58 protein-coding genes, 9 pseudogenes and 1 riboswitch (1 of these 68 running past the window's edge) are annotated in these 54260 nt (G+C 69.0%); of the genes and pseudogenes, 29 read left to right on the top strand and 38 right to left on the bottom strand.

Annotated elements, in window-relative coordinates:
* A protein-coding gene (locus ABT009_RS37700) for a glycoside hydrolase family 3 C-terminal domain-containing protein (protein ID WP_351305556.1) crosses the window boundary here: on the bottom strand, positions 1 to 22 show its start. Its footprint begins 155 nt before the window's first position; 22 of the gene's 177 nt are visible here — the first part of the coding sequence; it begins with the start codon at positions 20 to 22; its stop codon lies off the left edge, out of view.
* Between the two features lie 68 nt (positions 23 to 90).
* Positions 91 to 1197: a PP2C family protein-serine/threonine phosphatase gene (locus ABT009_RS37695; protein ID WP_351305554.1), complete on the bottom strand. Its 1107-nt coding sequence runs from the start codon at positions 1195 to 1197 to the stop codon at positions 91 to 93.
* 577 nt (positions 1198 to 1774) lie between these two features.
* Between ABT009_RS37695 and ABT009_RS37690 the strand changes: the two genes are divergently transcribed.
* Positions 1775 to 2683 (top strand): LysR substrate-binding domain-containing protein, encoded by a 909-nt coding sequence (locus ABT009_RS37690; RefSeq protein ID WP_351305552.1) that lies wholly within the window; start codon positions 1775 to 1777, stop codon positions 2681 to 2683.
* Positions 2684 to 2695: 12 nt separating this feature from the next.
* Here ABT009_RS37690 and ABT009_RS37685 read toward each other — a convergent pair.
* Together ABT009_RS37685 and ABT009_RS37680 are read right to left on the bottom strand one after the other, a co-directional pair.
* Positions 2696 to 3250, bottom strand: a pseudogene (locus ABT009_RS37685) (acyl-CoA dehydrogenase family protein); the annotation flags it as partial.
* 80 nt (positions 3251 to 3330) lie between these two features.
* Positions 3331 to 3456 (bottom strand): annotated as a pseudogene (locus ABT009_RS37680) (CoA transferase); the annotation flags it as partial.
* A gap of 130 nt (positions 3457 to 3586) precedes the next feature.
* On the opposite strand from ABT009_RS37680, the pseudogene ABT009_RS37675 reads away from it, so the two are divergent.
* Positions 3587 to 3785 (top strand): annotated as a pseudogene (locus ABT009_RS37675) (3-hydroxyacyl-CoA dehydrogenase family protein); the annotation flags it as partial.
* A 344-nt stretch (positions 3786 to 4129) separates the two neighbouring features.
* Here ABT009_RS37675 and ABT009_RS37665 read toward each other — a convergent pair.
* Positions 4130 to 4843: a CBS domain-containing protein gene (locus tag ABT009_RS37665; protein WP_351305550.1), complete on the bottom strand. Its 714-nt coding sequence runs from the start codon at positions 4841 to 4843 to the stop codon at positions 4130 to 4132.
* Between the two features lie 364 nt (positions 4844 to 5207).
* On the opposite strand from ABT009_RS37665, the gene ABT009_RS37660 reads away from it, so the two are divergent.
* The gene (locus ABT009_RS37660; RefSeq protein ID WP_351305548.1) at positions 5208 to 5867 is read left to right on the top strand and encodes an FAD-dependent oxidoreductase; all 660 of its coding nucleotides are present in this window, start codon (positions 5208 to 5210) and stop codon (positions 5865 to 5867) included.
* A gap of 78 nt (positions 5868 to 5945) precedes the next feature.
* Here the strand turns inward: ABT009_RS37660 and ABT009_RS37655 are convergent, their stop codons facing one another.
* The gene (locus ABT009_RS37655; protein WP_351305546.1) at positions 5946 to 6194 is read right to left on the bottom strand and encodes a hypothetical protein; all 249 of its coding nucleotides are present in this window, start codon (positions 6192 to 6194) and stop codon (positions 5946 to 5948) included.
* A 92-nt stretch (positions 6195 to 6286) separates the two neighbouring features.
* Positions 6287 to 7444, bottom strand: coding sequence for an alpha-hydroxy-acid oxidizing protein (locus tag ABT009_RS37650; RefSeq protein WP_351305544.1), 1158 nt, complete (start codon positions 7442 to 7444; stop codon positions 6287 to 6289).
* A gap of 144 nt (positions 7445 to 7588) precedes the next feature.
* Here ABT009_RS37650 and ABT009_RS37645 point away from each other — a divergent pair, with 144 nt between their 5' ends.
* On the top strand, positions 7589 to 8623 hold the full coding sequence (locus ABT009_RS37645) for an AsnC family transcriptional regulator (RefSeq protein WP_351305542.1): 1035 nt from the start codon (positions 7589 to 7591) through the stop codon (positions 8621 to 8623).
* A gap of 34 nt (positions 8624 to 8657) precedes the next feature.
* Here the strand turns inward: ABT009_RS37645 and ABT009_RS37640 are convergent, their stop codons facing one another.
* Entirely contained in the window at positions 8658 to 9533 is an 876-nt protein-coding gene (locus ABT009_RS37640; RefSeq protein WP_351305540.1) for a helix-turn-helix transcriptional regulator, read from the bottom strand.
* Between the two features lie 49 nt (positions 9534 to 9582).
* Between ABT009_RS37640 and ABT009_RS37635 the strand changes: the two genes are divergently transcribed.
* Entirely contained in the window at positions 9583 to 10014 is a 432-nt protein-coding gene (locus ABT009_RS37635) for a DUF2000 family protein (protein WP_351305538.1), read from the top strand.
* A gap of 129 nt (positions 10015 to 10143) precedes the next feature.
* Here the strand turns inward: ABT009_RS37635 and ABT009_RS47565 are convergent.
* The 5 genes and pseudogenes from ABT009_RS47565 to ABT009_RS37615 form a co-directional block, all read right to left on the bottom strand.
* Positions 10144 to 10333, bottom strand: a pseudogene (locus ABT009_RS47565) (IS982 family transposase); the annotation flags it as partial.
* A gap of 3 nt (positions 10334 to 10336) precedes the next feature.
* Complete coding sequence (locus tag ABT009_RS37630) at positions 10337 to 10702, bottom strand: hypothetical protein (RefSeq protein WP_351305536.1); 366 nt, start codon at positions 10700 to 10702, stop codon at positions 10337 to 10339.
* A gap of 1 nt (position 10703) precedes the next feature.
* Positions 10704 to 11189, bottom strand: coding sequence for a TetR/AcrR family transcriptional regulator (locus ABT009_RS37625; protein ID WP_351305534.1), 486 nt, complete (start codon positions 11187 to 11189; stop codon positions 10704 to 10706).
* Between the two features lie 51 nt (positions 11190 to 11240).
* Complete coding sequence (locus tag ABT009_RS37620) at positions 11241 to 12140, bottom strand: MFS transporter (protein ID WP_351305533.1); 900 nt, start codon at positions 12138 to 12140, stop codon at positions 11241 to 11243.
* A 399-nt stretch (positions 12141 to 12539) separates the two neighbouring features.
* Positions 12540 to 12893: an MFS transporter gene (locus tag ABT009_RS37615; protein WP_351305531.1), complete on the bottom strand. Its 354-nt coding sequence runs from the start codon at positions 12891 to 12893 to the stop codon at positions 12540 to 12542.
* 2 nt (positions 12894 to 12895) lie between these two features.
* Between ABT009_RS37615 and ABT009_RS37610 the strand changes: the two genes are divergently transcribed.
* Positions 12896 to 13279: a helix-turn-helix domain-containing protein gene (locus ABT009_RS37610; protein ID WP_351305529.1), complete on the top strand. Its 384-nt coding sequence runs from the start codon at positions 12896 to 12898 to the stop codon at positions 13277 to 13279.
* 259 nt (positions 13280 to 13538) lie between these two features.
* On the opposite strand, the gene ABT009_RS37605 is transcribed toward ABT009_RS37610, so the two are convergent.
* From ABT009_RS37605 to ABT009_RS37580, 6 genes and pseudogenes are all read right to left on the bottom strand, one after another.
* On the bottom strand, positions 13539 to 15017 hold the full coding sequence (locus ABT009_RS37605; protein WP_351305527.1) for an AAA family ATPase: 1479 nt from the start codon (positions 15015 to 15017) through the stop codon (positions 13539 to 13541).
* Positions 15014 to 15241 (bottom strand): ATP-binding protein, encoded by a 228-nt coding sequence (locus ABT009_RS37600; RefSeq protein WP_351305526.1) that lies wholly within the window; start codon positions 15239 to 15241, stop codon positions 15014 to 15016. The genes ABT009_RS37605 and ABT009_RS37600 overlap by 4 nt, the downstream gene beginning before the upstream one ends.
* Before the next feature lie 65 nt (positions 15242 to 15306).
* Complete coding sequence (locus ABT009_RS37595) at positions 15307 to 15933, bottom strand: glyoxalase (protein ID WP_351305524.1); 627 nt, start codon at positions 15931 to 15933, stop codon at positions 15307 to 15309.
* Between the two features lie 5 nt (positions 15934 to 15938).
* Positions 15939 to 16403, bottom strand: a complete 465-nt coding sequence (locus tag ABT009_RS37590; protein WP_351305522.1) for a helix-turn-helix transcriptional regulator — start codon at positions 16401 to 16403, stop codon at positions 15939 to 15941.
* Between the two features lie 13 nt (positions 16404 to 16416).
* Positions 16417 to 16823: pseudogene (locus ABT009_RS37585) on the bottom strand (hypothetical protein); the annotation flags it as partial.
* 11 nt (positions 16824 to 16834) lie between these two features.
* Positions 16835 to 17245: a VOC family protein gene (locus ABT009_RS37580; protein WP_351305521.1), complete on the bottom strand. Its 411-nt coding sequence runs from the start codon at positions 17243 to 17245 to the stop codon at positions 16835 to 16837.
* Positions 17246 to 17358: 113 nt separating this feature from the next.
* On the opposite strand from ABT009_RS37580, the gene ABT009_RS37575 reads away from it, so the two are divergent.
* The 3 genes and pseudogenes from ABT009_RS37575 to ABT009_RS37565 all read left to right on the top strand — a co-directional run.
* Entirely contained in the window at positions 17359 to 17484 is a 126-nt protein-coding gene (locus ABT009_RS37575) for a hypothetical protein (protein WP_351305519.1), read from the top strand.
* A gap of 131 nt (positions 17485 to 17615) precedes the next feature.
* Positions 17616 to 18239 carry a hypothetical protein gene (locus ABT009_RS37570; protein WP_351305517.1) on the top strand — a complete coding sequence of 208 codons (624 nt, stop codon included), beginning with the start codon at positions 17616 to 17618 and terminating at the stop codon, positions 18237 to 18239.
* A 599-nt stretch (positions 18240 to 18838) separates the two neighbouring features.
* Positions 18839 to 18976: pseudogene (locus ABT009_RS37565) on the top strand (MFS transporter); the annotation flags it as partial.
* A gap of 2 nt (positions 18977 to 18978) precedes the next feature.
* Here ABT009_RS37565 and ABT009_RS37560 read toward each other — a convergent pair.
* On the bottom strand, positions 18979 to 20184 hold the full coding sequence (locus ABT009_RS37560; RefSeq protein WP_351305516.1) for an MFS transporter: 1206 nt from the start codon (positions 20182 to 20184) through the stop codon (positions 18979 to 18981).
* 632 nt (positions 20185 to 20816) lie between these two features.
* Here ABT009_RS37560 and ABT009_RS37555 point away from each other — a divergent pair.
* Positions 20817 to 21689 carry an LLM class flavin-dependent oxidoreductase gene (locus tag ABT009_RS37555; protein WP_351305515.1) on the top strand — a complete coding sequence of 291 codons (873 nt, stop codon included), beginning with the start codon at positions 20817 to 20819 and terminating at the stop codon, positions 21687 to 21689.
* A 240-nt stretch (positions 21690 to 21929) separates the two neighbouring features.
* Here the strand turns inward: ABT009_RS37555 and add are convergent, their stop codons facing one another.
* Positions 21930 to 22967, bottom strand: coding sequence for an adenosine deaminase (add, locus tag ABT009_RS37550; protein WP_351305514.1), 1038 nt, complete (start codon positions 22965 to 22967; stop codon positions 21930 to 21932).
* Between the two features lie 140 nt (positions 22968 to 23107).
* Between add and ABT009_RS37545 the strand changes: the two genes are divergently transcribed.
* Positions 23108 to 23407: a hypothetical protein gene (locus ABT009_RS37545; protein ID WP_351305512.1), complete on the top strand. Its 300-nt coding sequence runs from the start codon at positions 23108 to 23110 to the stop codon at positions 23405 to 23407.
* A pseudogene (locus tag ABT009_RS47560) lies at positions 23362 to 23590 on the top strand (hypothetical protein); the annotation flags it as partial. The gene ABT009_RS37545 and the pseudogene ABT009_RS47560, both read left to right, overlap by 46 nt.
* Positions 23591 to 23746: 156 nt before the next feature.
* Here the strand turns inward: ABT009_RS47560 and ABT009_RS37540 are convergent.
* The 4 genes and pseudogenes from ABT009_RS37540 to ABT009_RS37525 all read right to left on the bottom strand — a co-directional run bounded on the left by ABT009_RS37540 (position 23747) and on the right by ABT009_RS37525 (position 27904).
* A complete protein-coding gene (locus ABT009_RS37540; RefSeq protein WP_351305510.1) occupies positions 23747 to 23971 on the bottom strand; it encodes a hypothetical protein in 225 nt (74 codons plus the stop codon).
* Between the two features lie 74 nt (positions 23972 to 24045).
* Positions 24046 to 24299: pseudogene (locus ABT009_RS37535) on the bottom strand (hypothetical protein); the annotation flags it as partial.
* Positions 24300 to 24954: 655 nt separating this feature from the next.
* On the bottom strand, positions 24955 to 25935 hold the full coding sequence (locus ABT009_RS37530; protein ID WP_351305508.1) for an acetylxylan esterase: 981 nt from the start codon (positions 25933 to 25935) through the stop codon (positions 24955 to 24957).
* A 37-nt stretch (positions 25936 to 25972) separates the two neighbouring features.
* Positions 25973 to 27904, bottom strand: a complete 1932-nt coding sequence (locus tag ABT009_RS37525; protein WP_351305505.1) for a glycoside hydrolase 5 family protein — start codon at positions 27902 to 27904, stop codon at positions 25973 to 25975.
* 936 nt (positions 27905 to 28840) lie between these two features.
* Between ABT009_RS37525 and ABT009_RS37520 the strand changes: the two genes are divergently transcribed.
* The 7 genes from ABT009_RS37520 to ABT009_RS37490 all read left to right on the top strand — a co-directional run bounded on the left by ABT009_RS37520 (position 28841) and on the right by ABT009_RS37490 (position 37056).
* Positions 28841 to 30511 (top strand): ABC transporter substrate-binding protein, encoded by a 1671-nt coding sequence (locus ABT009_RS37520; protein ID WP_351305503.1) that lies wholly within the window; start codon positions 28841 to 28843, stop codon positions 30509 to 30511.
* Between the two features lie 117 nt (positions 30512 to 30628).
* Entirely contained in the window at positions 30629 to 31612 is a 984-nt protein-coding gene (locus ABT009_RS37515) for an ABC transporter permease (protein WP_351305501.1), read from the top strand.
* A complete protein-coding gene (locus tag ABT009_RS37510; protein ID WP_351305499.1) occupies positions 31609 to 32583 on the top strand; it encodes an ABC transporter permease in 975 nt (324 codons plus the stop codon). The genes ABT009_RS37515 and ABT009_RS37510 overlap by 4 nt, the downstream gene beginning before the upstream one ends.
* Positions 32580 to 33653, top strand: a complete 1074-nt coding sequence (locus ABT009_RS37505) for an ABC transporter ATP-binding protein (RefSeq protein ID WP_351305497.1) — start codon at positions 32580 to 32582, stop codon at positions 33651 to 33653. Before ABT009_RS37510 ends, ABT009_RS37505 begins: the two co-directional genes overlap by 4 nt.
* Positions 33650 to 34630 (top strand): ABC transporter ATP-binding protein, encoded by a 981-nt coding sequence (locus tag ABT009_RS37500; RefSeq protein ID WP_351305495.1) that lies wholly within the window; start codon positions 33650 to 33652, stop codon positions 34628 to 34630. Before ABT009_RS37505 ends, ABT009_RS37500 begins: the two co-directional genes overlap by 4 nt.
* The gene (locus tag ABT009_RS37495) at positions 34627 to 36012 is read left to right on the top strand and encodes a glycoside hydrolase family 36 protein (RefSeq protein ID WP_351305493.1); all 1386 of its coding nucleotides are present in this window, start codon (positions 34627 to 34629) and stop codon (positions 36010 to 36012) included. The genes ABT009_RS37500 and ABT009_RS37495 overlap by 4 nt, the downstream gene beginning before the upstream one ends.
* Positions 36013 to 36045: 33 nt before the next feature.
* Positions 36046 to 37056, top strand: a complete 1011-nt coding sequence (locus ABT009_RS37490; protein WP_351305491.1) for a LacI family DNA-binding transcriptional regulator — start codon at positions 36046 to 36048, stop codon at positions 37054 to 37056.
* Positions 37057 to 37292: 236 nt separating this feature from the next.
* On the opposite strand, the gene ABT009_RS37485 is transcribed toward ABT009_RS37490, so the two are convergent.
* The gene (locus ABT009_RS37485) at positions 37293 to 38036 is read right to left on the bottom strand and encodes a class I SAM-dependent DNA methyltransferase (RefSeq protein WP_351305489.1); all 744 of its coding nucleotides are present in this window, start codon (positions 38034 to 38036) and stop codon (positions 37293 to 37295) included.
* Positions 38037 to 38214: 178 nt separating this feature from the next.
* Here ABT009_RS37485 and ABT009_RS37480 point away from each other — a divergent pair, with 178 nt between their 5' ends.
* Positions 38215 to 38442, top strand: coding sequence for a VOC family protein (locus ABT009_RS37480; protein WP_351305487.1), 228 nt, complete (start codon positions 38215 to 38217; stop codon positions 38440 to 38442).
* Positions 38443 to 38587: 145 nt separating this feature from the next.
* Here the strand turns inward: ABT009_RS37480 and ABT009_RS37475 are convergent, their stop codons facing one another.
* Entirely contained in the window at positions 38588 to 39088 is a 501-nt protein-coding gene (locus ABT009_RS37475) for a MarR family winged helix-turn-helix transcriptional regulator (protein ID WP_351305485.1), read from the bottom strand.
* 132 nt (positions 39089 to 39220) lie between these two features.
* Here ABT009_RS37475 and ABT009_RS37470 point away from each other — a divergent pair, with 132 nt between their 5' ends.
* Entirely contained in the window at positions 39221 to 39736 is a 516-nt protein-coding gene (locus tag ABT009_RS37470) for a YceI family protein (protein WP_351305483.1), read from the top strand.
* Positions 39737 to 39766: 30 nt separating this feature from the next.
* Here ABT009_RS37470 and ABT009_RS37465 read toward each other — a convergent pair whose 3' ends face one another.
* A complete protein-coding gene (locus ABT009_RS37465; protein ID WP_351305625.1) occupies positions 39767 to 40159 on the bottom strand; it encodes a hypothetical protein in 393 nt (130 codons plus the stop codon).
* Here ABT009_RS37465 and ABT009_RS37460 point away from each other — a divergent pair.
* A pseudogene (locus ABT009_RS37460) lies at positions 40143 to 40382 on the top strand (hypothetical protein); the annotation flags it as partial. The gene ABT009_RS37465 and the pseudogene ABT009_RS37460 sit on opposite strands and share 17 nt — an antisense overlap.
* Before the next feature lie 475 nt (positions 40383 to 40857).
* Positions 40858 to 41349 (top strand): DinB family protein, encoded by a 492-nt coding sequence (locus ABT009_RS37455; protein ID WP_351305481.1) that lies wholly within the window; start codon positions 40858 to 40860, stop codon positions 41347 to 41349.
* Between the two features lie 284 nt (positions 41350 to 41633).
* Here ABT009_RS37455 and ABT009_RS37450 read toward each other — a convergent pair whose 3' ends face one another.
* Positions 41634 to 42074, bottom strand: a complete 441-nt coding sequence (locus ABT009_RS37450; protein WP_351305479.1) for a hypothetical protein — start codon at positions 42072 to 42074, stop codon at positions 41634 to 41636.
* A gap of 150 nt (positions 42075 to 42224) precedes the next feature.
* Between ABT009_RS37450 and ABT009_RS37445 the strand changes: the two genes are divergently transcribed.
* Positions 42225 to 43484 (top strand): sensor histidine kinase, encoded by a 1260-nt coding sequence (locus tag ABT009_RS37445; RefSeq protein WP_351305477.1) that lies wholly within the window; start codon positions 42225 to 42227, stop codon positions 43482 to 43484.
* Positions 43469 to 44116: a response regulator transcription factor gene (locus ABT009_RS37440; RefSeq protein ID WP_351305475.1), complete on the top strand. Its 648-nt coding sequence runs from the start codon at positions 43469 to 43471 to the stop codon at positions 44114 to 44116. Before ABT009_RS37445 ends, ABT009_RS37440 begins: the two co-directional genes overlap by 16 nt.
* Before the next feature lie 50 nt (positions 44117 to 44166).
* On the opposite strand, the gene ABT009_RS37435 is transcribed toward ABT009_RS37440, so the two are convergent.
* The 3 genes from ABT009_RS37435 to ABT009_RS37425 form a co-directional block, all read right to left on the bottom strand.
* A complete protein-coding gene (locus ABT009_RS37435; protein ID WP_351305473.1) occupies positions 44167 to 44511 on the bottom strand; it encodes a Tn3 family transposase in 345 nt (114 codons plus the stop codon).
* Positions 44512 to 44696: 185 nt separating this feature from the next.
* Positions 44697 to 46166 carry an FGGY-family carbohydrate kinase gene (locus ABT009_RS37430; RefSeq protein WP_351305471.1) on the bottom strand — a complete coding sequence of 490 codons (1470 nt, stop codon included), beginning with the start codon at positions 46164 to 46166 and terminating at the stop codon, positions 44697 to 44699.
* Entirely contained in the window at positions 46163 to 46336 is a 174-nt protein-coding gene (locus ABT009_RS37425) for a hypothetical protein (protein WP_351305469.1), read from the bottom strand. Before ABT009_RS37425 ends, ABT009_RS37430 begins: the two co-directional genes overlap by 4 nt.
* Before the next feature lie 622 nt (positions 46337 to 46958).
* Between ABT009_RS37425 and ABT009_RS37415 the strand changes: the two genes are divergently transcribed.
* Complete coding sequence (locus tag ABT009_RS37415) at positions 46959 to 47567, top strand: DJ-1/PfpI family protein (protein WP_351305467.1); 609 nt, start codon at positions 46959 to 46961, stop codon at positions 47565 to 47567.
* Between the two features lie 376 nt (positions 47568 to 47943).
* Here ABT009_RS37415 and ABT009_RS37410 read toward each other — a convergent pair whose 3' ends face one another.
* Positions 47944 to 48087 (bottom strand): hypothetical protein, encoded by a 144-nt coding sequence (locus tag ABT009_RS37410; protein ID WP_351305465.1) that lies wholly within the window; start codon positions 48085 to 48087, stop codon positions 47944 to 47946.
* Positions 48088 to 48137: 50 nt separating this feature from the next.
* On the opposite strand from ABT009_RS37410, the gene ABT009_RS37405 reads away from it, so the two are divergent.
* Positions 48138 to 48443 (top strand): transposase, encoded by a 306-nt coding sequence (locus ABT009_RS37405; protein ID WP_351305463.1) that lies wholly within the window; start codon positions 48138 to 48140, stop codon positions 48441 to 48443.
* Between the two features lie 151 nt (positions 48444 to 48594).
* Here the strand turns inward: ABT009_RS37405 and ABT009_RS37400 are convergent, their stop codons facing one another.
* From ABT009_RS37400 to ABT009_RS37380, 4 genes are all read right to left on the bottom strand, one after another.
* Positions 48595 to 49686, bottom strand: coding sequence for a PP2C family protein-serine/threonine phosphatase (locus tag ABT009_RS37400; protein WP_351305461.1), 1092 nt, complete (start codon positions 49684 to 49686; stop codon positions 48595 to 48597).
* A gap of 351 nt (positions 49687 to 50037) precedes the next feature.
* On the bottom strand, positions 50038 to 50352 hold the full coding sequence (locus tag ABT009_RS37390; RefSeq protein WP_351305459.1) for a DMT family transporter: 315 nt from the start codon (positions 50350 to 50352) through the stop codon (positions 50038 to 50040).
* A 9-nt stretch (positions 50353 to 50361) separates the two neighbouring features.
* Positions 50362 to 50423, bottom strand: a riboswitch (guanidine-III (ykkC-III) riboswitch).
* Positions 50424 to 50736: 313 nt separating this feature from the next.
* Positions 50737 to 51090, bottom strand: a complete 354-nt coding sequence (locus tag ABT009_RS37385) for a hypothetical protein (protein ID WP_351305458.1) — start codon at positions 51088 to 51090, stop codon at positions 50737 to 50739.
* Between the two features lie 372 nt (positions 51091 to 51462).
* Positions 51463 to 52494, bottom strand: a complete 1032-nt coding sequence (locus ABT009_RS37380) for a LacI family DNA-binding transcriptional regulator (protein ID WP_351305456.1) — start codon at positions 52492 to 52494, stop codon at positions 51463 to 51465.
* A 196-nt stretch (positions 52495 to 52690) separates the two neighbouring features.
* Between ABT009_RS37380 and ABT009_RS37375 the strand changes: the two genes are divergently transcribed.
* On the top strand, positions 52691 to 52978 hold the full coding sequence (locus ABT009_RS37375) for a hypothetical protein (RefSeq protein WP_351305454.1): 288 nt from the start codon (positions 52691 to 52693) through the stop codon (positions 52976 to 52978).
* On the opposite strand, the gene ABT009_RS37370 is transcribed toward ABT009_RS37375, so the two are convergent.
* Complete coding sequence (locus tag ABT009_RS37370) at positions 52958 to 53089, bottom strand: hypothetical protein (RefSeq protein ID WP_351305452.1); 132 nt, start codon at positions 53087 to 53089, stop codon at positions 52958 to 52960. The two genes, ABT009_RS37375 and ABT009_RS37370, sit on opposite strands and share 21 nt — an antisense overlap.
* A gap of 149 nt (positions 53090 to 53238) precedes the next feature.
* Here ABT009_RS37370 and ABT009_RS37365 point away from each other — a divergent pair, with 149 nt between their 5' ends.
* A complete protein-coding gene (locus ABT009_RS37365) occupies positions 53239 to 54258 on the top strand; it encodes a sugar ABC transporter substrate-binding protein (protein ID WP_351305450.1) in 1020 nt (339 codons plus the stop codon).
* The last annotated feature ends 2 nt before the right edge of the window (positions 54259 to 54260 follow it).

The raw sequence follows: 54260 nt of genomic DNA, 5'->3' as shown, positions 1-54260 counted from the left end.
CGAGTGTGGTCTTGCTCGCCATCAGCCCTACGAACGCAGCCGCCCCCACTTCGCCCGGGGCGCGCTGCAGCTGGGTGGTGGGCAGGCCCCTCACAGAGGTCTGTGACTTGAGGAGGCGTCAGCTTCGCCTACCTGGTTACCTTCGTCGCCGAGCCGTTCAACGAGGAGCATCGCCGCATCGTCCGCCAGGCAGCCCTCAGTGTGGCGGATCAATCCCTTGTGCAGTTGTTCCAGGAACTCCGACGCCCTGCACGAGTGCACCGCTTCCATGGCGTCGGGCAGGGCGAAGAAATCGCCGTCAGGGCTGCGAGCTTCGATCACGCCGTCGGTGTGCAGCAGCAGACGATCACCAGGCGCGAACAGATAGCTCTCCGCCTCGGCAGGACGAACGGTAAGGAATTCTTCCAGGCCCAGGGGCGGCAGTGGTGAGACAGGCATCAAGGCTTCGACCTTGCCCTTGCGAAGCACCAGCGGGGGCGGATGGCCGCGATTGACCACCTGGACCACAAATCTGTCGGGCACCTGAGCCACGAGCGCGGTGACGAAAGTCTCGTACTGATCTTCCTCATCGTCCGCATCGACCGCACTCGGCACGGTGCACTCCCGTTCCAGCGCCGCCGCGCAGTGGTTCATCACCTCCACCAGTTCCTCCTCATAGTGCACGGCCTCCCGAAACGCCCCCAGCACGACTGCGGCCAAGCGCACGGCAGCCAATCCCTTACCACGGACGTCACCGACGATCATCCGAACCCCGTACCGGGTTTGCACCGCCTCGTACAGGTCGCCGCCGATCTGTGCTCCCGTCTCTGCCGCGACGTACATGCTGGCCATCCGCACCGGACCCAGCCGGGCCGGCACAGGCCGTAGTAGGGCTCGTTGTGCTGCCTCGGCGACCCGGCGAACCTGGTCGAGCTCGCTCTGCCTGTGCGTACGCATGGCATTGCTCATGGTGACACTGGCCACTGACACCACGAGTAGCGACAGGAGGTTGCTGTAGACCTGCCCACCCCAGCTCTGGTGGAGGGTGGCTGTGGTCACGGTGACCGCGAAAGCTCCAGTCGCGGCCGAAAGGGTGGCTTTCGGGCCCATCGCCAGCGCAGCCAAAGCCGGTATCGCGGCGAGGATAGGACCGGTAATCACAGCGTGCGCGGGCGAGAGCTCGATCCCCAGCGCAACCAATACGATCACGAACGGCACACACTGCGCGAGCCTGAGAAGGACCCGGCTGTGACCGCCCGCTCCTGATGAGCCGGATGAGCGGAAGAGCGACCGCATGGCTACAGCCTGCCTCCCTGAAGTCGAGGGTTCCACTCAACTTCCTCGTGCCCTTCCAGGACATACGGCGACCCCACCTCCGGCCAGGGCATCGACGAGGTAAAGGAGATCGCAGGGCGCGAGCGCCGACGCCGACATGGTTGCGCTCCTGCTGCATCTCGCGCAGCAGGTCGCCGGCCGCCACATCGGCGTGGGCACCCCGGCCTGCTACCGGCCCTGTTCATGCAGGGCGTCCGCAGGGGCGGCAAGGTGGTCAACGTCGGCGGTGTGGCCGACCCGGTGCCGGTGGACGTCAAGTGGCTCATGGACGACCGTTCCGACGCCTGGCCGTCTCGTGACCCGGAGTTCCCGCGCGGATCGCGCGGTCCGGCGTCAGCCGGGTGCAGCACCCCGGCACGCTGATGCACCCATGCCCACCCCGCGGCGCTCCTGCCCGCCGCGGGGTGATTGCATACTCGATGCTCTCGTTGGCACAACCCCCAGCAGGACGGAGGAGCCGGTGGAACTGCGCTGGCTGGAATCGTTCGTCACCGTCGCGGAGGAACTGCACTTCGCAAGGGCGGCGGACCGTCTGCATCTGGCTCCGTCAGCACTCAGTGCCCAGATCAGGGCGCTGGAGTCGCACCTGGGTGCACGCCTGATCGACCGCGGACGGCGGGCCCGACCGGCGCTGACGAGCGCCGGGCGGCTGTTTCTCGAGGAGGCGCAGCGTACGCTCGCGCAGGCCGCCCGTGCCGAGGCCGTGGGTCGGCGGGCCGGACGCGGCGAGCTGGGACATGCGGAGATCGCCTACGTGGCCTCGGCCGCCTTCTCGGGTGTGCTGACCGATGTCCTCGCCCGGTGTGCGGCCCCCGGAACCGAGCTGACGGTGCAGGTGCGCGAGCTGGAGACACCGGCCCAGCTGGAGGCGCTGGCCTCCGGGGACATCGACGTCGGCTTTCTGCGCTGGCGGCCTGAGTACCCGCCGGGAGTCACGGCCACCTGTCTGCTCACCGAGGAGGTCGTGCTGGCCCTGCCCCCCAGCGCGCCTCTCGCTGCGTACGAGGCCGTGCCGGCGGCGGAGCTGTGCCACGAGCGGTTCGTGGCTCCCCACTTCGACGAGGAGTACGGCTACCGCGACCAGATCCTCGAGGTGGCGGAGCAAGGGGGGTTCAGTCCGCAGTGCGCTCCTGCGGTACGGGACTTCATCGCCGCCCTCACGCTGGTGGGCGGCGGTCTTGCCGTGGCTCTGGTGCCGGATTCGCTGCGCCGCGTGCAGATACCGGGGGTCACCTACCGTCCGCTGGCGGACGTACGGCTGACCACCCGGCTGGTCGGCGCCTACCGCAAAGGCGAGACCTCGCCCGCCGTGCGCGAGGTGATCCGCCGCCTGCGGGAGGCGGCGACCGCCACGGTCGGTATCAGCTGAAGGCCGGGCTCGTCAGCTGAAGGCGCGGTGCCCGGTCAGCGCCTGACCGATCACCAGGGCGTGCACCTCGTCGGTGCCCTCGTAGGTGCGTACGGACTCCAGGTTCGCCATGTGCCGCATCACCGGGAAGTCGCTGGTGACCCCGTCCCCGCCGAGGATGGTGCGCACGTTCCTGGCGATGTCCAGCGCCTCGCGCACGTTGTTGAGCTTGCCGACGCTGATCTGTGCGGGGTCCAGCCGGCCGTCCTCCTTCAGGCGTCCGATGTGCAGGGCCAGCAGCAGCCCCTTCTGGTACTCCACCGCCATGTCCGCGAGCTTCTGCTGGGTCAGCTGGAACTCGGCGAGCGGCTTGCCGAAGACCTGCCGGGTCGTGGAGCGCTCGACGGCGGCGCGGAGACACTCCCGGGCGGCCCCCATGACGCCCCAGATGATGCCGTAGCGGGCTTCGTTGAGGCAGCTGAAAGGGCCGCGCAGACCGATGACGCCCGGGAGCACGGCGTCGGCGGGCAGCCGGAGGTCGTCGAAGAACAGATCGCACTGGATCGAGGCGCGCAGGGAGAGCTTGTTGGTGATATCGCGAGCAGCAACCCGAGCCGGTCGGCGAAGGCGAACGCCTCGTCGAGCGTGTTGACCGGGCCGCTGGCACCCCCGCGGCCAGCACGGCGGCCCTTGACCACGTCGGCCCCGAGGTCGGCCAGGAGCATGGTGGCGTACGGTCCCCCGAGGACACGGGAGAAGTCCGCGATCCGCAAGCCTTGAAGCGCGCCGCGCACCGCTCCCCCGGCACCGCCAGAACCGTCGGCCGGGGGGCCGTCCTTGGTACTCACGCCTGGCTCCTGATGATCGTCATCGGCCACCGGGCCTACCCCCGGCGCGATCAGCGTGACTCCCCGCAGTGCGGCCGGATGCGCCCATCCCATGGGGCCGTTGCGCCTGGCCGATCTCATCGGCCTGGACACGGTGGCAGCCGTCGGGGAGGCCCTGTACGAGGAGTACCGGGAACTGTCAGTACGCCCCGCCCCCGCTCCCGCTCCGCATGGTCGAGTCGGGCCTGCTGGGCCGGAAATCCGGACGGGGATTCTTCAGCTATGCGGTGGCCTGAGGGGAAGCTTTGACGTCAGGCCGACCGGCACTTGTCGAGAGCGCCAGTTGGGCGACTGTCCCGGATGCTGTCCAGGCACGAGCCCTCCAGCTGATCACGGAGTCATCTACGCTCAGTGATCACCTGGAGGGCTCGTGCCTGCCGTGTCCTGGGGCACCGAGGCCCCGTCCGGTGACGAGAGAGCTGGATGCTCGCCAGTGGACCGGAGCAAACAAGGGATCAAACGCCCGGTCGCCTCCGACGCGCGCGCCCACCGGGTCGGCACCAGTTCAGTGACCAGTGAGCAGAGTTGTCAACACTGCGTACGCCCTCTACGCAGTGCCTCCCCATAGAGGCCCTGTGCGTTAACGGTGGCCGGGGTCGGTGGCTTCGCTGCCCGGCTGCGGCCCGTCCTCGGCAGCCATGCCCTCGACCACGTAGTCGATCATCGGCCTGACCGTGATCACGCCCTCCACGCCCTGGGCGAGCCGTTCGGCGATCCGGGCGGTGCTCTGGTGCCCGGCCATTCCGCGCAGGGTGACGACACCGTCGTGGACCTCGACCCGCACCTCGTGACCGCCCAGCCGCAGCATCCCCTTCAGCACGTCGTCGCGGATCTCCTCCCGAATCTCCTCGTCCGGGCGCAGGAAGACGCGCAGCAGGTCCGGGCGGCTGACGACGCCGATGATGCGGTCCGCCTCGTCGACCACCAGCAGCCGCTTGACCCGGTGGCGTTCCATCGCACGAGCCGCCTCGGCGATAGGCCAGTCGGCGCGGGCGGTGACCACAGGGGTAGTCATCAGCCCGGCGGCGTTCTCCGCACGTGACTTGGCCTTCTCATACGCCCAGCCGGGCTGTGCTGACCGTCGGCCGGGCCTGTCGGGCAGCTCCACCTGTTTGCGCAGCAAGTCGGCTTCGGATACCAGGCCCACCGGCGCACCACTCGCGTCGGCCACGGGCACGGCGCTGATGCCATGGGTGCACAGGACGGACGTGATCTCCTTGAACGAGGTGTCCGGACGGACCGTGACGACATCGCGTGTCATCACTTCGCTGACAGTGCTGTGCTGGGTAGTCATCGTTGCAGCTACTTCCTTCCTGGACGTCCCGCGGTGGACGCCATACGTCGCGATCCACTGTGTGCATCCGCGACTGGCCCCGGCCAGGGCCAATGGTCCTCAATTGCCATCGGCACCTCACGGGCGCGGCCCTATGTCCGCGCGGTAGGCGCACCACGCCGGACACGGAACGGTGATCTCCACGAGGCAGCCCGGTTGTGGTCCCTCGAAGGGCCTGCCCGCCAGGTCGTGCCGGCGAGCGCCGCGGCGTAGCGGTACTTCAAGGCTTGCAGGGCGACGGTGCACCGGGCGTACCTGTTCCCCAGCGCCGGACAAGCTGCAGCAGACCTGGTGCCTCGGACTCCAGTACTTCCTGCGGCGTCCCGTGCCTGTGATCGAGGGCCACGTCGCCTACCTGGATGCGCCGTGGGCCATGGTGTCGATCAGCCAGGCCCAGTTCTGGCCCGCCCCCTTCGCCCGCACCTGGGGCGACGGACAGGTGCAGGACTGCCTTTCGGTCGTGATATCCAACTGGGACGAGCCGGGGATCCTGTTCGGAAAGCCGGCCAAGCACTGCACGCCCGAGGAGGTGGCCCGCGAGGTCTGGGCGCAGATGAAGGCCCACCTCGAGGACACCGGGCGCCAAGTCCTGGACGACTCGCTGATCCATACGTGGGCGCTGGACGAGGCGATCACCGACGCGGGTGGTGGTGTGCTCTCCAATGACGACCCGTACCTGCTCAACACCGTCGGGTCGTGGGACCACCGCCCCGACGCGGCGACGGGCGTCCCCAACCTCTTCCTGGCCGGCGACTACGTCCGGACCTACAGCAACGTCGACTTCACCTCGATGGAGACCGCAAACGAGGCCGGCCGCCGCGCGGCGAACGCACTCCTGGAAGCGGCGGACTCGAACACGTCACGCGTCCCGCTCTTCGAAGGCTACGAGGCCCCGGAGTACGCCGCCGCCAAGCTGGTCGACCGCGAGCGCTACCGGATGGGGCTTCCACACATCCTGGACATCGGCACCGAAGCACTGCTTTGACGCCTCCGCAACCCTATTCGGTCGCAGCATGGGGCGCTGATCGCCTACCGTCTCACCTTTTCTCCAAGGAATACCGATTCAGTTCGGGACGAGAAGGAGGGGCTGGACGTGCGCACCCAGCCCGTCCAGCAGAGCACCCAGGCGCTGCCCGCCCTGGTCAACGGCCAGGTCGACGTGATCGCGAGCGTCCCCCGGCCCCGGCTCGAACATCGCCTTGGACCTGCCGGTCGAACTGCCACGAGAACGGGACCAGATCACGACGCGGGGGTTGCCGGAGTTCGTGTCGCTGCGGGCACGGATCGGGCGGGCGGTGCGCTCCGGCAGCACACTGCCCTGACCTCCGACGACGTACCAGCGCCGCCCCAGTCGAAGACCCTCGCAACCTTGCGATTTCCTGCTGCAGGCGGCGCGGCCGTTGTTCAGACGGCCTGAAGTGCCTCAGGAACGAGGTCCTTGAGGGAGGGATATCCGTCCACGGCCATGAGCAGGTCCGCCTCGGCGAGCAGGGCGCGCAGAACATGGACGATGCCGTCAGTCCCGCCCAGTGCGCATCCGTAGGCATACGGGCGGCCGATGCCGACCGCTGTCGCACCCAGGGCGAGGGCCTTGACGACGTCGGCGCCGCTGCGGACGCCCGAGTCGAAGAGGACCGGCAGTCCGTCAGCGGCGTCGACGACGGCGGGCAGGACGTTGAGGGCCGGGAGGCCGCCGTTGGCCTGACGGCCGCCGTGGTTGGAGCAGTAGATCGCGTCCACTCCCCGGTCGCGGGCGCGGCGGGCATCCTCGGGATGGCAGATGCCCTTCACGATCAGCGGAAGGTCGGTCAGCGAGCGCAGCCAGTCAAGGTCCTCCCAGGTGAGGGGATTGCCGAAGACCTGGGTCCAGTGGAGGACCGCGCCCTGTGGGTCCTCCTCGGGTGACCGGCTGAGAGCGGCACGGAAGGCCGGATCGCTCGTGTAGTTGGCCAGGCAGTGGCCGCGCAGCTGCGGAAAGTTCGACGACGCGAGGTCCCGTGGGCGCCAGCCGGTGATCCATGTGTCGAGGGTGACGACGATGCCCTTGTAGCCGGCGAGTTCGGCGCGGTGGACGAGGCTCTCGGCGAGGCCCCGGTCCGTCGGGGTGTAGAGCTGGAAGAAGCCCGGGGTGTCCCCGAGTTCGTCCGCCACACGCTCCAGCGGGTCGACAGACAGCGTGGAGGCCACCATCGGAACTCCGGTACGTGCGGCGGCGCGGGCCGTTGCCAGGTCGCCGTGCCCGTCCTGAGCGCACAGACCGATCACGCCGATCGGAGCGAGGAACACCGGCGAGGGGAGGGTCATCCCGAACAGCTCTACGGTCAGGTCGCGTTGGGAAGCGCCGACGAACATGCGCGGGATCAGCCCCCAGCGGGCGAAGGCGGCGACGTTGGCCCGCTGGGTGTGCTCGTCCCCCGCCCCTCCGGCGACATAGGACCACACCGACGGCGGCAGCGCGGCCTGTGCCTTGGCCTCCAGTTCCGAGAATTCCATGGGGAAGGCGGGCAGTACACCGCCCAGCCCGCCCAGGTAGATCTCGCTCTGGTAGTCGGCGAACCCCATGCGGACACCCCTTCGCTCACCTGCGGCACGTACCCACCCAGTTACCGGTGTCCAGAGTGCGACACTGTGCAGCACAGGGTGCTCAGATGCAGCATTCCTGTTAATCCGCGGTCCTGAATGCAGGATACGGAGGGAGGCTGCGCCGTGCTGAGCGAAGGCGACCTCGAACTCGTCCACGCCCTGCAGTTGCGCCCCCGCGCATCGTGGACCGAGCTGGGACGCACACTCGACGTGGACGCGGTCACAGTGGCGCGCCGCTTCAGCCGCCTGACGGACCGTGGCGAAGCCTGGGTCAGCGTCTCACCGGGACCGAGGCTGTTCGACCACCTCTGTGTCGCCTTCGTCGAGATCGACTGCACGGCCGGCGCGGCCGCCGCGGTGTCCGGAACACTGAGCCGCCACCCGCACACCGTCACCATCGAGCGCTCCGCGGACACCCACCGACTCCTCGCGACCGTGGCCACCGCCGACGTGGCGGCCACGGCGCACTACACCCTCGACGTCCTCTCGGCCGTCCCGCACATCACCGCCGCCCGTACGAGGATCGTCACGCACATGTTCACCGAGGGCGGGCGCTGGCAGATCGATGCCCTGGACTCCGAGCAGCGCACTCGGCTCGCCCCGACGCCGGATGGGGCGGATACCGACAGGGCCAGAGGTCGCCTTCACATCACCTCTCGCGACCGCACCCTCCTTCGCCTGCTGTCCCAGGACGGCCGCTCGTCCTACCAAGCCCTGGCGGAGGCGCTGGACACCACCGCGTACACCGTCAGGCGGCGCATCGACGAACTCACCCGCCTCGGCCTGCTCCGCTTCCGCTGCGACTTCGCCCGCCCCCTCGGCGGCTGGCCCGTCGCCGTCACCTTCTGGGCCACGGCACCGGTCAAGGAACTGTCCGCCATCGGCCACGCCCTCGTCCGCCTCCCCCAGGTCCGCAACTGCGCCGCCGTCACGGGCAACCACAACCTCGTCGTACAGGCTGCCCTCCACTCGGTGAGCGACGTTCTCCGTCTCGAGACCCGCCTCACCGACACCCATCCCGGCCTCACCGTCACCGACCGCACCATGACCCTCCGCCACGACAAGCTCCTCGGGCGGATCCTGGACCCACACGGCCGGTCGATCGGCGTCGTCCCACCCGACGTGTGGTGCGCGCCGGGCACATGCGCCCCGGGCTGAGCAGCCAGGCCCCACCGGGAATCTCCGACTCAGGTCAACAGGCCCTGTCTGGTGGACCTTCCTGTGCTCCGTCCTTGCGTACCGCTGAGGGCTTCGACCTGGGCCGGCGTCCCGTAGCAGGGACCCTGCAGGCGTAGCGCCCGGGGGTGATGCCCACGAGCCGTTTGAAGTGCCGGGTCAGATGCGACTGGTCGTAGAAGCCGGCAGCGGCCGCCACCTCTGCAGGAGGCCGGCCGTCGAGGAGCAGCCGTCGGGCGCGGTCGACCCGGCGGGCCATCAGGTACTGGTGCGGGGCGATGCCGAAGGCGGCGGTGAACGCCCGCACCAGGTGCGTGGGGTGGGCGTGGACCAGTTTGGCGGCCTCCTCCAGGCTCACGCCGTGGAGCAGCCGTTCGTCGAGAAGATCCCGCAGGCTGTGGGCCACGCCGCGACCAGCCTTCGGCGGGGCGACGAGCCGGGGCCGCAAGTGGCTGCGCAGCCGTTCCCTGATCAGTGCGAGACGGCTCTCCGCTTCCAGTTCGTCGCCCCGGTGCGACAGGGCCGAGTGCAGCTGTCCGACTCGCTGGCGCAGCAGCGGGTCGACGATGTCGGGGCCGTCCACCGCCGGGCCGATGAAGCTCTCGTCCAAGTGGGTCAGGTCCAGGTACAGCACCCGCTTGCGGAAGCCTTGCGAGGTGGCGGATGAGCCGTTGTGCGGTACCTGCGGGGGAAGCAAGGACACCGTGTCATGCGGGGTGCCGTGCTCGCGCCGGTTCAAGTCGTAGCGGACCGCACCGTCGTCGACGATCAGCAAGGTCCAGACGTCGTGGACGTGCATCGGGTACGCGTGCTCGGTGAAATGGGCGTGGAAAACCTCCACGACACCCGGGATCTGCGGGCGCCACGCGGAAACCTCTTGCCGTACCACCATGCCAAGAACGTACAAGAAGGTGCGGCAGCGCGGTTGGCAGGCTCAGAGCATGACGTTCGAGAACACGCCCGTACGCTTCGACACCAAGATCGCCGTTCTGCTCCGCGAGGACCTGGAGCCCTGGCAGCGGCTGAATGTGACCGCGTTCCTGGTCAGCGGCCTCGGCTCGGAGGTCCCTGAAGTGATCGGCGAACCGTACGCCGACGCCGACGGCACCCCGTATCTGCCCATGTTCCGCCAGCCCGTCCTGGTCTTCGAGGGGACGAAGGAGACACTGACCGCCGCGCACGGCCGGGCCTTGTCCCGTTCGCTTCCTCGGTCGGTGTTCACCTCCGACCTCTTCGCCACCGGCAACGACCGGGACAACCGCGCGGCGGTGCGGGCTGTGCCGAAGGACCAGTTGGATCTGGTGGGTCTCGCCGTGTACGGACCGCGCAACGCGGTCGACAAGGTACTCAAAGGCGCCCGCATGCACCCCTGAGCACTGCCGGAAGGCCGGGCGGCAGGAGCCGGCGTCCGGTCGGGGCCAACGGTTCCGCTGGCGTGGCCGGTGATGGCGACGTGGATGGGCTGCGCGAGCGCAAGAAGCGGCAGATGTATCGATGGTGCCCAGCCGGCCATGGGCGAAGCGGATCCACTGCCGCGCGGACGGGAACCCCCGCAGTACCTGTGCGACGGCCAAGGCACAGCAGTTCCGCGTCCGACAGCTTCCCAGGTCGCCCGGTCCGGCGACGAGGGGCCACATGGCCGTCGATGACGACATACAGTGCCGACAGAAGGGCCTCCAAGCCAGAAGTCACACTTCAGCCGCGGGCGATGGACTGCTCGATGAGGGCAACGGTGGCGCGAGGGTCGTCGACCTCAATGACGAGGCGGTCGTATGTTGCGGCGTCGGCGAGTTCGATGACGACCGCCTTGGCTGGGTTTTTCACCTCCCAGAAGAGGCGTTCGCCGTCACGGCGGAAGCGGCCGGCGGTGATCACGCCGGGCATGTAGGTGCCGGCGACTCGGATGCCCCTCGGTTCGCGGGCGATGCCGGGGTCATGGGTGGCGCCACGCACGTGGGTGAGGGGGATTTCCAAGCGGCTCTTCAATGTCCAGAGCTTGTCGAGACCCTGAAATTCGGCGGTCAGTAGGTCGCGTTCACGGTCGATGGTGATCACGGCCATGTCAGTGCTCCTTGGGAGTGGTCGGCTGGGCGCGCAGGCGCAGGCGGGTACCGAGGACGGTGGAGGCGAGTTGGGGGGCGGCTTCGCCGTGGGCGGGGCGCAGGGCGTCCTCCAGCGCTGCGATGCCTTCCGCGACAAGCGCTGCAACCTCCGGGTCGTGGGGGGCGCGCTCGGCGGCGGCGAGGAGGAGGAGTCCGGCGGCCGGGCCGTCGTCGTACGAGGCGATGGCCGCCGTCAGTGCCTGCGCGGGGTCGGTGAGGGTGGCAATGGCGGCGGTGGCCGGATGGATCTCGTGGTCGAGGTGGTTGCGCAGGACAGTCAGATGCAGACTCCGTTTGGAACCGAAGACCTTGTAGAGACTGCCCCGGTGGATGCCGGTGGCGGTGACCAGGTCGTCCACCGAGGTGCCCTCGTAGCCGTGGGCGGCGAAGAGGACGGCCGCGCTGCTGATGGCCTGGTCGGTGTCGAAGGCGCGTGGTCGTCCCATGTCAATGACCGTAAAGGATTGAAGAACGACCAGTCAAGAACGATCGTTCTTTTACAGGTTGCTGGAGGCGCCGGGAAGCCGACAAAACCGGCGAAGCGAGTCCTCGCATTGGAGTGCGGGCCGTACAACACGGGCGCTGGACCTGCCAACGATGACGACGCATCGGTGGAGGAGTCTTACCCACGCCGTGTCTCGTCTGCGCGAGCCAGCCGGGCGAGCGCGTCGGCGGACCCGGGGCTTCGCGCCGTGAGTGAGTTGCCATGCGCCACGCCGCTCACGGCACGCTGCTCCGGGGGGCGGCCTGGGCGACAGGGCCCAGGTGAGGGGCGCTGCGAGCAGGGCGGCGGCACTGATGGCGTTCAGAGCGGCGGTGAGGCCCACGATCGCGACGAGGATAGGGGCGGTGAGTGCACCGACGATGGCGGCAAGGGAGTCCATGGCGAAGAACAGCGCGCCGACGCGGCCGAGCATGCCGGGTGGGGCGGTGCGCTGGATGTGGGTCTCCACGGAGATCAGCAGGATGCTGCCGGGTAAGCCGATCAGGACCGCTGCGGCGACGGCGGCTGCCAGGCTCGGTGCGTTGAAGAGGGCGAAGTACGCGATCCCGCTGGCGAGTTGGGTCGCGCTCAGCACCTGTCGGATGCCGTACCGGTCAAGGAGGGAGCGGCTGGCGACGGAGCCTACGACGAAGCCCACGCCCAGCCCCGAGATGAGGTAGCCGACGCTGGCTCCGGGGGCACTCAGGGGACCGGTGACGAACGGGACAAGGAGGGCGGTCAGGGCCGCGTTCGCGGTCAGGAACACGCCGTTGCTGATCAGCGGGCCTCGCAGTAGCGGGGAGCGGGCGATGTGGGCGAGACCGGCGCGTAGGCCGGCCGGTGTGTTCCGCTCGTTCCTGGCCGTTGCCTTGGGGGTGGTGAGGTGGTGCCCCACCCGCGCGATCAGGCTCACCAGTTGGATTAGCGAAACGTAGCGAACCTGTGGCAGAGTGCTACATGCACGCCCGGTGCCCAGGCGACATCGGGCACCCTCCTCGGTTGGGTCTGCGGCCTGACCGACCAGCGTCCGGAGGGCCGTGTCACGCGGGCTGACGGCTCCTGTCGTTCAGTACCAGGGCACGAACGCGATTGGCTCCCAACGCTGAGCAACGCTCAGGCTCACTAAGCCAATCAGAGACGCTTGCCGACGCCAGATAGCTGGCGACGTCGATGAGCAGCACCCATGTGATGCCGGGCCCGGCCAGCAACAGGGCGCCAAGGGGAGGCGCCGCCAGGCGGAGCACGCTGCCGGAGAAGGCGTTGAGCGCGTTCGCCGCGGTGAGTTGGGGCCCGTTGCCGACGACGGCGGGCGTCAGCGCGCGGGCGGCCGGCCGGCCGGCCGGAAGACGGTGGTCGCCAGGTTCTCTCCGAGGACGGCCAGGTAGAGCAGCCATACGCGGTCCGGGCTGTCCACGAGCAGGATCAGGGCGACGCTCCCGGCGGCGGCGAGGTCGGCCAGCCACATGGCGCGGGCCGGGTTCCAGCGATCGAGGAGCGCGCCGGCCCAGGGGCCTGCCAGCAGCGCCGGCAGGGCCTCCAGCGCCAGGAGGATTCCGGTCGCGGTCGGGGAACCAGTGAGCTGGAAGACATGGACAGGGAGAGCGACAACGAGCAGCCACGAGCCGAGGCTGGAAACGCTGCCGCTGGTCCACAGGGACGATTGCATCGGTGGCGGTGGACGCCAGCCTGTCGGTGCCGTACATCGCCAATCTGGAGAACGGCCGGGGCAATCCAACGCTGTCGGCGCTGCAGCAGCTGGCCGCCGCGCTCGGCACTCGTCTGGAGATCGGCCTGCGCGGTGACGACGGAAGCCCAGACGAGCCAGAGGTACCGGAAGCCGTGCGCCGGCTGATGGCATCGCCGCGCGCGCTGGCCGTGGCCCGGCAACTGGCCCGAAGGAACCGGACAGACGTGTCCATCGTGACGGAACGTCTGCAGGACGCGCTGATCGCGCTGGCAGCAGTCGCCGCTGGCGAACTCGACGAACGAGACCTGGACCGGCTCCTCGATTTGCTCCTGCTGGCGCGGGCAGGGCTTGAAAAAGAGGGATGATGCCGCGCGTCCGGCAGGCGGCGACCGGAGGGCCGCTGGGCCGAGCAAGGCCAGACACCCCCACGAGCGCCTTCAAGCAGAAGACCACGACCAGGCGTAATCGATCATTGTCAGCGGCACACCGATACAGGGAAGCGCGAACCTCAACCTGCCCACCGATCCTCAGTTGTCCTCAGGCCCGTGACGCTGGCCGTGCCACGGTCCTCGCTCCCGCCGGCGTTGCCTGATGCCCGAGTGACCTGACGGCCAAGTAAAGAGATCACGGGCTGCGCAGTCCCGGCAACGCGACCTGGGCGACGAGCGCATCAGCTACCTGTTCAACGGTGTGGGCGTCCGTGTCGATGCGCAGATCTCCGATCCCGGCATCTTCCAAGGCGGCGTCCGATGCCACCGCCTGGTCGGCGATCTGGAGCAGGCGCGTGACGGACTGACCCCGCAAGGGGTCGCCCGGCTGCGCCCAACTGCCGCCGCCTCTTCCGCGGAGCTTGATGCGCTTCGTCAGTTGCTCCCGTTCGGCGTGCAGACGGCACAGCGTGAGCTCTGCCGCGGGCAGCGCATCGGCGTACGCCTTGACCGCGACCTCGTTCTCCACCGGGCCGGTCATGATCAAGCACTGGGCCCCGGCCGCACGGTAGGTCCCCCAGACGGCGGCCACGTTACGGGACTTGACCCGGTGATTGCCGGGGTCATCGTGCGGAACCGGGTGGCAGAAGCCGAGCTGGTCGAGATCGATATATGCAGCGGTGACGCCGGCGCGCAGAACCCTTTGGTAGACCTCGAAGCCGACCGTCGACTTGCCGACGCCGGTCGCACCGCACAGCCACAGAACCGGACCAGCAGCCATAGGCACCGTCTGCGCCGAGGCCTGGCTCCTGTCCGGGGTGGTGACCGCCGCGGCCGCGGTCGGCTCGTCTGCGTCGGCTGAACAGCCCTGAGTCGGGGTGGGCCATCCCCTGGTTCGCTCCCTGACGAGCCACGCCACCTCGTTCACCGACAGTCCGCTGGTGTCGACGCAGGCGTCCGCGAAGGTACTCGCGTCCAGGACATCGGCTTCCCGCAGCACGTGGTCGACCAGTTCTGCAGGCTCTCCGCGGCTGGTGAACCGCTGACGTAGCTCATCCCGGTCGGCGCGCAGACGGCACACCGTCACGGCGGCCCGCGGAATCTCCCCGACGTGCACTCCGCGAGCGGTATCGACGACGCCGGAAACAATGAGACACCGGGCGCCGGCCGCCCGGAAAGCGGCCGCCACCGCATCGAGATTGCGTGCCTGCATACGATGCCGCCCCGGATCGGCCGCGGGCTCGGGGTAGCAGATGCCCAACTGGTCGATGTCGACGACCGCGGTCTCGATCCCGGCCTGCATGAGGTGGGAGTACATTTCCCAGGCGACCGTGGTCTTACCGACTCCCGGCGGGCCGCACAACCACAGCACGGGGAGCGCAGCACCTCTCATCAGCTCACCCCCAGAGCCAGGCAACACGCCATGAGCGCCGAAACAGCCGACTCGATGACAGACGTCATGGCCCGGGATTCTTGCGATCGCGTACTCGCCTGTCGACAGATTTACCGCGCCGTCGACAGATTTGCCGCGCTCGTAGACAGCACGGCGGCTCTGACGAGACGCCCGTCTCCGCGCTGCCCTGCAGATACTCGATGTTTTGTCAGTAGCGGGCGAATCGTAGGCCGGTGGCAGCGGATGAAAAGCACGCCGTTGCTGTGAGTTGATGTTGTTCATTCCAAGGTGTTGGCCGTGGGAACCCGTCCGAAGTCGCGGCCGCGCATGCGGTAGCTGTCGCCCTTGAGGGAAATCATTTCGGCGTGGTGGACGCGGCGGTCGAGCATGGCGGCGACGGTTTCGGAACGGCCGAGCGTACGCGCGTGACGGAAATGCTCATCGAAATCTCGGTCGAACTGCCCGGCTTCGCTTCTCCCGCCGAGAGACTGCTGGCGGTGCGTCACTTGGTGGAGAGCCCTTCCGCGGGAGGGCCTCCGTCGATCATCGGTCGGTCAGGCAGCAGTGACAATCAGGGCGTGGGTGTCGGCGATGCGGCCTCCCACGCAAACCCGTCCGGATCGGTGAAAGGCCCGCCATCGCCGCCGATCATGAGCCGGTGCGATCCGGTGCCGTCGGCAGAGACGCCGGCGTCCTTGGCAAGGGCACGGCGCCTGTACAGCGCCAGCTTGACGGGACTCGACCCAGTGGCGAACTCGACGTACATGCGGCCGAAGCTCTTCGCCACGGCGAGGCCTCGGTCGACGTAGAACCGCTTGCTCGCGGCCACGTCCGCTACTCCCAGCAGGAGCACGATCTCGTCGATCTGCCGGGTGGCCGGGCCGGTGTCCTTCTTCGCCGAGGTCGCGACCTTCCAGATCGTCCCGTCCGGAGCTTGTACGACGCCGCCGTAGCCCCAGAGTGACTTGGCGGCCGGCTTCAGCGGCGTGGCGCCGACGTCGAGGGCGGCGTCGATCAGGCCGTTGACGGTAGCCGGCTGGGACACCGTGAGCGACAGCGTGAACCCACGGAAGCCGGTCGTCGGCGCCTCCGAGGCCCGCAGGCGTATCTGCGTGTCCAAACCGAAGGCGGTGGTGTAGAAGCGGTTGGCGGCCGTGGGGTCGGCCACGTCGAGGGTGACGGATTCGATGGATGCCATGGCCATCACGCTAGTTGCGGCTCGGCGACCGGCGCTTCTTGATTCCTGACCGGTCTTGTCACCTGCTTTGCCACACACGGCGGCATCCCCGCCGCAGCGCCCATTGCGCGGCGCCGGTAGGCGCTGGGCGGCATGCCGACCAGCTCGGTGAAGCGGGTGCTGAAGGTGCCCAGCGACGAGCAGCCGACCGCGAAGCAGACCTCGGTGACGCTGAGGTCGCCACGACGCAGCAGCGCCGTCGCGCGCTCGATGCGCCGCGTCATCAGGTACGCGTACGGCGACTCGCCGTAGGCCAGCCGGAACTGGCGGCTGAGGTGCCCGGCGGACATGTTCACGCCGCAGGCGAGCGCCTCGACGTTCAGCGGCTGCGCGTACTCCCGGTCGATCCGGTCGCGGACGCGGCGCAGTCGCGCGAGGTCGCTCAGGCGCTGCGCCGCGGTGCGTGCGCGCCCCCACGAGGGGTGACACATGAGAGAACTCCTTTCATCGATGTCCGCGAGCACCTGGGTTACCTGCCGAGTAGGCGGCGAGGTGCTCGCCGGTGAGGGTGGGGCGGGCGGCAGCGAGGTCGGCGGGTGTGCCCTCGCAAACGATCCGGCCGCCGTCGTGGCCGGCACCGGGGCCGAGGTCGATGATCCAGTCGGCGTGCGCCATGACCGCCGGGCGTTGCTCGACGACGATGACCGACTTGGCGGAGTCGACGAGCCGGTCGAGCAGGCCGAGCAGCTGCTCGACGTCGGCGAAGAACGCCTCGGCCTCGTGGCCGACATCGCGAGCACCTCTGCGAAGTTGCGGCCGTCGGGGGTGCAGTCGAGGGCGGAGGCCCGGAATAGTTGGCCGCCGTATTCTTCGCAGGTGGTCGCGGCGCCGGCCCTCATGGTCACATCGGTTACCGGACCGCTCAGCGAAGCTCCTGGATGCGGACCAGGTTGCCAGCGGGATCGCGGAAGGCGCAGTCGCGGATGCCGTACGGCTGTTCGGTCGGCTCCTGGACGACCTCGGCGTCTCCGGCCTGCACCTTCTCGAAAGTGCCGTCGAGGTCCCGGGTGGCCAGCAGGATCCAGCCGTAGGTGCCCTTGGCCATCATCTCGACGATGGTGCGGCGCTCGTCCTCGGTGACCCCAGGGTCGGCGGCCGGCGGCGCCAGGAGGATGGACGTGCCCGGCTGGTCGGCGGGGCCGACCGTGATCCAGCGCATCTTGCCGTTTCCGACCTCGCTGCGGACCTCGAAGCCGAGGCTGTCGCGGTAGAAGGCCAGGGACGCATCCGGGTCGTCATGTGGGAGGACGCTCGTGTGAATGGCGATGTCCATGGCGATCAGGCTATGTGCCGCTGCGTGACCCGCGCTTCTCGATTCCTGATCGGTCTTGGTCATCGTTTCGCCACAGCCTGAAGCACACTGATCCGTCCAGACTGCGGCTGAACGTGTACGTGACGTTCACCCGGGACAACTACGTGGTGCGGGTGGCGCACTACTTGACGCCGAGGGACCCACTGCTTGTCGCCGACGAGGATCCCTACCTGGACCTGAGCGGCGCCCCTGGCTTCTGAGCTGCGACGACGCCGTGATCGGTTGTCATCATTTGTTGTCAACACCAGTTCGCATCGGACGGCCTGAGACGGCCCAAACGGATGTCGGCACCACCTGCGATGATCCCCGAGTCACCCCGGTGGGAGGGATCATGGGAATCGGCTACAAGACATCATGGCTCGCTGTGCAGGACGCCGCGCCGGAGGAGGTCGCCGACGCCCTCGGCCTGCAACACCGGCGGATCGTGGACTGGACAGGCGGCACTAGCGCTGCCTACCGACAGGGAGTCTTCGTGGCCAGGCCGGTCCCCGACTGGACGATCGCCCACGGTCGGATCCATCTGACTCCTGGGACCAACGCCACCGATCCACGCTTTCCCGCCTGGCTCCAGACGCTGAGTACGCAACTTGGGGACGTCCAATACTTCGCCACCGACCGCATCGGCGACTATCACGCCTGGGCCAAGGTTGAATCCGGCGAGCTGACCCGCGCCTACTGCTACATCGGCGAGCGTGGCGAAGTCCCACTACATCTCGGCGAACGCACCGACCTTGAGAGGGAACTCGGTGTCGGGCAACGCTGGCTCGAAGACGGATGGCAGGACTGGCAGGAGCCCGAATGGGACGCCTGGTTCGCTGCCATGCCGCGAGAAGACCATGTAATGCGCATGGCCGAGCACTGGAGCATCTGCCCCCTTGACATCCCGGACGGCTCCGTCAACGCCCCAGGGATCTACGGCTTCCCGTCAGGCATCGAGCCCTGCTACGGACCCTGACTTCCGTTCGAAAAGTGGGGCTTAAGGGGCTGTGTGCAGGAGGCCGCGCCGTGTGGTGACTATGGCGCGCCACCGTTGGCGTCGGCACCCGTCCGGACCGGGCGCTCAGGCCGTCGGCGCGGCATTGTCCCGGGGCGTCTCGACTTCGCCGAGAGCGGTCCACGCCTTCGGCACGCGCTGGCTGCCGTTGGCCTCCTCAATTGAGGCGGATCACCACGCTCTGGTTGCTGCCGTATCCAGTCAACTATCGACGCTGCCCGGAGACTGGTGAAGAGTTGGTCAGCAGGAGCGGCAAGTGACGGCCCGGTGCTCCTACCTGTGACCCCAGGTGCAAAGTACGGGTGTCCGATCGTTTGCTGACACCAGATCAGCCCCAGGGGTAATCCCTCCAGACTGCCGAGAATCCGCTGGATCGAAGACCGGTACTCACGGACTTCCAGACTCTGTTACTTGACCACATACACCGTGGTCAACAGCCTGACGCTGTGGTGCGTCTCCGACCCGCTGGCGCCGTTTCGTCCCGGCTTCAGCGGAAGTCGGCGTACAGGTCCAGAGCCCGCTCTAAGCTCGGGCTCATGGCGTTCGAGCTGCACATCGTTGACGGCCTGCGTAATGTCCGCCAGCATCGGATGCTCGCGCCGCTGATCACCGTGACCGGGCTGAGCGAGATGTGTTTCAGCGGTCCGGTCGCTACCGGTTTGGTACTGCTGGCGGCCGAACGCGACTGGGGCGTCTCCATTCACATGCAGTGGTCAGTCTGCTGAGCGGGTGACCTGGCCTGGTGTGCGGCGACGACCATGACGATGACGGAGATCAGGACGATACCGGCGCCGACGTAGAGCGGCGCGGTGTAGCCGAGACCCGCGGTGATGGCCAGGCCCCCGAGCCAGGCGCCAAGGGCGTTGCCGAGGTTGGACGCGGACACGTTGGCGCTGGCGGCCAGTGCCGCCCCGTGGGCGAAGTCGGTGACGCGAGTGATCATGCCGGGCACGCTGGCAAACCCGAACAGCCCCATCAGAAACACCAGTATCACCGACGCGGTGCCGCTGCCGGCCAGCAGACCGAACACGGCCAGGGTGATGGTGAGTCCGAGTAGGGCGAGGACCAGGGCGCGGTCACGGTCACGGTCGGCCGCTCGTCCGCCGACCAGGTTCCCGACGACCAGACCGACGCCGTACACCATCAGCAACCAGGCGACATCCGCCGAGGAAAAGCCGCCGACCTCGGTGAACGTGTAGGCGATGTAGCTGAACGCACCGAACATCCCGCCGTAGCCGAGCGCGGTGGCCGTCAAAGTCAGCCAGACCTGCCAGGACCGGAACGCACTGAACTGGGCCCGCAAGCCGCTGGCCGGTATCGGGTCTGAGCGGCCCGTCACTGTCGGCGGCCGTGCCTCTCCCGCCCAGCCGGGGACGAGGGTGACGATTCCCGCCAGCGCGAGCACGCCGATTGCGGTGACCGCCCAGAAGGCCGCTCTCCAGCCCCAGCGCTCACCGACCAGCGCACCGAACGGCACGCCCAGCACGTTCGCAACCGTCAGCCCGGCGAACATGACCGCCACCGCGCGGGACTTCTTCTCCGGCGCGACCAGACTGCGAGCGACCAGCGAGCCGATACCGAAGAACGAACCGTGGCACAACGCCGCGACGATCCGCCCGAGCAGCATCACCGGATAGCTCGGCGCGAGAGCGGACAACAGGTTGCCGATGACGAACAACGCCACCAGGCCGACCAGGATCCCCTTGCGGGGCAGCCGCGCCGTCGCCGCGGTCAGCGCGATCGCGCCGATCGCGACGCTCAACGCGTACCCGGAGATCAGCCAGCCCGCGGCTGCCTCGGACACCGCGAAACTCGACGCCACCTGCGGCAGCAGCCCGGCGATCAGGAACTCGGTCAGACCGATGCCGAAACCGCCGAGTGCCAGCGCGATGAGTCCACTCGGCATTCGTCGCTCTCCGATCGACCGCCCAACGAGTAGCGGGGTACGGGACTTCCCGCCGCGGCTTGTGGATCGCCCGGATCTCGAACCGCATGCGCGTGGCTCGATGCCGGACCGCGCGGCACCGAGGCACCACTATGCCATCAGGGGTACGGAGTTCGTACGGGTGTCCGTCGACTTGTGCTGCCCGCGCGCCCAACTCCTTTGGTGCGGACTGGTGCATCCGCCGCCGGTGGCGGGCTCCTGGCCGGTGACCAAGCGCGGTCGACTGTGATGCCGTTGACGGTTGAGCGTAGGACTGATCACTTTGCACCGTGGCGATCTCCGGGTTCCTCCACGCCGCCCTCGAAGGTCCGCAACCGCATCCGCTCCCGAGAGACCCTCTCAGCGTCGGTCAGCCCACGCCCTGCGGGTGTCTCACAACCCAGTGGCGCGCAGGCTATCCGTGAGGGCACAGAATTGTGAGGCCACGCCACGGCCCTCTCACCACCCAAACGGTGACGGCCCAACCGCTCGGAGGACGCGACCCCCTTGCCTGCAGCCACACCCCGCCGAACTTCGCGAACCACTGGGTGCTGACACTCTCGACCTTGCCCGAGCGTTGATCACTCACTGGAACAGACCATAGATTACGGTCCATGACGACGGTTCGGATCGGCGTGATGTACGACCGCGACTGGGCACCGGAAGGGCTGCCCGAGTTCGCGCGGGAGGTCGAGGCGCTCGGAGTGGACGATCTCTGGGTGGTCGAGGACCTCGGATGGAACGGGGGTGTATCGGCCGCGTCCGTGGCGCTGGGAGCGACGGAGCGCCTGCGCGTGGGCATCGGCATCACGCCCGCTCCCTTGCGCAGTCCAGCGTTGCTGGCTATGGAGCTGGCGACGCTAGCGCGGGTGTTCCCGCGGCGGCTGGTGGCCGGAATCGGCCATGGGGTGCCGGAGTGGATGGCGTCGGTTGGCGTTGCGCCACGGTCGCCGCTCGCCCTCCTGGAAGAGACCATCAATTCCGTGCGGGCGCTGCTGCACGGGGAGCGGGTCGAGCTGGAGGGCCGGGAAGTGCGACTGGACGGCATCCAGTTGGTGCATCCACCCATCGAGCCGCCGCCGGTCGTCGCCGGCGTAGTGCGGCCCCGCTCCCTGGAGCTGTCCGGGCGAGTCGCGGACGGCACGCTGATCGCCGAGGGCCACGGGCCGCAGGATGTGGAGAGCGCTCGGGCATTGACCAGGAAGGGCGGGGCCTCCACCGACCACACTCTGACGGTGTTCGCCTTCTGCTGCGTGGGCGACGACGCCGATCAGGTGGCGCAGGCGCTGCAGCCTCATACAGAGGGCCATGGCGCCTGGCTCGGCCGCCCGGCGCGGCAGGTGTTCACCGTCTCCGGCACGGCTGAGGAGGCCGCCGAACGAGTCCGCGAGCTGGAAGCGGCCGGAGCGGGCACGGTCGTACTGCGGATGATAGGTCCCGAGCCGGCACAGCAGCTCGGGACCGTCCTGAAGGCCCTCGGACGCTAGGCCAGGCGCCGCGTGCTCAGCTGGCTTGGGATGCTGCCGGCGTGCCTGGCGGTCTATTCCCGCCGCTTGGACGAGCGCGACGCCTTGACCAGCGACCAGATACCTCTTGCGGATTCAGGTCGGGCGCGTAGGTGGGCAGTTGGAAGACCGTGAGCCAGTCCGCGTTCGCTTCGATGAACTCCCGCAGTGGCTTGGTTAAAAGCCTCCCACAATCTCGAGCCGCCCGTTCCCGAGGGCTACTTACGGGTGCGGCAGTCGCCACGCCCCTTGGATCGGGGGTGTCGTTGCTTGGTCAGGCGTGTCCAGCCAGTCGGCGATGAGCGTGACCGCATCCTCCACGATTGCGCGCGGGGCGCCAGAGGATTCGACCGAGGTGCGGGCTATCGCGGCGATCTGGGGGTCGGTGAGGGCGAAGGCCGTGCGGGCTGTTTCGTACTCCTCCAGCAGGCCGGGGCCGAACAGGAGGGGGTCGTCGGCGTTGAGGGTGCACCGGACGCCGGCTTGCAGCAGAAGCGGGAGGGGGTGGACGGACAGGGATCCCACGACGCCGAGGGCGACGTTGGAGGTGGGGCAGACGTCGAGGACTACGCCTTCCGCAGCCAGGCGGGCGACGAGAGCCGGGTCCTCAACCGCCCGTACGCCGTGGGCGATCCGTCGCGCGCCGAGCACGTCGAGTGCGGCGCGCACGCTGGCCGGACCGGCGAGTTCCCCTGCGTGCGGGGCGGAAATCAGCCCGGCATCAAGGGCGATGGCGAATGCCTCGGCGAACGGCTCAGGGGCATATTGGGCCTCGTCTCCGGCCAGGCCGAAGGAGACCACCCCGTTGTCTGCCCGCCGGGCCGCGAGGTGGGCGGTCTCGACGGCCTCCGAAGGGTCCGCGTTACGCCGGGCGAACACCAGGACGCCGAAGCCGATGCCCAGCCGGGCAGCGGTACGGCGGCCCTCGTCGATCACCGCGTCGAGCAGGTCGAGCGCGGCGTCCGGATCGTCCTCGTAGGTCAGGGGGTTCACCTGCGGCTCGATCCATACCGCTCCGTCTGCGGCGGCGTCCTCGACCACTTCGCGCACCAGCCGCAGAAGGTTCTCCCGCGGGCCGTCGCGCACCAGCCGCGCAGCGACGCCATACAAGGACATGAAGTCCTCGAAGGACGTGAAGCCGCCTAAGTCCGGCGGTTGTTCGCCACGCTCACCCGCTAGTTCCGCGAGCGTGGCGGGGCGCATCGCGCCTTCGAGATGGAGATGGAGATGGGCCTTCGGCAGACGGGCCAGGCTTCGCATGGTGCATCACTCTATGGCTACGCCCGTGACGGTCGTTTGGAGATGCAACGATCGCAACGTGGCCGAAGTGATTACGGCGGGCCGCCTCTGCGCTGCTGGGAGAGCTGATCGAGCCCGCGGACGAGGAGGCCGAGGCGGAGATGCGGCGCCTGCTGGCCACCCGCTACAACACCGTCCGCCCGTTCCTGTCTCTGCTCGGGGAGCCGCCCGCCCTGGGGGCGGCCTCTGCCGGTAAGCGGATCTTGGAGGCGGTGAAGCGGCTCCCGGTGCTGGCCCGGCGGAAGGTCAAGCAGAAGCCGCTGCTGCCGCGTGAGATCGACCAGAAGCTGGTGCCGCCGGCGTGGAAGCGGGCGGTGTACTCCAACCCGGAGCTGCTCGAGGGGGCGTGGACCGCGACGCCTGTGTGGTGTGCGTGCTGGAGCAGCTGTTCCGCGCGCTGAACCGGCGCGACGTGTTCGCCTCCCCCACCAGCCGGTGGGCGGACCCGCGGGCGCGGCTGCTGGACGGCAAGCAGTGGGAGGCCGTCGCCGAGGACTCCTGCACAGCCGAGCTTGGACGAGCCGGTCGAGGAACACTTGGCCGGGCGGGTGTGGGCGTTGGACGCGGCGTGGCAGCTGATGGCCGAGCGGCTGGATGCAGCTGCGGGCGCTGCCCGCCGAAGCACGCGAGCAAGGTCCTCCGGAACGTGCAGGTCGACGTAACCGTCGTCGAAAGCGCCCTTTCCCCCACGGTAGAGCGAACAGCCGAACCCTGCTGGGGCCCGTGGATAATCACGCGGGCTACGCGGGCGGTGTGCTGTTCCACACGTCGGGCCCACCTCCGCGCCACTCGATCAGCTCGGGGTCGTCGATCGCCGTATCGGCCTCAGGCAAGTCGGCGCCGTGCAGGAACTCCAGCAGATCGAACAGCGTGTAAGCCGTCCCCGCCGGCTCGCCACGGATCACCACCCGCCGTCCGCCATCCTGCTGCGGCGGGTACACGATCACAGGCGCCTCTTCGACCATGACTCCAGCCTCCCCCGGCTCTCCCGCAGAAGCAAAGACCCACAGCGCCGGTGTGCCCGCAGGCCCGGCCTGTCCTAGGAGCGTCGCAGCAGTCGGTGCAGCAGGCGCAGGCGACGGTGGGCGATGAGGGTGGCGGCTATGGCGACGAACGCCGGGAAGCGGAAGTGCTCAGCCTTGCCTCCGTAGCGGCGGTGCAGGCGGCGGAATCCGGACAGTCATGTCACGGTCCGGTCGACGACCCAGCAGCGTCGGCCGAGCCGCTGTGGGGACTCGATGCCCTTGCCGGGGATGCGGGGGCGATGTGGCGTTGGCGGCACCAGCGGCGCAGGTCGATGAGAACCCGGGCGGAACTGTTCGGCCTGCTCGTCTTCCGCGTCGACCCGCCGCAGGAGATCGACCGGGCGTTCACAGCGCATGCGTCGCCGTGGCGCCCGAGCGCTACGGCGCCGCGCCGAGGAAGCGATCATCGAACCTTGGGCAGAGGCTCACTCTGAATCAGGGACTACCAGCACACTGTCGGCCGCCCTGGCGGGAGCCGACTCATTCCACCCGGGACGCACCGCCGCTGCCGGAACGCCCCTGATCGCTGTTGGACTGGCACTCCGGGCACAGCTTGTGAAGCCCGCGGACGGTGATCACACTTCCCCAGCCACTGCATACGTCGCAACCGGCAGCCAAAGCAGCGTTGGCACGGGGGGTCGGGTCGGGGGCGGTAGCTACCCCATGTCCCATGGAGCTCTCCTCGGGTCGAACTCGTGACGACAGCGCACACCATGCACCGCTATGCCCATTTTAGTCCGATTTGCGTCCGAGTGCGTCTGGTTACATAGATTTAACGTCCGTTTATTTCCGATTTAGCACTAGCCCTCCCATTGGATCAAGAAATCACCCCTCTCCCGAAGCTCGGGCCAATGGCGGGCCGGTCGTCGACGCCGTGGCCCAGGCGATCAACCCCGAAAGGGTGGGATGCACGGCACCCCTCCTTACGCCTCCTTGGGCGCGAGGCCGTGGTCGCGCAGCCAGCGCAGGTGCTCCCCCGGCGTGGCGCCGTATCCGCCGCCGTGGTCTGCGAAGCGCCAGACGCGGATGTCGCGCTCGGCGGCGTACCGGTGGTAGGCGGCGTAGACCGTGGACGGCGGGCAGATGGGGTCCATCAGGCCCACGCTGAACAGGGCCGGGGCGGTGGCGCGGGCGGCGAAGTGGACGCCGTCGAAGTAGGACAGGGTGCGGAAGGCGGTCTCCGCCATGTCCTGGCTGTGCCAGCGCAGGTACTTGGCGATCTCGACGTACGGGCCGTCGGAGGCGACCTCGACGCCGCGTTCGTAGTGGCACAGGAACGGCACGTCGGTCAGCACCCCGGCGACCAGGTCGCGGGCGAGGCCCGCGACGGCGAGGGCGAGGCCGCCTCCCTGGCTGCCGCCGCTGACCACGACCCGGTCCGGGTCGACCTGGGGCAGTGCGCGGGCGGCGTCGACGGCGCGGACGCAGTCGGTCATCAGGCGGCGGTAGTAGTGGTCGCGCGGGTCCTCGATGCCCCGGGTCATGAAGCCCTCGACCCACTGCGTCCCGCCGCCCGTGCCGTGGTCGGGCGTGTCGTGGCCTTGGCCGCGGCTGTCGACGACGAGGTGGGCGTATCCGGCGGCGGGCGGCAGCAGGTGGTCGGTGGGCCGGCCGCGGCCGCCGCTGTAGCCGATGTACTTCACCTGGACGGGCAGCGGCCCGGTCGCGCCGCGCGGCAGGAGCAGCCAGGCGGCCACCGGTTCGCCGTTCCAGCCGGGGAAGCGTACGTCGTGGACGTCCACGGCGGTCAGCAGCGTGTCCTCGACGGGGGTCAGGACAGGGTCCCCGCCCTGGGCGCGGGCCTCGGCGAGGGTCCCGGCCCAGAAGTCGTCGAAGTCGGCGGGGGCTTCCAGGTCGGGCCGATAGCGGGTCAGTTCGGTCAGTGGCATGTCGGTGAGCGGCACGGCGGGGCTCCTCCTCCGGTTCGTAGGGGTACGAGGGTCAGGCCCCGCGCAGTTCCAGTACTCGGACGCCTCGCTCGGGCAGGCTCACGGTGTCGACGGGCGTGACGTCGAGGTCGTACAGGGTGGCGTCGCCCTCCACCACGGGCTTCACGGAGATCTCCTGGCGGGCCTGGCTGACGAGCCAGACGAAGACCCGGCCGTCCTCGTGCTCGAGGCGGTCCACGACCACCCTCGGGTCCGCGACCGTGACCGGGCGCCGCACCTGTGCGTGGGTGCCGAGGGCGTCGTACAGGGTGACGCCGTCCTCCGGGTTGACTCGCGGGGTGACCGCCGCCATGTGCTCGAGGGGGTAGGTGCTCAGGATCACGGAGCCCTCGCCGACCCGCCGCAGCAGCAGAGCGGGGCGGCCGTGGGTGTCGACCGCGAGCACCTCGGCGTCGGTGGGCTCGACGGGGAGGAAGACGCGGCTGTTCTCGGTCCCGGCGGCGCGGAAGGTGAGCCGGGCGCCCTGGGAGAGGTTGCCGAAGGGACGGATGAACGTGAAGGTCACCTCGTCGTCCTCGATGGGATCGACCAGGCCGTACTCCAGCTGGTGCTCGACGCCGAACATCTCGTTCAGATGGGCGTACCAGGGGCCGCGCTGCTCGTCGTGGTAGCCGGGGCAGTAGGAGACGTACACGGTGGCGCCGGTGCGGGCGCGGTCCTCCAGCTCGTACCAGGTCGGGGAGAGCAGCTGCTTCGTGGACGGTACGAGGTAGAGCCTGGCCTCGCCGGGCAGGTCGTCGCTCTCGCGGGTGACGGCCGGGGCGAGTCCGGCGAGGCGGCCGGCGACCCAGGCCTGGCGGGCGGTGCGGTAGACGTGGTCGGCGTCCTCGGGGCGGGTGAAGGGGTACTCCGTGTCGAGGTACGAGGAGATCACGACGGCGGTGTCGGTGTCGGCGCGGCGGGTGCGGCCGAAGTCCACCTTCTCGAGCAGCTCCGCGAACTCCTTCAGTTCGCGCAGCTGCGGCTTTGCGGCGCCCTTGGCGTCGGTGAGGCCGAAGTGCATCTCGAAGGCGTGGTGCAGGTACGGAGGTTGGTGCTTGAGGTTGTCGTAGTCGGTGTTGTTCCAGGCGATCCAGCCGGTGGCCCCGGCGAGCAGGCTGTTGTGCAGGACCTGGCGGTAGTAGTGGGCGGCGTTCGGGCCGGAGACGAAGTCGGAGCTGACGCCGAACTCCTCCAGCACGACCGGCCGCCCGAAGGTGCCGGTGAGTTCGCAGACCCAGGCGGCGGCGTGGTGCTGGCGGACCGGGTCGTCCTCCATGCGGTAGACGTGCGGGCCGAGGAAGTCGCAGATCTCGGCGGTGTAGCGGACCGAGAAGCCGTTCTCGTTGCCGGTGTTCTCACGGCCCCAGGCACCTTCGCCGAGGGAGAACGGCTGGGTGCCGCCGGCGGCGCGGACGGCGTCGGCGATGATCTGGGCCCAGGACGAGACGGCCTCGCGGTCCTGGGTGCGGTCGCCGTAGATGGGCATCTCGTTGGAGACCAGCCAGCCCGCGACGGCCGGGTGGTCCTTGAAGCGGCGCACCATCTGCCCGGCGAACCAGGCCTGGCGGGCGACCATCCACACGTCGGAGTACAGGTCCCGGCCGCCGCGCCAGGACGGGTCCCAGTTCTCACCGGACATGTGGCCGACGATGAAGGTCGGGACGGTGGTCATGCCCAGCTCGTGGTGCCGGTCGAGGAAGTCGGCGAACAGGGCGCACTTCTCCTCGTCCACCGTGTAGGGGGTGGGCATGAAGTCCGGCCAGTAGTAGAAGGACCGGGTCATGTTCAGCCCGTGGTCGCGCAGGACGCGCAGTTCCTCGCTCACCACGTCCGGATCGTAGGAGCGCCACATCAGCGGGCCTCCGGTGCGCGACCAGTAGTTGGCGCCGAGCCAGGTGACCGGAGTTGCGGCGGAGGTCAGCCGGGCGGAGGTGCGCTGCATGGGCGGGATCCTCTTCTGGAGTGGCGGTCGCTGCGGGGCCGGGCGGTACGGGGCTTCGGGTGCGAGAGCAACGCACCGGGGCGGGCCGGCGTCGACGGCGTGGCGGAGGGTTGCGGGGAGGCAGGGAGCCGACGGCGGTACACGACCGCGCACCGGGGCTCGCGGCTCCGCCCTGGCCTGGCGGTGTCTCGTTGCGCGGCGCATACGGTGTGGTGGCCGGGCGGCTCACCGATCGGCGGGATGATGGAACCACTGCACCGGTTTAGCGTCAAGACATCGCGGGGGACTCGGCCGAGATTCATAAACCGGTTTATGCCACAGCCGGATGTCGCCGGCCCGGACGGCGGCCCGTACCGCCTCCCTCCTCCGGCTCCCGGGCAGCGGCTGCTCTGGCGTGACACTCGTCCGGCCTGGAACTGTGGTCGTGGCGCTGTGGCTGACCCGCGTCGGCCGACGACCGACCGCCCGGGTCCCTCGGGTCATGGGCGAGCAAAACCGGTTCAGTTGGGTAAGAGGCCGAGCGCGCCGGCGCCGGCGAGATCAAAAACTTATTTGTTTTCGAAGTGTTGACAGCGGATTACCCGGACTCTAATTTTTGCCCACGCCGACCGTGACGGGGGCAACCATCTCCGTCCCAGCCGACCACGACGGGGAGCATCCATCCCCGCCCCTCTCGACGCACGTCACGCACCACGTACGGGCGCCCGCCGGGCCGCACAACTGCACAGCCGCACGCCTTTGCGCAGCCGCACAAGCACGTAGTTCCGCAGGGCTCAGAAACCTTGCCCTGACATCGTTGTCAGCCCGTGATGCACCCGCACCTCGTTTCATTCGCCTGACCGCAGCACTCCCCCAGCCACCACCAGCCCCCCACGCGTGCTCACTTCGCCCCTCGCCCTCACCCCTCCAACCCGCCCACCAATCAGGGGATCACCGATGAACGTCACGAGAACGGCCCGGCGGCGGCTCCTCGCCTTCGGCGCGGTACTGGCTCTGGCCGCCACGACCGCCACCGCGTGCGGCGGAGGCGGCTCCTCCAGCCCTGCCGCGACCGGCATGGTCACCGTCACGGCTTCCTCAGGGAACTTCACCAAGAACTTCAACCCGTTCTCGCCGAACGCCCAGCAGGGCACGCACGGCATGATCTACGAGCCGCTGTTCCTGTTCAACGCGGTGAAGGCCGGTGACGTCCAGCCCTGGCTCGGCAAGTCCTACACCTGGTCGGACGGCGGCAAGACCCTGCACATCAAGATCCGCACCGACGCCACCTGGAACGACGGAAAGCCTTTCACCAACAAGGACGTGGCGTTCACCTTCCGGATGGCTCTGAAGAACAAGGACTTCAACAGCTACGCCCTGCCCCTGACGTCGGTCACCACGGACGGCTCGGACGGGATCACGCTGAAGTTCTCGCAGGCGGCTTACACCAAGGAGTACTTCATCCTCGGCAAGGCCGACCAACTGCCCGAGCACATCTGGTCGAAGATCCCCGACGGCAAGAAGAAGACCGTCCTCAACAGCAAGCCGGTGGGCACCGGTGCCTGGACGGTCAAGTCGGTCGCGAACACAGTGATGGACCTGCAGGCGCGCAAGGACTATTACATGAAGGGCAAGCCCAGCATCAAGACGCTGCGCTACCTGTCCTTCAGTGGCAACACCAGTGCCAACGCCGCGATCACCTCGGGGAAGGTCGACTGGGCCGGCGCCTTCATCCCGGACATCGAGAAGAACTACCTCGCCAAGAACAAGAAGTTCGACCTGGTCAACATCCCGCTCGCGACCACCTACCTCGCGCCGAACTTCAAGCAGGGCCCGACCGCCGACGTGAACGTGCGCAAGGCCATCAGCGCCGCGCTCGACCGCGACTTCATGAGCAAGACGGTCTACAACGGCCAGGCCGGCCCGACCAACCCGATGGCGCTGCTGCTGCCCAACTACCAGTCAGTGCTCGACCCGTCGCTGAAGGACGCGACGTTCGAGACCGGCCAGGCGAAGGTCGACGCGTACCTCAAGGCCTCGGGCTACTCCAAGGGCTCGGACGGCATCTACGCCAAGAACGGCAAGAAGCTGTCGATCACGCTGGAAACGGTCTCCGGCTGGACCGACTACATCAGCATCGCGCAGATGGCCAAGCAGCAGCTCGCCAAGGCGGGCATCAAGCTGAACGTGCGCGCCGAGGCCTACGCGCAGTGGGTGGCCAACCAGTCCTCCGGCAAGTTCGAGATGCTGCTCAGCAACGACGGTTACACGCCGGATCCGTATGCGTACTACGACAAGCTGCTCGACAGCCGGATCGCCCCGAAGGACGGGCAGAGCGAGACCATCGGCAACTACGGCGGCTACTCCAACCCCGAGGTGGACGCGGCGCTGGACGCCATCGCCTCGACCACCGACCTGGAGAAGCAGAAGCCGCACTTCTACACGATCCAGCAGCAGTTCATCAAGGACATGCCGCTGATCCCGCTGTTCAACGCGCAGAACGAGATCGAGTTCAACGGCAACCACATCACCGGATACCCCACCAAGGACAACCCGTACGCTGCCCCGTCGGTCTGGCTGGCCCCGGACAACGGCTGGGTCGCCATGCGGCTCAAGCCGGTGAAGTGACGCGGCACTTCGCTGCCTGAACTCCGGTGCGGCGCCCCTCCCCGTCCCCTCCCTGACGCAGGGATGGCCGAGGGGCACCGCACCGGTCCCCGGCCGAGCCGCTAGGAGCTTTCGGATATGCGGTACCTACTGAGAAAACTCGGGTTCTATGCGATCGCCGCGTGGATGGCGGTCACCCTCAACTTCGCGCTGCCCCGGCTGATCCCCGGCGACCCGGTGCAGCTGATCATGGCCAGGCAGTCGCAGCAGGGCCCGGTGCCCCCGGGTGAGAAGGAGGCCCTGGCGAAGATGCTGGGCCTGGGCCACGGCAACATCTTCGTCCAGTACTGGGACTACCTGGTCTCCACGGCGCAGTTGAAGTTCGGCCTTACGGTCACCTACTTCCCGACCCCGGTGTCCTCGGTACTGCACTCCTCTGTGCTGTGGACCCTGCTGCTGATCGGCGCCGCCACCGTCATCAGCGTCGTCATCGGCATCACCCTGGGCACGGTGGCCGGATGGAAGCGCGGCACCTGGCTGGACTCGCTGGTGCCGTCCACCACCTTCCTGGCCGCCATCCCGTACTTCTGGCTCGCACTCCTGCTGCTGTACCTGCTGAGCCAGATCTGGCCGGTGTTCCCGGGGAACGGCGGCTACGACCCGGGCGTGACGATCGGCTGGAACGGGCCGTTCATCCAGTCCGCGGTGCAGCACGCGATGCTGCCCGCGATCACCATCGTGCTGAGCTCGGTGGGCGGCTGGCTGCTCGGCATGCGGAACATGATGGTCTCCACCCTGTCCGAGGACTACGTGGCCGCCGCCGAGGCGAAGGGGCTCAAGTCCCGTACGGTGATGATCGGCTATGCGGCCCGCAACGCGGTGCTGCCGTCGGTGGCGGGCTTCGCGATCTCCCTGGGCTTCGTGGTCAGCGGCTCGCTGGTCATGGAGATGGTCTTCTCGTACCCCGGCATCGGCTACACCCTGTTCCAGGCGGTCAGCAACAACGACTACCCGCTGATGCAGGCCGTCTTCCTTGTCATCACCTTCGCCGTGCTGTCGACCAACTTCCTGGTGGACATGCTGTACGGCTTCGTCGACCCCCGTACGAGGCAGGCCCGATGACCACCGCACCGATCACTTCGACCCTTCCCACGGCCACTCCGCCCGCGCCCGGGTCCGGCTCTTCAGGTGGCCCGGCCGCTTGGGCGCGCGGCGCCTGGCGGACGGTGCGCCGCTCGCGCCGCCTCACCGTCGGCTTCGCGATCATCACCGTGTTCGTACTGGTCGCGGCCTTCGGCCCGCTTCTCACCGGCAGCCCCGACACCTTCAGTCAGGACCTGTCCCAGGCGCCGTCCGGCGCCCACTGGCTGGGCACCACCCAGACCGGCCAGGACGTCTTCGCGCAGCTCATCGCCAGCACCCGGGGTTCGCTGGTCGTCGGCGCCGCGGCAGCCCTGGTGGCCACGGCCGTGTCGATCGTGATCGGTATCGGCGGCGGCTTCCTCGGGGGCTGGGCCGACGAGGCGCTGTCGCTGATCAGCAACGTCTTCCTGGTGATCCCGGGCCTGCCGCTGGTGATCGTGATCGCCTCGTACGTCAAGGGCAGCAGCACCCTCGCCACCGTCGGCGTCATCGCGCTGACCAGCTGGGCCGCCTCTGCCCGGGTACTGCGCGCCCAGACACTGAGCCTGCGCAGCCGCGACTACGTCCAGGCGGCCCGGCTGTACGGGGAGCGGCGCTGGCGGATCGTGCTGGTGGAGATCCTGCCGAACGAGATCGCGATCATCGTCTCGCAGTTCATCTTCGCGGTGATCTTCGCGATCCTCACCCAAGCCGGCCTGGCATTCCTGGGTCTTGACGACCCGTCGGCGATGACCTGGGGCAACATGCTCTACTTCGCCCAGAACGCCGAGGCGCTGGCCGGCGGTTCCTGGTGGTGGTTCGTCCCACCGGGCCTGTGCATCGCGGTCTTCGGGGCCGCCCTGTCACTGATCAGCTTCGGCCTTGACGAGGTCCTCGACCCGCGGCTGCGCGTCCACCGGCCGCGCTCCGCCCGCCGTACCCGTACGAAGGAAGGCAGGACCGTCCGATGATCGACACCGTTGCCGGCCTGGCTGCCGATCCCTCGGGCTCCGCCGCCCGGGATGTCGTGCTGCGCGCTGAGAACGTCCAGGTGGAATACGACGGCGAGCGCCCGACGCGAGCCGTGAGGGGCGTCAGTTTCGAACTGCGGCGCGGCGAGGTGCTGGGTATCGCCGGGGAGAGCGGCTGCGGCAAGTCCACGCTGGCGTACGCGGTCACGCGGATGCTGAAGGCGCCCGCGCGGCTGACAGGCGGCAACGTCGTCTTCCGCGACCGGGAGGGCCGGGAGACCGACCTGCTGGCGCTGGGCGGCGAGGAACTGCGGGCCTTCCGCTGGAACCGGCTGTCGATGGTGTTCCAGAGCGCCATGAACGCGCTGAACCCGGTCACCACCGTGGGGCGGCAGTTCGACGACATCTACCGCGCGCACCGGCCGCAGATGACGAAGACCGAGCGGGCCGACCGGACGAAGGCGCTGCTCGAGATGGTCGGCATCGACGCCGGCCGGGCCCGCAGCTATCCGCACGAGTTGTCCGGCGGCATGCGCCAGCGAGTGGTGATCGCCATGGCGCTCGCGCTGGAACCGGACGTCGTCATCATGGACGAGCCCACGACCGCCCTCGACGTGGTGGTGCAGCGGGAGATCCTCGACGAGATCGAGCGGCTCCGCGAGGAGCTGGGCTTCAGCGTCATCTTCATCACGCACGACCTGGGACTCCTGCTGGAGATCAGCGACCGGCTGGCCGTGATGTACGCCGGCGAGATCGTCGAATACGCCCCGGCGGAGCGGCTGACCGACGCCAAGCACCCCTACACCCAAGGGCTGCTGCGGTCGTTCCCCGACCTCGTCGGTGCACGCCGCGAGCTGCGCGGCATCCCGGGATCGCCACCGGACCTGCGCGGCGAGGTCGTCGGATGCGCCTTCGCGGACCGGTGCGAGTACGCCTTCGACCCCTGCCGCACGGTGGCGCCCCGCCTGCTGGACATCGCGCGCGAGGGTGCCGGGGGCTGGCACGCCGCGTGCCACCTGAACGACCCGGAACACCGCAGCTCCGCCTCCGCCGAAGGACCGCACTCATGACCGCCCTCGAAGTCCGCGACCTCGTCGTCGAATACGCCCAGTCCCGTGGCAAGCCCTACCGGGCCGTCGAGAAACTCTCCTTCTCCCTGCAGGCCGGACGGACCCTTGCCCTCGTGGGCGAAAGCGGCAGCGGCAAGTCCAGCGTCCTCAAGGCGCTCTCGCGCCTGGTCACGCCGGCCGGCGGGCAGGTGCTCCTCGCGGGTCGGGGCAAGGTTCCGGCGAAGGAGTACCGGCGCGCGGTGCAGATGGTTTTCCAGGACCCGTTCGCCTCGCTCAACCCGTCGCACAGCGTGGACCACCACCTGCGGCGTCCCCTGCTGGCCACCGGCCGGGCGCGGCGCGGGACCGAGGCGGACGCGGCGGTCGCGGAGCTGCTGCGGCAGGTGAACCTCACCCCGGCGGCGGACGTGGCGCGCAAGCGGCCGCACGAGCTGTCCGGCGGGCAGCGGCAGCGGGTCGCGATAGCCCGGGCGCTCGCTCCGGAGCCCGACGTGCTGCTGGCCGACGAGCCGGTGTCGATGCTGGACGTGTCGATCCGCCTGGAGATCCTCAACCTGCTGGACGAGCTGAAGCGGCAGCGCGACCTGGCGCTGCTGTACGTGACGCACGACCTGGCCACGGCCCGGCACTTCTCCAGCGACATCATGGTGATGTACCGGGGGCAGGTCGTCGAGCGCGGCCCGAGCGACGAGGTCATCCTCAACCCGAGGCACCCGTATACCCAGTTGCTGGCGGCCGCGGCGCCCAGGACCGGGGCGACGCGGGCAGAGATCCGGGCGGCGCGGCAAGTGCGTACGGCGGCGCGCTCGGCACGGGAGGCCGAGCGGCGGGAGACGGTGGTCGGTGACGGCTGCCGGTTCAGGCCGCGCTGCCCGTTCGCCATGGACGTCTGCTCCACCCGGCCTCCGGAGGCGGCCATCGGCAGCGGCCACAAGGTGCTGTGCTGGCTGCAGTCGGAGGGGAAGGCCGCCGCGTGACCGACCATGCAGGATTCGAGCCGGTCCACGGTTTCGATCAGGTCACCGGTTTCGAACCGGTCGCGACTCTGACCGTGGATCCGGACACCGCCCGGATCCTCGCCGAGGGCTGGCAGTCCTGGAGCGTCACCGAATCGCTTCCGGTCACCGCCGCTCAGTACCGGCCGACCCTCGCCAACTCCCTGGCCATGGACTGCCACTACAACGCCGTGCCGCCCGAGGGGGTCTTCCAGGGCGAGGGCGTGCTGGCGGTGGATCCCGGCGACGGCGGACCGGTGCACGTGTTCGCTGCCGAGCGCACCGACCGGACGGTTCCGCGCGTGCGCGCGGCGCTGGGGCCGGGCGGCACGCTGCGGATCTCGTCGGACGCGCCCGTGCTGCGGTTGGAGGGCGAGGACGGTGGGTCGGTGCAGGCCGCCCTCGGCGCCTGGGCCGAGGACTTCGCCCAGCGGGCCGGGGTGTCCGAGGGGCGCCTGACGCGGGCGGCGCCGACGGTGTGGTGCTCCTGGTACCAGTACTGGAACACCGTCACCGAAACGGACATGCTGGCGGAGCTGGACGCCATGGACGAGCTGGACCTGCCCTTCGACGTCGTCCAGATCGACGACGGCTACCAGGCCGCGCCCGGCGACTGGCTGCTTCCGTCGGACCGGTTCGCGGACCTGGCGGGATTGATCGGCCGGATCCGCGCGCAGGGTCGGCGGGCCGGAATCTGGACCGCCCCGCTCCTGCTCGGCTTGGGCAGCCGACTGTACGCCGAGCACCCGGACTGGGCGGTCACCGACCCGGCCACCGGTGAACCGGTGTTCGCGGGTGACGCGATCGGCGACCGCTGCACCGCGCTGGACGTGACGAACCCGGGCGCGGCCGCATACCTCAGGGAGGTCTTCGAGGCGATGCGCGGCTGGGGCGTCGACTACTTCAAGATCGACTTTATGTACGCGGGTGCGCTCGAGGGCCGCCGGTACGCGGACGTGACGGGTGTCGAGGCGTACCGCGAAGCGCTGCGGATCATCCGCGAGGCGATCGGCTCCGACTCGTACCTGGTGGGCTGCGGAGCCCCCCTGCTGCCCGCCGCCGGATTCGTGGACGCCATGCGGGTCGGACCGGACATCGCCGCGCACTGGTCGGCGCCGAGCGGGCATCCGTCCGAGCCGAGCCAGCGCAACGCCACTCGCAACGTGCGCGCACGCGCCTGGCAGCACGGCCGGCTATGGACCAACGACCCCGACTGCCTGATGCTTCGGCCGGGGGTCGAACGGCGCGAGGAGTGGGCGCGGACAGTGGAGACGCACCGTGGCCTGATGTCATCGGGCGACGGACTGCGCGCACTCGACGACTGGGGACTCGCGACCACCCGCCGCCTGTTGTGGCCGTCCTAGACTGAGCCCGGCAAAAGGGAGAGGAATGCACAAGTGAAGCGCCCGACGATGGCGGACGTCGCCCGGCGAGCCGGAGTCACCAAGGGTGCCGTGTCGTTCGCGCTCAACGGCAAACCGGGCGTGTCCGAAGGGACGCGCCAGCGGATCCTCGCCATCGCTGAGGAACTCGGCTGGAAACCCAACAGCGCGGCCCGCGCCCTGTCCGATGGGCGGGCGGGTGCGTACGGGCTCGTCGTGGACCGGCCTGCGCGCACACTGGGCATCGAGCCGTTCTTCATGCAGCTGATATCCGGCATCCAGGTCGAACTCTCCGGCCGCGGTGTGTCGTTGCTGTTCACCCTGGCCGAGGACACCGCCGCTCAGATCGCCGTCTACCGCGACTGGTGGGCGAGCCGCCGGGTGGACGGCGTGTTCCTGGTGGACGTCGCGGTGGATGACGCGCGGATAGCAGCGCTGGAGGAACTGCGCCTGCCCGCCCTGGTGGTGGGCCATCCGGTCGGCACCGGCAGCCTCCCGGCCGTGTGGAACGACGACGCGCAGGCCGTGCGTGCCGCGCTGGCGCACCTGGCCGCCCTGGGGCACCGCTCGGTCGCCCGGATCAGTGGTCCCGGCGCGCTGTGGCACACCCGCATCCGCGCCACCGCGTTCGAGGAGGCCACCCGCGAGCTCGGGATGCGGCTCACCACCCTCGAGGCCGACTACACCGGCGAGCAGGGTGCCGCCGCGACCCGCGAGGTGCTGACCCGCGATCCGCGTCCCACGGCCGTGCTGTACGACAATGACGTGATGGCCGTCTCCGGCCTCAGCGCCGCCCGCCACATGGGACTGGCCGTCCCCGGGGACGTCTCGATGGTGGCCTGGGACGACTCCGCCCTGTGCGAGCTGGTCGAGCCCGGACTCACCGCTGTGAACCGGGACATCGTGGACTACGGGGCCAGGGCGGCCCGGCAGTTGCGGGAACTGGTCGAGGGCAGGACGATCGGCCACTTCCAGGTCACCGGTCCGAAGCTGGTGAAGCGAGGCAGTACCGGACCGGCGAGCTGACGGGCGGCGACGGTCGGCCGGAGCCGGCAGCCGGGGGCCAGTGCCAGGCGTGCGGGGACGTCGTGTAGTAGTGCACCGAGTCGAAGACCTCGCCGATGGCCGGCGGCGCGGAGAGCACACCGCCAGCGACGCCCCCTCGACCACCTCCTTCGGCCGACCGAAGCCGCAGCACTGGTACAGCCGCGCGCTCCGGGACGAGGTCGGAGGAGCGGCATCCATCCCGGACCGTAGCGGAGCTACTGCGTTGGCGGGATGCGGTAGACGGAGACGTGAGAACGCGACTCGGCGGTGAATGCGGCACCGGCCCAGTCCGCATGCCTGGTCTCCAGTTCGAATCCGGCCAGCTGAGCCATGAGGTCGAGTTCGGCCGGCCAGATATAGCGGTGGGGGCTGCGGAACAGCCGCGCCTGCATGGTCTCGTCGAACCGGAAGTGGTGCGATACCACCTGCTGGCGCAGGACGTCGTAGGTGTCCAAACCGATGTAGCCGGGGTCGGACTGCCAGACGGTGGCCGTTTGGCCCGGCGGGAGCTTGCGCAGCTCGGGTACCCAGAGCTCGATCACGAACCGACCACCAGGCGTGAGGTGGCGGGCCGCGTTGCGGAAGCACTCGACCTGCTCAGCCTGGGTGAGCAGGTTGGAGATCGTGTTGTAGACGAGATAGACGAGGTTGTATTTCCCGGGGGCGACGGTGGTCGCCATGTCACCAATGATCACTGGGATCGTTGCTTCGTCTGCCTTGGTTCGCAGTTGCTCCACCATCGGGTGCGACAGCTCGATGCCGGTGACGGGGACTCCTCGCCCGGCGAGCGGGACGGCTACCCGGCCGGTCCCGATGGCGAACTCAAGCGCTGCTCCGTCCCCTGCGAGCTGGGTGAGGCGGTCCACGGTCGGCCCCAAGACCTCGGGCGCGAACATGCCGGAGCCGGGCGTGTCATAGCGCTGGGCAGCATCGACGTCCCAGATGTTCTCCTGTCGCATTCCGTCAACGCTCGCCGCCGGCCTGTGCGATGTCCAGCGCATTTCTCCCACCGCTCGGAGAAGGAACCTCGAACTGGGTCGACGTCGGACGTGTCCTCGCCACCGGCCAGGCATACACCCGCCCGGGCCACCACAAGAGAGGCACCAAGCCACGCCGCGCGGGCTACCACGGCGAAGAGTGCGGGTTGGCAGCCGGCGGCGGTTGACTCTCGATGAGCCCGGCCACCCCGGCCCCGTCGGCCCGTCACGGTTCGGCCTTCTGGTCGCCGACCTCGACACAGTCCACAAGCGGGCGCTTGACGCAGGCGCGGCCGAAGTCGATGCCCCGGCCGACAGGCCCTGGAAGCCACGCTCCTCTTGTGTGACGGACCCCAGCGGCAACCGCATCGACCTCTTCCAGAGCTGACACGACAGCCGGAGGAGGGGCCTGAGACCTTGGGTCAAATATCACGCTAAGCGCGGTCTCCACCGTCGGTTCGGACGGCATCCCTGTCCACGTGACGAGCCGCTCAGACAGGAGGTCGGGGTCCAGGCGTGGGCGCTGGGGGGACCTACGCGTGGTCCTCGGCATTCGCCGAGTCCGGCAGCAGACTGCGCATCATCGCGCAGTCGTGCAGACCGTCCAGGCCCTTGACGGCCTGGGTGACGGCTTCGGCCAGCGCGCCGGAGGCTTCCCGGAGGCGCTGCCGTGCCTTGTCGGTGAGCGTCACCTGGATGCCGCGCCGGTCGCCGCACGCAGTGCTGCGGGTTATGAGTCCTGCGTGCTGGAGGCATGCCACCTGGTAGGTGAGCCGGGTCTTGGGACGGCCGAGGCGCTCGGCGATCTGCGTCATGCGCAGGCCGGTAGCGGGCCCGTCGGCCAGGAGACACAGCACCAGGAACTCGTCGTGGGAGACGCCGAGCGTCTCCTTCACGCGGGAACGCAGCTGCTGCTCGATCGCGCCCGCTGCGGCCAGCAGCCCCATCCAGGCCCGCAGTTCGGTTGGCAGCAGGCCGGACTCACCTGCCGCGTCACATCCGGGCAGGTCGGCGGGGTCGGGAGAGTCGGCCATGGTGTCCCAGTCTACCTGTTGTCCAATTTTGGAGTATCGACTAGCCTGCAGTCATCCAAATTTGGACGACTTGGGGGACGGCCTCCCGACCTCCTCCCCCACTGACCCCACGCATCCCCTCAGGAGGGCTTCATGTCCGTGGCAGTCGAAACCGGCACCTGGCAACTCGACCCGGCCCGTTCCACCGTCAGCGTCCGGCACAAGACGATGTGGGGCTTGGTTACCGTGAAGGGCACCTTCGCCGGTCTCACTGGCGGGGGTGAGGTCAGCCCCGACGGTTCAGCCAGCGGTTCGATCACCCTGGACGCCGCCTCCCTCGACACCAAGAACGCCAAGCGCGACACTCACCTGCGGTCCGCCGACTTCTTCGACGCGGACCGGCACCCCGAGGTCACCTTCGCCGTGCGCAGCGCGACTGCCGAGGGCGACAAGACGGTCCAGGTAGCCGGTCAGCTGACCGTGCGCGGCATCAGCCGTCCGCAGTCCTTCACCGCCCACCTCACCGAGGCGAGCGCCGACACGGTCACACTCACAGCAGAGTTCACCGTGGACCGGGAGCAGTTCGCCATGGGCTGGAACCAGCTGGGCATGATGCGCGGCCACACCACCGTCACCGCATCCCTCCACTTCGCCCGCGCAACGTCCTGAGAACGCAAAACGCCACCGCCCCGCACGCTGTCAGGGACTCCCGGCTGACTGAGGGCATCGGGTCGCTCTGCCTACGCCTCGCGGACCCCTCCGGGCCTGCCCGCCGCGGAGGGCGGCCGCCAGCAGACGCAGGGCGTCCTTGATCATGGTGAGGCTGGCCGGCTTGCCGTTGACGCTGGGGAGGTGCCGGCACAACTGGTCGAGGGGCATGCGCCGCAGGGCTCCACCGTTGCGCCGAACGCTTTCCGAGACCATCGACCGGAGCAACAGGTACAGGTGCAGGGCAGTACGCGTCATATCCGGCTGCAGCAGAACCCAGTCGCGGATCTGGGTGTACGACCAGTAGTCCGTAATGTCGCCGGTGAACTCAAGTACTTCATGGGCGTCATCGGTCATCGTGTCAGGGGCAGTGGTGCTGGTCACCCATCACCTGGAGGAACTGCCTTCCGGTACCACGCTTGCACTGCTCCTTCGCGAGGGCCGTGCCATCGCGCAGGGAAGCGTCGACGAGACGCTCACCAGCGATCAAGTCAGCAAGTGCTTCGACCTGCCCCTGATCCTGGAGCGGCAGGACAGCCGCTGGAGCGTCCGACTGCGTCGCGGCCAGGGTCCGTTCTCAGACGATCCTTGCCCAGAGCCGGAATGACGCCATGCTGACTGCTGCCTGGAACGTGCTGTTGCTGGAGGGGCGGGCGTAGTCGTCGACGGTTGGCATCGGCAGGGAGCTATTGCGGCGTATAGCTCCCTGGCCCCTCGTGCTCCCCCGCGGCTCCACCAAGGCCACCTGGCCCCTGCTGTGTCGTCACCTGTTACGCCGTAATAGGTGACAACGGAGGTGGAGCGACGACGGCTCGAAATGTCTTGTCCCAAATAAGTGCTTGTCGGCCGGCATGCCGAACCTCTTCGCGCGTAGGGCCCCGGCCCGGCTGGCCAGGGCCTCCGCTACTCGGACCAGCATCCCGCGCAGCACCGGGATGTATCAGGGGCGAAGCGCCTTCGCATTCCCCGCCCATCGGCGATGAGATTCCCGTACGGCGAAGGTCTGAACGGAGGTAGTCCACGAGCATCCATGCCAACGGATCGGCGTACCCGAGAGGACCACGATGGTTCACAGCAGTTCGATGACCGCTGAAGCAGCTGCCCTGCAGCATTTCCTCGACGCCCAGCGGTCCTGCGCGCTCGCGATCCTCGAAGGGCTCACCGACGAGCAGTTGCGGACTCCGGTCCTGCCGACAGGCTGGACGCCACTCGGGCTTATCGAGCATCTCGGCGATGCTGAGCGCCACTGGTTCCAGGAGGTCGCCTGCGGAAGCGCGGTGGATGTGCCGTGGATCGACGAACCCGACGCCGCCGCCGCAGAGTTCACGTCGGCGCGATCGGTTGCGGAGGTCTTCGCCTTCTACCGGGAGCAGTGTGAACGGGCCAACGCCGTGCTGGCCGGCACGTCGTTGGATACGAAGCCGGTCGGCCAGCACGATGCCGACATCGACGACGACATCACCGACCTGCGCTGGATCGTCCTGCACATGATCGAAGAGACCGCCCGTCACCTGGGCCACCTCGACGCCGCCCGCGAACTTCTCGACGGACGGACCGGCCTCGGCCCGCGCTAGCTCTGCCGAAGCGCGCTCCATCGCGCCGAGGACGCCACAACCCAATCGGCAGTTCTGTGTGGAGCTCACCGCAGCACGAGCAGGTGAATCCGAGATCACTGGTCATGAGCGGAGCCTATTAAGCAACATCGCCCCACACCCCGGCTCTGCGCGGCCTCGCCCCCCGGACCGCGGGCCGTCCTCGGGGAGGGCACCCACACCCTGCCGCTGAGCGGTAGACGCCGTATCGCGGGGCGGCGCGCCACCGAGGGGGGGAGAATACCGGTAACGCGCCCGACGCCCGATCAGCGCGTCTTGGGGAAGGCGGCGCGCAGCGTGGATCCGTTGATGGGGAAAGCGGCTGCGGCGATGGCGAGGGCGCAGGTGGCCTGCAGCATGATGAACCACGCCGGTAGGGTGCCGGGGATCACGTCGATGGCGATGATCGCGAGAGGCATGACGATCGAGATGATGCGTACGCGCAGGTAGGCCCATCGCGCTCCGCGCGAGGCGAGGGCGGTCAGCCAGTAGGTCACGGCGGCGCTCGCGAGCACCCCGACCGATCGTCCCCACATGAACGAGGTCACCGCGTGCTCGGTCATCGCGAGGACAGCAACTGCGGCGAGGACGGCGACGCTGAGCGCGCCGTAAGCGGCGACGAGGGTCCTCGCCCTACCGAAGGCCTGCCGGGTGTGCGGATGGTCGAGGCAGCCGGCTCCGGCCGTGGTGTGCGTGTTGGTTTCCATGCTCACCGACGCTATGAAGCGCTTGGCCGGCGCGGTATCGGCCTGGACGCACGGGTAGGTGGGGATAGCCCCACTTTCCGGCTGACCAGGGCAGTAGCGGGCTCCGCGCGGTGCACAGTGGAAGCCCGAACGGAAAGCGAAGGAAGAAACATGAGACAGCTGGGTTCGTGGCTGGCGCGTGCCGGCGTGGGGTTCTTACGGGCGTGCGTCGTGGCGCTCGTCAGCATGCTGGTTCCGGCCGTGTGGGCCGCCGCCGTGGCGCTGGGGATGTGGTGGGGGGCGGGAAACCCGTGGTCGTGGATAGCGCCGTTCGTGCTGGTGTGCGTGGGCACGCTCGCCCTGTCACGCCCGGTCTGCCGGATCGTCCGCCTCCTCGTCACGAGGTGGACTGCCACCGTCATCCCCGCCGGATACCGGCAGGCCGGGCCGGTGACGCGGATGTCCACCGGGTACTGGTGGAACGGCTTCAGCTATGAGCGCACCAGCCGCGACGCCCTCCTGGATCAGAAGTGGCGGGTCCGGTGGAGCGACCCCGCCAACTGGCGCGACCTGCGGTTCACGGCGATCGCACCGCTCACCGCGGGCGTGGTCGCGTCCCTCCCTCCGGCCGGGGTGGCCACGGCGGTCCTCGGGCTCGGCCAGTCGGGGCCCGCCGCGCGCGTCGTCGGCGCGCTCGGCCTGATCGTGGGCGTCGCCAGCGCCCCCTACGCCTGGCGGCCCGTCGAGCCGGTGGCCGTCCGCTTCCTGCGCCCGTCGCCCGCGATGGCGCTGGCGGACCGGGTGGACGAGCTGACCGCCCAGCGCGCGGACACGACGGTCGCGCAGGCCGCCGAGATCCGCAGGATCGAACGGGACCTGCACGACGGGGCGCAGGCCCGCCTGGTTGCGCTCGGGCTCTCCCTGGCGACCGCCGAGAAGCTGATGGAGCGCGACCCCGACCAGGCCAGGGCACTGATGCGGGACGCGCAGGCCGGCGCCACAGCCTCGCTGGCCGAACTCCGCGAATTGATCCGGGGAATCAGCCCGCCGGTGCTGAACGAGCGAGGGCTCGTCGACGCCGTCCGCGCCCTCGCCCTGGACATACCCCTCGACGTGGCCGTCAGCGCCGACGCCCGGCTGCGCCTGGACCCGCCGATCGAGTCCGCCGTCTACTTCGGCGTCGCCGAGTTGCTGACCAACGCGGTCAGGCACGCCCAGGCATCCCGGGCGCGCATCTCCCTCGCCCGCGACGCCGCCGGCCTCATCGTCGAGGTCGAGGACGACGGCCGGGGCGGGGCCGACCTCCGGGCCGGCGGCGGGCTCGCGGGACTGCGCCGCCGCCTCGCGGTCTTCGACGGCACTCTGGAGATCACCAGCCCGCCGGGCGGCCCGACCCGTGTGAGGATGGCGGTGCCATGCGAATCGTCGTAGCCGAAGACCTCTACCTCCTGCGCGACGGGATGGTCCGCCTGATCGAGGCGTACGGGCATCAGGTGGTGGCGACGGCGGCCACCGGGCCCGAGACGCTCGACGCGCTGCGGACGTGGCAGCCGGATGTGTCCGTCATCGACGTCCGCTTGCCGCCGAACCAGTCGGACGAGGGCCTGCGGGCGGCCATCGCCGCCCGCGGCGAGATGCCCGGGCTGCCGGTCCTCATCCTCTCCCAGCATGTCGAGCAGCTGTACGCCCGGGAGCTCCTGGCCGACGGCTCCGGCGGCGTCGGCTACCTCCTCAAGGAAAGCGTGTTCGACGCCGACCAGTTCATCGGCGCCCTGGAACGCGTCGCGGGCGGCGGGACCGCCATGGACCCGGCCGTCATCGCGAAACTGCTGTCCAACAGATCCGCGAACCGGGGTCTCGAGCGGCTCACCGAACGCGAGTACTCCGTGTTGGGCCTCATGGCGGAGGGACTGTCCAACCGGGCCATCGGCCGCCGCCTCTTCCTCAGCGAGAGTGCCGTCGGCAAGTACACCACCTCCATGTTCGGCAAGCTCGGCATCGCCGCCGACGACGACAGCAACCGCCGCGTCCTCGCCGTCCTCACCTACCTGAACAAGTCCTAGCTTGATCCGGGCGCGGAGCGTGACGGCGCCCGCCCGGGCGCCTGGCACGTTCACCGGCCCCACTCGTACTCGTCGTTCGGGTCCCATCCGGCGTCCCGCTCGCCACCGTCGAGCAGGTCGTTCGCCTCGTCATCGGTGAGCTCACGCTGGTTGTCCATGGCCCTCTGATGCCGATCCCGTCGTGCGGGCGGGTGTCGTCGGCAGCACGGTGAGGACCAGGTACGGCGGCGGACAGGGGGAGTTCGAGGCTTGTCCATGTCGAGGCGGAAGGTGCCGTACGGGTTGATGTTCGACCAGAACAGCGCGGTCAGGCCGCGCCGGTCCTCATCCGTCAGCTTGTGCGCCCAGGCCGGTTCGGCCAGGACCTGCTGAAGCAGCAGGGTGTTGATCTGCACGAGACTGCTCTGGAGCAAGGCGCAGGGCGAGCATCGAGGTCTTGGCATGTTCCTTGTCCGGGCAGGTCAGCGCGCCAATGGTGCCCGCTCCGGCAAGGGGGGGGACGTACGACCTCGACGCGAGCGCAAGCGGCGGGTGCACGAAGGACCGTGCACCCGCCGTGTCGTATACGGATCCGGCGGCGTCAGCCCCCGCGCTGAAACCGGGCCAGGGCATGGGCCGTTGCCCGGGTCGCCGGATACAGGTCCCGGTACAGCCCGTGCAGCCGGTCGTACGCGGCCACCGCGGCCGGGTCCGGCACGCGCTGCTCACGCATGGGGTTCCAGACCGCGATGTCCGCCTCCGCGGTCAGCTGCGCGGCCAGCCAGGCGGCGCCGTAACTGGCGCCGATAGTGACGGTCGGGACGTCCTGCGGCAGCCCGGTGACGTCGGAGACGATCTGCGTCCACAGCCCGCCCTGCGTGCCGCCGCCGACCGCGACGACACGCTCGATCGCGGCGCCCGCCTTCCGCATCGCCTCGATGTTGTGGCGTACGCCGTGCGCGGTGGCCTCGAGCGCGGCGCGGTACAGGTCGCCCCGGGTGTGCTCGACGGTGAGGCCGGCGATCACGCCGCGGGCGTCGGGGTCGGCGATCGGAGTGCGCTCACCAGCGAAGTACGGCAGCATGGCAAGACCCCGCGCACCGACGCCGCTTGCCGCGGCCTCCGCGAGCAGGGCCGCATGGTCCGGCGAGCCGAACAGGCCGCGCAACCACTCGGTGACCGCTCCCGAGGTGGCCATGCCGCCGGCCAGGGAGCGCGTGCCGGGGAAGGCGCCGACGGTGCTCCACAGCTCGGGCACCCGCAGCTGCCCGGTGACGGTGGCGACGAGAAACATCGTCGTGCCGTACATGAGCATCAGATCGCCCGGCCGTGTCGCACCGACGCTGACGGCCTCGGTCCAGGCGTCGATGGTGCCGGTGATGACCGGAGTGCCCGGGGCGAGCCCGGTGGCCGCGGCGGCCTCGGTGGTCACCGCGCCGGCCGGGTCGCCGGGCCAGCGCAGTTCGGGGAGTTGCGCGTGCGGCCACACAGTCTCCACCCAGGGCCGGTACCAGTCCTGCGCCAGGGTGTCGTAGAAGGGGACCGACTGGCTGGCCGAGTGGTGGTCGAGGACGTAGGCGCCGGTGAGCCGGTGGGCGAGGAAGGACGCTGGCATGAACAGCCGGCGTGCGACGGCGAACACGTCTGGCTCGTGCTCGGCCACCCAGGCCACCTTCGGCCCGACCGCCTGCGTGGACAGCGCGCTGCCGCAGCGGTCGAGGACGGCCTGACGGCCCAGTTCCGCATCCAGCCGGTCGATCTGCGCGGCGGCCCGCGTGTCCACGCCGTAGAGGACGGCGGGGCGCAGCGGCCGGTTCGCAGCGTCCGCGAGGGCCACGCAGGGGCCCATGCCGCTGACGCCCACCGCGTCCACCTGCCGGCCGTCGGCGAGGAGTTCGCGGGTGATGCCGCAGAACTCCTCCCACCACACCTCGGGGTCCATCTCGACGTGCCCCGGTTTCGGCCGGGAGACCGTGTGCCGGCGCACGGCGGTCGTCTCGACCGTGCCGGAGGCGTCGACCAGGACGCCCTTGCTGCTGGAGGTGCCGATGTCCACACCGAGGAAGCTCATACTCGGACTTCCCCGCAGAGGTGGACGGTGACACCGAGTTCGTGGAAGGCCGCCGCCTTGGCGACGAGTGCGGCGTCGGCGGTGGCGACGTCGGGAGCGTACGCGAGCTGGGCGTGGTTGGCCTTGTGCCGCGCCATGAACTGGTCGCGGCTGACGCCGTGGGCGACCACGTGGGCGATCGGCCACTCGGGCTGGTCGCGGTTCAGCGGCGCTCGGTCTCCTCGCCTGGCAGCTCGACGACGGAGCCGCGCCCGATGTCCAGGTGGAGTACTCACGGCCCATCTGCGTCAACGCGTGTCCGCCCCGGGCGCAGCAGCCCGGACCCCGGGTCGCGGTTGGGCTGCGGACGCCCCTCAGGCACGCTCGGCGGCGAACGGTCCGCCGGGCACCGTCCGCACGCCGCCGGAGCTGCTGCCGACGGTGTTCGCAGAGCTTCATCGGCTGCTAGACCCGGGCGGCCATCTGCTCGTCGCCTTCAAGGCCGGCGACCAGCGCCGGCACTGGACAAGTCATACGGCCACGAACTGTCGCCCGACGTCTACTGGATATCCCCCCGACCAAGTCGCCGAGCCGGTAAGTCCTAACGAGGGCGAGCACGATTGTGCTCTCGCTGAGCTGAGCCTGGCGAGCCTCGGGATGTCAGCAGGTCGGCGGGACAATAAGTACGGTACTCAGGCTCGGAGCGCGAAACGCAGAGCGGCGGTAGGCATGCCACCAGCCGCTGATTGGCTCTCGGCCCGGAACGGCGCGCCAGGGAGACTGGACATCTGATGCCTACTTGAAGGAGTTGTGATGCAGGTAGCCGTGGTCACCTTCGACGGGTTCAACGAGCTCGACAGCTTCATCGCTTCCGCGCTGATCAACCGGTGCCGTAAGGACGGCTTGGAAGCCTTCATTACGACGCCGACGCCGGTGGTCACGTCGATGAACGGGGTCGAGGTGACCGGGCAGCGCCCGATGGAGTTCGTGACCGAGGCCGACGTCGTGCTGATCGGTAGCGGGGTGAAGGCGCGAGACGTGGTCGCCGACGACCGGCTGATCTCCAGGCTGTTGCTCGACCCTTCGCGACAGCTGATCGGTGCGCAGTGTTCCGGCGCGCTGGTGCTCGCCCGGCTCGGGTTGCTGGATGGCATGCCGGCTTGCACGGACATGACGAGCCGACCCTTTGTCGAAGCCTGCGACGTCACCGTGCTGGACGTGCCGTTCCACGCCGAGGGGAACATCGCTACGGCGGGCGGTTGCCTGGCCTCTCAATATCTCGCCACGTGGGTGATCATCCGAATGCTCGGGGAGGACGCCGCGCGCGACGTCATCGGCTACGTGGCTCCGGTCGGCGAAAACCAGGAGACTGTCGAGCGCGCCATGCGTGCCGTCCACGCGGGCGAGGTTGCGCTCCGCTGACGCCTCGCGATCAGCCTTTCGGGGCCGCCCTGCAGTCATGGCGACGACTCCTGAGCGCATTGAGGCGTGGCATTGTCTGAGGTACGCGCGAGCCCGCGCGGCTCTCTCGCAGCCTGTCTTCACGGGCATCTCCCGTCAATACCTGACCGAGTTGATCGAGGAGCTGGCCGACCCGCGTTCGGCGCTGCGGAAACGCTCACTGCGGGAGCGTCGGGGTCGTGACCGGGTACGTGCGGCTGGTGCCGGACCAAACCGTGATCTGCGTACGTTGGAGGACGTGTTCGCCCACGCCGAGGGCGAAGGGGTCATGCTGCGCCTCGACGGCACCGAGGTGCAGGTCCGGCGCCCGAACTCGCAGCCGCCGCGGGCGCACGGCCTACGTGTCGGGGAAGAAGAAACAGAACGCCGAGAAAGTCGCGGTGATCAGCGACGGGCGCTCCGGGGCCTGCGGCTCGGTGCGGTGTGCCCCGGACGGATGCACGACGTCACCCAGGTCCGGACCGAGGGCATCGAAGAGCAACTCCGGCTGCACCCCACGGTGAAAGCCGAAGTCGACACCGGCTACACCGGGTGGCCCGCGACTTCCCCCACCAAGTCAGCGCCCCACCGAAGAAACCCGCCAAGAACGCGGGGCCCGGCGAAAGGAAGCACTACGACCGCACCCGCCGCCGCCAATCCCGGCGGCGGATCATGGTGGAACACGCCATCGCCGAGCCGAAGCAGTGGCGGTCGCTGCAACGCTGGATCGGCCGTCGTGAAACCCTGCACGAGGTCATGGCCGCAATTGGCGGCCTGGTCTCGGACCGGCCGCCCCGGCGTGTCATCCTCCGTAGGCCGAGCACCGCACTCGTCCTGGCCGGACCGGCGGCCTGCTGACGCTCGGAACCAAATCGCCAGGCGAAACACATCGCAAGCTCAATCGTGCTCATCCTCGTAACAGGAACCCAGGTTGAGTGAGACGGACCAGGGCCGTCGGGCTCACTCAACGTGAACCACCGCTGATCACAGGCGCCGCCCTGGCTCACCTTCACTGAGAACGGACAGCCAGGGCCGCGATGTCGTCATCGAGCCTTCCGCTGCTGAAGTGGACGAGGTCCCGGTGAAGTCGGTCGAGCAGCTCGCGGGGCGGCGCTGGGCCTTGCCGCCGCATCCAGTCCGGCAGCGGGAAGAACTCGCCGACCCGGTTACGGGTCTCCGTGACGCCGTCGGTGTAGAGCAGCAGCTGATCGCCCGGGACGAAAGCGACGGTTTCGACGCTGTAGTGGTCCCCGAGAAGCGTCGCGAGGTTGAGGAGCGGCGAGGGGGCGGCAGACTCCAGGACGCGGATCTCCCCGCAGTGTACGAGCAGCGGCGGAGGGTGCCCGCAGTTGAGGAGCCTGACGCAGCCGCTGCCATACGGAATCTCGGCGAGAAGAGCGGTGGCGAAGCGCTCGGGCTGGTCCTGGGCGGGGAACGCGGCACTGTGGCGGGTGATGCTGGCCTCCAGGCGATGGATGACGCCTCCCAGATCGGGTTCGTCGAACGCTGCCTCCCTGAAGGAGTTGACCACCGCAGCGGCCGCCCCAACCGCGGACAAGCCCTTGCCGCGTACATCGCCGATGAGCAGCCGGACCCCGTACGGCGTGTCGGCCGCCTCGTAGAAGTCGCCGCCGATCCGGGCCTGCGCTTGGGCCGCCAGATAAAGCGACTCGATCTCGACGCCCCCGACGCTGCGCGGCAGGGGGCGCAGCAACACCTTCTGGGCTGCGTCGGCGACGAGCCGGATCTGGACGAGAGCCTCCTCCCGCTGGAGTCGAACATGGCTTGAGTATGCGGCCGCCGCGGTGACCGCGACGATCGCCGCCGCTGTGTATGCCGTCCCCAGATCGGTGTACACGAAACTGACACCGATCATGACCAGAAGGCAGAACATCCCAAGCAGGACAGTGGGGAGCACGGGCCAGATGGAGGCAGCAAGGGCGGGGGCGGCGGGCAGGAGGCGGCTGAAGGCAACCTCCCTCGGGGTGGCGAACGCAAGGCTGGCGATGAGGACGGTCAGGATCACCGGCGACAGCAGCGCGGATTGCCACCGGCCGCCGTAGCTGGGACGACGGCGCCGCAGCCGTTCGGACTTGATCATAAACCGCAGCATATCCAGGCAAATCTGACATCAAGCTCCGGCGGAAAAGGCAGGCCGCTGCCTGCGGCCATTCGCGCTCGGCGGTCGGCAGACCAGACATGCTGCACTCGGACGCGCAGCGCCGTCCCGGGGGCTGACGAGGAGGGCCAGACCGCGCCCTCATCGACCTTGCGGGTCTCGACCACCTGCCTCGCGTACACGGCGGCTCATGACCTGGGCAAAGAAGTACCTCAAGCTGACCATCGAATCGGTCAGCCACCCCAAGAACACCTCCGGCTGCATCGCGTTGCCCCGCCGCCGGCGCATCGAAAGGCCCTCTCCCCCGCCCCCTCGCCGGCGTCAGCCTGGCACTCAGTGCGCCAGCTTCAGACCGGCCACGCAACCGACGATGCCGGCCAGCAGCAGCAGCTTCAGAGGGCTTGCGGACTCACCGCAGAAGAGCATGGCGTACGTCGCGGTGAGCACCGCTCCGATGCCTACCCAGATCGCGTACCCGGTGCCCACCGGCACCGTCCGCAACGCGAAGGAGAGGCCCACCATGCTCAGTATCAGGCCGACGCCGAAGACAACGGTCGGCAAGGGACGACTGAAGCCCTCCGACTTGCCCAGCGCCGTCGCCCACACCGCTTCCAGCACTCCGGACGCCACCAGAACGATCCATGCCACGACAGACTCCCCGCGTCGTCTTGTCATGGCTGGGTACGGCGCACCTCGTCCAGGAGCCAGTCGGGCTCTGCCAGCCATAATCGCACACCTTGCCGACGTGCTCGGCGGCGTTCGTGCTGGTCGATCCCGCCCACATCAGCGGGTCCGTTGACCAGTCCTGGACAAGCATCCCAGTCGACACCAACGTGGAGGCCGACGCGCGGTGGTGGCAGCGGCACCAGTGTCCAGGATCCCAACGTCCTGCCTATGGGCGGGGCGGGCCTGGGGCCTGCCGTTCCCGGACATGTGCTGCTGGTCGTAACGTACAGGCGCACCGATTTGACGCTGTGCCAGGTCGCCGGACTGTGCGACATCTCGAAGTTGGGGCATCGGAAACACGCAACGTCAGCGTCGGCGCCCCAGAAGGCCGAACCCGCGACGCAGACCTCGCCCCCGCCGACGAGGACGCAGCTGGACCGTCCCTCCCATGTCGGCCGCCGGTGAAGCGGTGATGCCTCCGCCCAGCCTCCAAGGGGCGTCGGGTGAGCTCACGCGGCTCTCGGCCTCTGCCTGCGCCTGGATCTCATAGTGAGAGTCGTGAGCCGTCACATGGAACGCCTCATCGTAGGAAGCCATGGCAGCCCGGATGCCCGCACCTGCCACACCGCGGCGACGCACCACGGAGGCCAGCCATGCGAAGAAGCCAATGATCGCGCCCAGGGCACCCGTGACGATCAGGTACGGCAACAACGCATCCATGAGGCGACCCTACGGCCACCACCTCTTTGTGTGAGCCGGGGTGGTCCGATCGCCGGGAGGTCACCACACCCGATCGGGTCACCGCCATCCCGCCTTCGGCGGTCTCGCCCCCGGGGAGGACAAGACCGCCGAACCCAGGGCCTGAACGCCACGCTCGTTGCACGAGGGGTACGCCTACGCCGCGCCCCGCGTGCCGGAGTCGGCGGGTCCGTTCTCCAGGCGCCACCCCTGACGAGCTGAGCGCGGCGATCCGCATCGCAGCCGTCACGGACGCTGGGACCGTCCGCCCGCACGACCAGAGGAACAGGTGACAGCTGTTCACCGCCTGAGCCACGGCACCGACACCCGACCGGAAGCACTACGGCGGGTCCGTCAGGCGGGCTCAGCTGTGGTGCCGCGGAGGATGAGCCGCGGGTTGAGGACGACCTCCCGCGGCTCGGTGCGCCCCTGGTCGAGGCGTTCGACGGCGGCGGTCACCGCGTGCCGGGCCTGTTCCCGGGCGCTCTGGCTGACGGTGGTCAGGTTGAAGCAGCTGAGGCGGGAGAGGGTGTCGTCGTCGTAGCCGGCCACGGACACCCGGCCCGGGACGGCGATACTGGCGCGGGAGAGGGCGGCCAGTACGCCGATGGCGCACTGGTCGTTGAAGGCGACGACGGCGGTGGGCAGGTCGCCGACGTCGAGGATGTGGTGGGCAGCGCGTTCGCCGGCCGCTTCCGTGTTGTCGCCGTGCAGGACCTGGATGTGCTCGTCCAGGCCGTGGCGGCGCATGGCCGTGCGATAGCCGCGGCGCCGGTCCGTGGCGATGACGCCCTTGCCGCCGTCGACGTAGACGATCTTGCGGTGACCGAGGCCGACCAGGTGGTCGACGATCTGGCCCACGCCGTCGTCGTCCGCGGTGCGTACGACGTCCAGGCCCGTATCGGCGATCCGTCGGCCGACGACGATGACGGGGGCCTTGCCGTCGAGGGCAGAGAGCGTGTCCGCGGGCGCGGTGGGGCCGAGCAGGATCAGCGCCTCGCTTCGGAACGCGAGCAGCGTCTCCACGGCGGTGTGCTCGTCGCGGGTGCGGGTCAGGGTGCTCAGGACGAGGTCGTAACCGACATCCTCGGCGGCCGAGTGCAGGTGCTCGACCAGTTCGGCGTGGAAGGGGCTGTGGATGTCGACCATGACGCCGAGCAACCGCGTACGCCTGCTGGCCAGCAGACTGGCGGTGCGGTCGGCCTGGTAGCCGAGGTCGGCGGCCGCTTTCAGGACACGCTGCCGGGTCCGTTCGCTGGGGCCGGGCACACCGCGCAGGACCAGGGACACCGACGCTGTGGACAGCCCCACCCGGGCGGCCACGTCCTCCAGCCGGGGGCGCTTGTTCGTGCCGTTCCGGTGACGTGCGGAACCGTCATCGTCCACTTGTGCCTCCCCGCGGCAATCTCCTCGCGCAACACCCTTGACACGCTCACGAAACGAGCCGATAGTACCAGAACTTAAATCGCTTTAAATTGTCCTGTTGTTCCAACGAAGTCAGCTCGAGGGTGCGCGACACCTTACGGATCGCGCTCTCCGACTCCCCTGCCACAGCGCCTTTTGGCGCTGGAGAGGAGCCTCAGTGAGGACGCAGTCGATCGGGATGGGCGCCATCGGCGTCGGTACCGCCGGCTGCGCCCATCTGGGCGGCTACCGAGTGGCCCCGACAGTGCACGACAACGGGCTGCCCAAGATCCGCCTGGTCGCCGTAGACGACGCCCAAAAGGCGCTCGCCGGCGACACGGCCCGTCGCAACGGCTCCAGGCATGCCGACTTCGGCTCCAAGCATGCCGACTCCGGCCGTGGCATCGCCTTCCGGACCATGTTCCTCAAGGCGCTGCACGATCTCTCAACCCCGACACGGCTGTGACAGCTCGAACACGAAGACCACGAAGACCACGCATACCAGGAAGACCACGAAGACCGCGAACTCGACCAGATCGAGGTCCTGCGTGTGGCCGCCGTCGACTGCAGGCGCCACCACCCCCTTCTGAGACCGGCCGAACCGGATTCAGCCTGCTCTCCCCTGCCGTATCGCGACCCTGACCGAGGCCGTCGCGACCGCCCCCGGCCCATCCAGCAGCCGCGGATCCACTTCTCTCTCCCTTGGCACAGTGAGGTGTACGAACCATGAACCGCACATCCCTTCCCCTTTCCCGCAGAGTCGTCCCCGTCGCGGCCGTGGCCGCCGCGGCCGCCCTGACCCTCGCGGGCTGCTCCAGCAGCTCCGGCGGCAAGAAGGCCGAGGAATCCGCGAACGATGTCTCCGCTGGCAGGGCCACCACCCCCCGCATGACGGTCGCGATGGTCACCCACGCGCCCTCCGGTGACACCTTCTGGGACACGATCCGCAAGGGTGCCGAGGCCGCCGCCGCCAAGGACAACATCAAGCTCATCTACTCCAACGACGAGAACGCAGGCGACCAGGCCAACCTGGTGCAGAACGCGATCGACCAGAAGGTCGACGGCATCGCGGTCACTCTCGCCAAGCCGGACGCCATGAAGGCCGTGGTCGCCAAGGCCGAGAAGGCCGGCATCCCCGTCGTCGGCTTCAACGCCGGCCTGAGCGTCTGGAAGAAGCAGGGTCTGCTGGAGTTCTTCGGCCAGGACGAGTCCGTCTCGGGCCAGGCGCTCGGCAGCAAGCTCAACGGGACCGGTGCCAAGCACGCACTGTGCGTCGTCCAGGCGCAGGGAGACGTCAACCTCGAAGAGCGCTGCGCCGGCGTGAAGAAGACCTTCAACGGCAAGACCGACAACCTCTACGTCAACGGCACGGACATGCCGTCCGTGAAGTCGACGATCACCGCCAAGCTCAAGCAGGACAGCTCCATCGACGAAGTGGTCACGCTCGGCGCCCCCTTCGCGCTCACGGCCGTCCAGTCCGTGTCCGACGCGGGCAGCAAGGCCAAGGTTGCGACCTTCGACCTGAACAAGGACCTCGTCTCCGCCATCAAGAAGGGCGACATCCAGTTCGCCGTCGATCAGCAGCCCTACCTGCAGGGCTACCTCGCGGTCGACTCCCTGTGGCTCTACAAGAACAACGGCAACTACAGCGGCGGCGGTGAGCAGCCGGTGCTGACCGGTCCGGCGTTCGTCGACAGCAGCAACGTCGACACCATCGCCAAGTTCGCCGCGAAGGGCACCCGGTGATG

It is taken from the genome of Streptomyces sp. NPDC002896 (assembly GCF_040295225.1).
In the GTDB taxonomy this organism is placed as follows: domain Bacteria; phylum Actinomycetota; class Actinomycetes; order Streptomycetales; family Streptomycetaceae; genus Streptomyces.
This window is presented reverse-complemented; position numbering and strand designations above follow the sequence as displayed.

Bases quoted from the DNA above. Each gene is read 5' to 3' on its own strand.
- ABT009_RS37455 (WP_351305481.1), top strand. From the start codon at position 40,858: ATGACCGCTGAAGCAGCTGCCCTGCAGCATTTCCTCGACGCCCAGCGG.
- ABT009_RS37520 (WP_351305503.1), top strand. From the start codon at position 28,841: ATGAACGTCACGAGAACGGCCCGGCGGCGGCTCCTCGCCTTCGGCGCG.
- ABT009_RS37635 (WP_351305538.1), top strand. From the start codon at position 9,583: ATGACGTTCGAGAACACGCCCGTACGCTTCGACACCAAGATCGCCGTT.
- ABT009_RS37630 (WP_351305536.1), bottom strand. From the start codon at position 10,702: ATGGCCGTGATCACCATCGACCGTGAACGCGACCTACTGACCGCCGAA.
- ABT009_RS37595 (WP_351305524.1), bottom strand. From the start codon at position 15,933: ATGGCATCCATCGAATCCGTCACCCTCGACGTGGCCGACCCCACGGCC.
- ABT009_RS37475 (WP_351305485.1), bottom strand. From the start codon at position 39,088: ATGGCCGACTCTCCCGACCCCGCCGACCTGCCCGGATGTGACGCGGCA.
- ABT009_RS37540 (WP_351305510.1), bottom strand. From the start codon at position 23,971: ATGGTCGAAGAGGCGCCTGTGATCGTGTACCCGCCGCAGCAGGATGGC.
- ABT009_RS37500 (WP_351305495.1), top strand. From the start codon at position 33,650: ATGACCGCCCTCGAAGTCCGCGACCTCGTCGTCGAATACGCCCAGTCC.
- ABT009_RS37470 (WP_351305483.1), top strand. From the start codon at position 39,221: ATGTCCGTGGCAGTCGAAACCGGCACCTGGCAACTCGACCCGGCCCGT.
- ABT009_RS37555 (WP_351305515.1), top strand. From the start codon at position 20,817: ATGACGACGGTTCGGATCGGCGTGATGTACGACCGCGACTGGGCACCG.
- ABT009_RS37590 (WP_351305522.1), bottom strand. From the start codon at position 16,403: ATGTGTCACCCCTCGTGGGGGCGCGCACGCACCGCGGCGCAGCGCCTG.
- ABT009_RS37440 (WP_351305475.1), top strand. From the start codon at position 43,469: ATGCGAATCGTCGTAGCCGAAGACCTCTACCTCCTGCGCGACGGGATG.
- ABT009_RS37505 (WP_351305497.1), top strand. From the start codon at position 32,580: ATGATCGACACCGTTGCCGGCCTGGCTGCCGATCCCTCGGGCTCCGCC.
- ABT009_RS37400 (WP_351305461.1), bottom strand. From the start codon at position 49,686: ATGATCAAGTCCGAACGGCTGCGGCGCCGTCGTCCCAGCTACGGCGGC.
- ABT009_RS37640 (WP_351305540.1), bottom strand. From the start codon at position 9,533: ATGGTGGTACGGCAAGAGGTTTCCGCGTGGCGCCCGCAGATCCCGGGT.
- ABT009_RS37650 (WP_351305544.1), bottom strand. From the start codon at position 7,444: ATGGGGTTCGCCGACTACCAGAGCGAGATCTACCTGGGCGGGCTGGGC.
- ABT009_RS37525 (WP_351305505.1), bottom strand. From the start codon at position 27,904: ATGCAGCGCACCTCCGCCCGGCTGACCTCCGCCGCAACTCCGGTCACC.
- add (WP_351305514.1), bottom strand. From the start codon at position 22,967: ATGCGAAGCCTGGCCCGTCTGCCGAAGGCCCATCTCCATCTCCATCTC.
- ABT009_RS37605 (WP_351305527.1), bottom strand. From the start codon at position 15,017: ATGAACAACATCAACTCACAGCAACGGCGTGCTTTTCATCCGCTGCCA.
- ABT009_RS37625 (WP_351305534.1), bottom strand. From the start codon at position 11,189: ATGGGACGACCACGCGCCTTCGACACCGACCAGGCCATCAGCAGCGCG.
- ABT009_RS37415 (WP_351305467.1), top strand. From the start codon at position 46,959: ATGCAGGTAGCCGTGGTCACCTTCGACGGGTTCAACGAGCTCGACAGC.
- ABT009_RS37365 (WP_351305450.1), top strand. From the start codon at position 53,239: ATGAACCGCACATCCCTTCCCCTTTCCCGCAGAGTCGTCCCCGTCGCG.
- ABT009_RS37580 (WP_351305521.1), bottom strand. From the start codon at position 17,245: ATGGACATCGCCATTCACACGAGCGTCCTCCCACATGACGACCCGGAT.
- ABT009_RS37485 (WP_351305489.1), bottom strand. From the start codon at position 38,036: ATGCGACAGGAGAACATCTGGGACGTCGATGCTGCCCAGCGCTATGAC.
- ABT009_RS37510 (WP_351305499.1), top strand. From the start codon at position 31,609: ATGACCACCGCACCGATCACTTCGACCCTTCCCACGGCCACTCCGCCC.
- ABT009_RS37430 (WP_351305471.1), bottom strand. From the start codon at position 46,166: ATGAGCTTCCTCGGTGTGGACATCGGCACCTCCAGCAGCAAGGGCGTC.
- ABT009_RS37385 (WP_351305458.1), bottom strand. From the start codon at position 51,090: ATGGATGCGTTGTTGCCGTACCTGATCGTCACGGGTGCCCTGGGCGCG.
- ABT009_RS37560 (WP_351305516.1), bottom strand. From the start codon at position 20,184: ATGCCGAGTGGACTCATCGCGCTGGCACTCGGCGGTTTCGGCATCGGT.
- ABT009_RS37545 (WP_351305512.1), top strand. From the start codon at position 23,108: ATGCGGCGCCTGCTGGCCACCCGCTACAACACCGTCCGCCCGTTCCTG.
- ABT009_RS37445 (WP_351305477.1), top strand. From the start codon at position 42,225: ATGAGACAGCTGGGTTCGTGGCTGGCGCGTGCCGGCGTGGGGTTCTTA.
- ABT009_RS37615 (WP_351305531.1), bottom strand. From the start codon at position 12,893: ATGCAATCGTCCCTGTGGACCAGCGGCAGCGTTTCCAGCCTCGGCTCG.
- ABT009_RS37515 (WP_351305501.1), top strand. From the start codon at position 30,629: ATGCGGTACCTACTGAGAAAACTCGGGTTCTATGCGATCGCCGCGTGG.
- ABT009_RS37665 (WP_351305550.1), bottom strand. From the start codon at position 4,843: ATGACTACCCAGCACAGCACTGTCAGCGAAGTGATGACACGCGATGTC.
- ABT009_RS37450 (WP_351305479.1), bottom strand. From the start codon at position 42,074: ATGGAAACCAACACGCACACCACGGCCGGAGCCGGCTGCCTCGACCAT.
- ABT009_RS37570 (WP_351305517.1), top strand. From the start codon at position 17,616: ATGGGAATCGGCTACAAGACATCATGGCTCGCTGTGCAGGACGCCGCG.